46 protein-coding genes (2 of these 46 cut by a window edge) are annotated in these 57,671 nt (G+C 46.4%); 17 read left to right on the top strand and 29 right to left on the bottom strand.

Features of this window, described 5'->3' with window-relative positions:
- From GO493_RS23380 to manA, 5 genes are all read right to left on the bottom strand, one after another.
- Positions 1-124, bottom strand: partial view of a serine protease family protein gene (locus tag GO493_RS23380; protein WP_157308654.1) — the beginning only. The gene continues 527 nt to the left of window position 1, outside the view; the window shows 124 of its 651 coding nt (coding positions 1-124); its start codon is at positions 122-124; its stop codon lies off the left edge, out of view.
- Positions 125-131: 7 nt separating this feature from the next.
- Positions 132-2,387 (bottom strand): hypothetical protein, encoded by a 2,256-nt coding sequence (locus GO493_RS23375; RefSeq protein WP_157308653.1) that lies wholly within the window; start codon positions 2,385-2,387, stop codon positions 132-134.
- 10 nt (positions 2,388-2,397) lie between these two features.
- Positions 2,398-3,204 (bottom strand): hypothetical protein, encoded by an 807-nt coding sequence (locus GO493_RS23370; RefSeq protein ID WP_157308652.1) that lies wholly within the window; start codon positions 3,202-3,204, stop codon positions 2,398-2,400.
- A 183-nt stretch (positions 3,205-3,387) separates the two neighbouring features.
- Positions 3,388-3,984 (bottom strand): DUF6580 family putative transport protein, encoded by a 597-nt coding sequence (locus tag GO493_RS23365; protein ID WP_157308651.1) that lies wholly within the window; start codon positions 3,982-3,984, stop codon positions 3,388-3,390.
- Between the two features lie 44 nt (positions 3,985-4,028).
- On the bottom strand, positions 4,029-5,249 hold the full coding sequence (manA, locus tag GO493_RS23360) for a mannose-6-phosphate isomerase, class I (RefSeq protein ID WP_157308650.1): 1,221 nt from the start codon (positions 5,247-5,249) through the stop codon (positions 4,029-4,031).
- 86 nt (positions 5,250-5,335) lie between these two features.
- Here manA and GO493_RS23355 point away from each other — a divergent pair, with 86 nt between their 5' ends.
- Entirely contained in the window at positions 5,336-5,692 is a 357-nt protein-coding gene (locus GO493_RS23355; RefSeq protein ID WP_157308649.1) for a YraN family protein, read from the top strand.
- A gap of 191 nt (positions 5,693-5,883) precedes the next feature.
- On the opposite strand, the gene purB is transcribed toward GO493_RS23355, so the two are convergent.
- Positions 5,884-7,224: an adenylosuccinate lyase gene (gene purB / locus GO493_RS23350; protein WP_157308648.1), complete on the bottom strand. Its 1,341-nt coding sequence runs from the start codon at positions 7,222-7,224 to the stop codon at positions 5,884-5,886.
- A gap of 80 nt (positions 7,225-7,304) precedes the next feature.
- Here purB and GO493_RS23345 point away from each other — a divergent pair, with 80 nt between their 5' ends.
- Positions 7,305-8,042: a menaquinone biosynthetic enzyme MqnA/MqnD family protein gene (locus GO493_RS23345; RefSeq protein WP_157308647.1), complete on the top strand. Its 738-nt coding sequence runs from the start codon at positions 7,305-7,307 to the stop codon at positions 8,040-8,042.
- Between the two features lie 305 nt (positions 8,043-8,347).
- The gene (locus tag GO493_RS23340; RefSeq protein WP_157308646.1) at positions 8,348-9,013 is read left to right on the top strand and encodes an NADPH-dependent F420 reductase; all 666 of its coding nucleotides are present in this window, start codon (positions 8,348-8,350) and stop codon (positions 9,011-9,013) included.
- A gap of 74 nt (positions 9,014-9,087) precedes the next feature.
- On the opposite strand, the gene GO493_RS23335 is transcribed toward GO493_RS23340, so the two are convergent.
- The gene (locus GO493_RS23335; RefSeq protein WP_157308645.1) at positions 9,088-10,722 is read right to left on the bottom strand and encodes a M1 family metallopeptidase; all 1,635 of its coding nucleotides are present in this window, start codon (positions 10,720-10,722) and stop codon (positions 9,088-9,090) included.
- Positions 10,723-10,795: 73 nt separating this feature from the next.
- Here GO493_RS23335 and GO493_RS23330 point away from each other — a divergent pair, with 73 nt between their 5' ends.
- On the top strand, positions 10,796-12,418 hold the full coding sequence (locus GO493_RS23330; RefSeq protein WP_157308644.1) for an ABC transporter substrate-binding protein: 1,623 nt from the start codon (positions 10,796-10,798) through the stop codon (positions 12,416-12,418).
- A gap of 275 nt (positions 12,419-12,693) precedes the next feature.
- A complete protein-coding gene (locus tag GO493_RS23325; protein ID WP_157308643.1) occupies positions 12,694-13,464 on the top strand; it encodes an acyl-CoA desaturase in 771 nt (256 codons plus the stop codon).
- Positions 13,465-13,555: 91 nt separating this feature from the next.
- Here the strand turns inward: GO493_RS23325 and GO493_RS23320 are convergent, their stop codons facing one another.
- The 4 genes from GO493_RS23320 to GO493_RS23305 are packed head-to-tail and all read right to left on the bottom strand — an operon-like array spanning position 13,556 to position 17,156.
- Entirely contained in the window at positions 13,556-14,149 is a 594-nt protein-coding gene (locus tag GO493_RS23320) for an HAD family hydrolase (protein ID WP_157308642.1), read from the bottom strand.
- The gene (locus GO493_RS23315; protein WP_157308641.1) at positions 14,146-14,877 is read right to left on the bottom strand and encodes an SDR family oxidoreductase; all 732 of its coding nucleotides are present in this window, start codon (positions 14,875-14,877) and stop codon (positions 14,146-14,148) included. The genes GO493_RS23320 and GO493_RS23315 overlap by 4 nt, the downstream gene beginning before the upstream one ends.
- A gap of 60 nt (positions 14,878-14,937) precedes the next feature.
- Positions 14,938-16,269, bottom strand: coding sequence for an FAD-binding oxidoreductase (locus GO493_RS23310; protein WP_157308640.1), 1,332 nt, complete (start codon positions 16,267-16,269; stop codon positions 14,938-14,940).
- Positions 16,269-17,156, bottom strand: coding sequence for a decaprenyl-phosphate phosphoribosyltransferase (locus tag GO493_RS23305; RefSeq protein WP_317165463.1), 888 nt, complete (start codon positions 17,154-17,156; stop codon positions 16,269-16,271). Before GO493_RS23305 ends, GO493_RS23310 begins: the two co-directional genes overlap by 1 nt.
- Positions 17,157-17,610: 454 nt before the next feature.
- Between GO493_RS23305 and GO493_RS23300 the strand changes: the two genes are divergently transcribed.
- Together GO493_RS23300 and GO493_RS23295 are read left to right on the top strand one after the other, a co-directional pair.
- Positions 17,611-19,302 carry a hypothetical protein gene (locus GO493_RS23300; protein WP_157308639.1) on the top strand — a complete coding sequence of 564 codons (1,692 nt, stop codon included), beginning with the start codon at positions 17,611-17,613 and terminating at the stop codon, positions 19,300-19,302.
- A 160-nt stretch (positions 19,303-19,462) separates the two neighbouring features.
- Positions 19,463-20,353: an EamA family transporter gene (locus GO493_RS23295; RefSeq protein WP_198315809.1), complete on the top strand. Its 891-nt coding sequence runs from the start codon at positions 19,463-19,465 to the stop codon at positions 20,351-20,353.
- A 395-nt stretch (positions 20,354-20,748) separates the two neighbouring features.
- On the opposite strand, the gene nfi is transcribed toward GO493_RS23295, so the two are convergent.
- The 3 genes from nfi to GO493_RS23280 form a co-directional block, all read right to left on the bottom strand.
- On the bottom strand, positions 20,749-21,444 hold the full coding sequence (gene nfi / locus GO493_RS23290) for a deoxyribonuclease V (RefSeq protein ID WP_198315808.1): 696 nt from the start codon (positions 21,442-21,444) through the stop codon (positions 20,749-20,751).
- Positions 21,445-21,630: 186 nt separating this feature from the next.
- Complete coding sequence (locus tag GO493_RS23285) at positions 21,631-22,845, bottom strand: DUF763 domain-containing protein (protein ID WP_157308637.1); 1,215 nt, start codon at positions 22,843-22,845, stop codon at positions 21,631-21,633.
- Positions 22,846-22,858: 13 nt separating this feature from the next.
- Positions 22,859-23,527 carry an MgtC/SapB family protein gene (locus tag GO493_RS23280; protein WP_157308636.1) on the bottom strand — a complete coding sequence of 223 codons (669 nt, stop codon included), beginning with the start codon at positions 23,525-23,527 and terminating at the stop codon, positions 22,859-22,861.
- A 91-nt stretch (positions 23,528-23,618) separates the two neighbouring features.
- Between GO493_RS23280 and GO493_RS23275 the strand changes: the two genes are divergently transcribed.
- Both GO493_RS23275 and GO493_RS23270 read left to right on the top strand, forming a co-directional pair.
- Positions 23,619-23,876: a hypothetical protein gene (locus GO493_RS23275; RefSeq protein WP_157308635.1), complete on the top strand. Its 258-nt coding sequence runs from the start codon at positions 23,619-23,621 to the stop codon at positions 23,874-23,876.
- Positions 23,877-23,967: 91 nt separating this feature from the next.
- Positions 23,968-24,222, top strand: coding sequence for a hypothetical protein (locus GO493_RS23270; protein WP_157308634.1), 255 nt, complete (start codon positions 23,968-23,970; stop codon positions 24,220-24,222).
- A gap of 165 nt (positions 24,223-24,387) precedes the next feature.
- Here GO493_RS23270 and GO493_RS23265 read toward each other — a convergent pair whose 3' ends face one another.
- Both GO493_RS23265 and GO493_RS23260 read right to left on the bottom strand, forming a co-directional pair.
- Positions 24,388-24,870: an acyl-CoA thioesterase gene (locus GO493_RS23265; RefSeq protein WP_157308633.1), complete on the bottom strand. Its 483-nt coding sequence runs from the start codon at positions 24,868-24,870 to the stop codon at positions 24,388-24,390.
- 30 nt (positions 24,871-24,900) lie between these two features.
- The gene (locus tag GO493_RS23260; protein WP_157308632.1) at positions 24,901-27,378 is read right to left on the bottom strand and encodes an outer membrane beta-barrel family protein; all 2,478 of its coding nucleotides are present in this window, start codon (positions 27,376-27,378) and stop codon (positions 24,901-24,903) included.
- 131 nt (positions 27,379-27,509) lie between these two features.
- Between GO493_RS23260 and GO493_RS23255 the strand changes: the two genes are divergently transcribed.
- Positions 27,510-28,271 carry a DUF695 domain-containing protein gene (locus tag GO493_RS23255; protein WP_198315806.1) on the top strand — a complete coding sequence of 254 codons (762 nt, stop codon included), beginning with the start codon at positions 27,510-27,512 and terminating at the stop codon, positions 28,269-28,271.
- Between the two features lie 66 nt (positions 28,272-28,337).
- Positions 28,338-30,251 (top strand): BamA/TamA family outer membrane protein, encoded by a 1,914-nt coding sequence (locus tag GO493_RS23250; RefSeq protein WP_157308630.1) that lies wholly within the window; start codon positions 28,338-28,340, stop codon positions 30,249-30,251.
- A gap of 101 nt (positions 30,252-30,352) precedes the next feature.
- On the opposite strand, the gene GO493_RS23245 is transcribed toward GO493_RS23250, so the two are convergent.
- The 3 genes from GO493_RS23245 to GO493_RS23235 form a co-directional block, all read right to left on the bottom strand.
- Positions 30,353-32,665, bottom strand: a complete 2,313-nt coding sequence (locus GO493_RS23245) for an FdhF/YdeP family oxidoreductase (RefSeq protein WP_157308629.1) — start codon at positions 32,663-32,665, stop codon at positions 30,353-30,355.
- 19 nt (positions 32,666-32,684) lie between these two features.
- A complete protein-coding gene (fdhD, locus tag GO493_RS23240; RefSeq protein WP_232538987.1) occupies positions 32,685-33,539 on the bottom strand; it encodes a formate dehydrogenase accessory sulfurtransferase FdhD in 855 nt (284 codons plus the stop codon).
- Positions 33,540-33,666: 127 nt separating this feature from the next.
- Complete coding sequence (locus tag GO493_RS23235) at positions 33,667-35,517, bottom strand: DUF4132 domain-containing protein (RefSeq protein ID WP_157308628.1); 1,851 nt, start codon at positions 35,515-35,517, stop codon at positions 33,667-33,669.
- A gap of 184 nt (positions 35,518-35,701) precedes the next feature.
- Here GO493_RS23235 and ypfJ point away from each other — a divergent pair, with 184 nt between their 5' ends.
- Positions 35,702-36,565 carry a KPN_02809 family neutral zinc metallopeptidase gene (ypfJ, locus tag GO493_RS23230; protein WP_157308627.1) on the top strand — a complete coding sequence of 288 codons (864 nt, stop codon included), beginning with the start codon at positions 35,702-35,704 and terminating at the stop codon, positions 36,563-36,565.
- Positions 36,566-36,710: 145 nt separating this feature from the next.
- Here the strand turns inward: ypfJ and GO493_RS23225 are convergent, their stop codons facing one another.
- On the bottom strand, positions 36,711-37,847 hold the full coding sequence (locus tag GO493_RS23225; protein WP_157308626.1) for a sensor histidine kinase: 1,137 nt from the start codon (positions 37,845-37,847) through the stop codon (positions 36,711-36,713).
- Positions 37,848-38,039: 192 nt separating this feature from the next.
- On the opposite strand from GO493_RS23225, the gene GO493_RS23220 reads away from it, so the two are divergent.
- From GO493_RS23220 to GO493_RS23205, 4 genes are all read left to right on the top strand, one after another.
- Positions 38,040-38,318, top strand: coding sequence for a SelT/SelW/SelH family protein (locus tag GO493_RS23220; protein WP_157308625.1), 279 nt, complete (start codon positions 38,040-38,042; stop codon positions 38,316-38,318).
- Between the two features lie 80 nt (positions 38,319-38,398).
- Positions 38,399-39,592, top strand: coding sequence for a BamA/TamA family outer membrane protein (locus GO493_RS23215; RefSeq protein ID WP_157308624.1), 1,194 nt, complete (start codon positions 38,399-38,401; stop codon positions 39,590-39,592).
- 299 nt (positions 39,593-39,891) lie between these two features.
- Positions 39,892-40,842: an RpnC/YadD family protein gene (locus GO493_RS23210; RefSeq protein ID WP_157308623.1), complete on the top strand. Its 951-nt coding sequence runs from the start codon at positions 39,892-39,894 to the stop codon at positions 40,840-40,842.
- A 111-nt stretch (positions 40,843-40,953) separates the two neighbouring features.
- A complete protein-coding gene (locus GO493_RS23205; RefSeq protein WP_157308622.1) occupies positions 40,954-41,937 on the top strand; it encodes an outer membrane beta-barrel protein in 984 nt (327 codons plus the stop codon).
- Here GO493_RS23205 and GO493_RS23200 read toward each other — a convergent pair.
- The 7 genes from GO493_RS23200 to GO493_RS23170 all read right to left on the bottom strand — a co-directional run bounded on the left by GO493_RS23200 (position 41,909) and on the right by GO493_RS23170 (position 51,527).
- A complete protein-coding gene (locus GO493_RS23200; RefSeq protein WP_157308621.1) occupies positions 41,909-42,466 on the bottom strand; it encodes an NADPH-dependent FMN reductase in 558 nt (185 codons plus the stop codon). The two genes, GO493_RS23205 and GO493_RS23200, sit on opposite strands and share 29 nt — an antisense overlap.
- A 154-nt stretch (positions 42,467-42,620) precedes the next feature.
- Positions 42,621-42,851 carry a DUF488 domain-containing protein gene (locus GO493_RS23195; RefSeq protein WP_157308620.1) on the bottom strand — a complete coding sequence of 77 codons (231 nt, stop codon included), beginning with the start codon at positions 42,849-42,851 and terminating at the stop codon, positions 42,621-42,623.
- Between the two features lie 66 nt (positions 42,852-42,917).
- Positions 42,918-44,366, bottom strand: coding sequence for a glycoside hydrolase family 32 protein (locus GO493_RS23190; protein WP_157308619.1), 1,449 nt, complete (start codon positions 44,364-44,366; stop codon positions 42,918-42,920).
- A 54-nt stretch (positions 44,367-44,420) separates the two neighbouring features.
- Positions 44,421-46,130: a RagB/SusD family nutrient uptake outer membrane protein gene (locus GO493_RS23185; protein ID WP_157308618.1), complete on the bottom strand. Its 1,710-nt coding sequence runs from the start codon at positions 46,128-46,130 to the stop codon at positions 44,421-44,423.
- 18 nt (positions 46,131-46,148) lie between these two features.
- Positions 46,149-49,229 carry a SusC/RagA family TonB-linked outer membrane protein gene (locus GO493_RS23180; RefSeq protein ID WP_157308617.1) on the bottom strand — a complete coding sequence of 1,027 codons (3,081 nt, stop codon included), beginning with the start codon at positions 49,227-49,229 and terminating at the stop codon, positions 46,149-46,151.
- Positions 49,230-49,284: 55 nt separating this feature from the next.
- Complete coding sequence (locus GO493_RS23175) at positions 49,285-50,187, bottom strand: carbohydrate kinase family protein (RefSeq protein ID WP_157308616.1); 903 nt, start codon at positions 50,185-50,187, stop codon at positions 49,285-49,287.
- Positions 50,188-50,198: 11 nt separating this feature from the next.
- Positions 50,199-51,527 (bottom strand): sugar porter family MFS transporter, encoded by a 1,329-nt coding sequence (locus GO493_RS23170; protein ID WP_157308615.1) that lies wholly within the window; start codon positions 51,525-51,527, stop codon positions 50,199-50,201.
- A 291-nt stretch (positions 51,528-51,818) separates the two neighbouring features.
- On the opposite strand from GO493_RS23170, the gene GO493_RS23165 reads away from it, so the two are divergent.
- Positions 51,819-54,581, top strand: coding sequence for a hybrid sensor histidine kinase/response regulator transcription factor (locus GO493_RS23165; protein WP_157308614.1), 2,763 nt, complete (start codon positions 51,819-51,821; stop codon positions 54,579-54,581).
- A gap of 2 nt (positions 54,582-54,583) precedes the next feature.
- On the opposite strand, the gene GO493_RS23160 is transcribed toward GO493_RS23165, so the two are convergent.
- Complete coding sequence (locus GO493_RS23160; RefSeq protein WP_157308613.1) at positions 54,584-55,246, bottom strand: hypothetical protein; 663 nt, start codon at positions 55,244-55,246, stop codon at positions 54,584-54,586.
- Positions 55,247-55,254: 8 nt separating this feature from the next.
- Positions 55,255-57,671: the 3' portion of an outer membrane beta-barrel protein gene (locus GO493_RS23155; protein ID WP_157308612.1), read on the bottom strand. The gene runs 121 nt beyond the window's last position; only the last 2,417 of its 2,538 coding nucleotides appear in the window; the start codon falls outside the window, past its right edge; its stop codon occupies positions 55,255-55,257.

Genomic DNA, 57,671 nt, shown 5'->3' with positions numbered 1-57,671 from the left:
CATGATAGTTGGTAAGGCCAAAGACCCTCTTCTCAGGATCGCCCCTGAACTGATAAAACCCACCAATACTGCCAATATTATTGCGGCTGGTATAAATATTATCGTTCACTATCAGTGTCTGCATAACAGGATTAGTTCTTTCTTTTAAGGCCTATGTGTAACATCGTTACATCCACGCCCACGAAAAACCCGTATCTCAGTGCATTTGTAGTATAGCTGACGCCATTGGTCTCTTCTATTTTACGGAGGTCCGGCGTATAGTTAACGCCAAAACCAGCCACAAAAGGAGAGTGGGGGAAGTGCATCATAACACTGCCACCGGGAGACAGGATCTGTTTAAAACTCACTTCGGGGTTAGTCTGCTCATCACCATCTGCATTCAGACGATAATTCAGCACCGCACCCAGGTCCAGCACCTGCAGGAAAAGGCTCACACACATTTTATTGGATATACCCTGGTTAAAATCCAGCCCTATAGGAAGATAGAACGCCAGGGAGCCGCCATTACTGTTCGATGAATTGTTCCTGTTAACAGTCCCCGAACTGGCATCGTATTTTTTGATCCTTTCCCAACCGCCAAACGCACCCGGATAAGCGCTCAGAGATACGCTCAGGGTCGGCTTGTACTTCAGTTTATACTGCCCTTTAGGGATCAGCTCATCCAGGGCGGCTTCTATCTGTTCTGGTTTTTCCGCTTCCAGTATGTTCACCATAAAGCTGCCATACTGGGTCATTACCCTGATAAGGCCATCCAGTGCTCCACTATTATGACGCACCTGCACCAGCTTTAAAGTCTGCAGGGTACCATCCAGCACCTTACCATATTCACGCGTGGAAATACCTTCGCCTATCTGGTTGGCCAGCGTAAAGTAAGGCTGCACACAATTACGGTACGTACTGTCGAGGAACTGGTCCAGCTCAGGTTTAAAGGAATTCTTACGCAGCTGGGAAATAGCATTGTCTGCCATCTGGAAACTAAGCGCTATCAGCTTATGAATATCTTCGCCATTCAGCACTTTAGCGTCAGTAACAGCTATACCTGCAGGTGCGCTGCCAATTATCTGCTGATAGGCATTATATGTATTCACCGCCGGTACTATCCACTGCTTCAGGAAAGAAATAACAGCGGCCGATCTGTTGGCAAGAGAATCCATTGTAGCGCCACCTACCAGGTGCAGATCAGTTTTATTACGCAGGTAAGTGATACGTGCAAAGTTCCACCATTCTTCGACAGACATCTTATTGATAGCTTCCGATGTGATCAGCGCATACTTATTCCCATCAAATTGTCCCACAATAGAAGACACCACATCACTGAAAATAACAGCCTTTTTGAATACGGCAAGACTATCTGCCGTAGCGCCTGTTCTATATTTTGTAGCCATATCCTGCAGTATGGCAACCAGGTGTTTCTTCAGGTAAAGATTATATACCAGCTCACTGCTGCCGGCAATGGCAGGCCTCAGTTCAGTCCTGAAAAGGGCTTTAACTTTTTCATCTTTATCAGCAAGCACCCTGTCGCCCACCTGTTGCAGGAAAGATTCATTCTGCAGCATGAGCGGGAAATTCTGAAGGTCCTGCTGGAAAGAGGCCTTCCACAGGTCCCCGTATTTGGCAAGACCAGTGGTATTATCTTCCTTGAATTGCTGGAATGTCTTCAGTGTATTGGGAATAAGCTGTTTGATGATCACATCACTATTCAGCTTATCATAGATCTGCCCAAGCTGCGCTTCCAGCATTTCTTCCTTAGCTCTTTGAATGATGAAGTCGGTAATACCATAGATAATAGCAGATTCATTGAAGGCAAAATTGCCTGACATAGCGGTCGACTGCAAATCTATCTTCGCCGTTTGGGTCACCTCTTTCAGGGCAGTATTGATCTTTTCCAGGTAGTCAAAACGTTTGGGCATTTCCGGTGCCGCAATGATCTCTTCCGGAGTACCATAGATGATAAGCAGCAGGTATGCCAGCTCATCTTTGATCAGTTCTTTTGTTACTTCAATTTTCTCCTCATCCGTAAGAATATTATTACCTTCTGTATCGTTTTGTTTCTTCTTCTCAACCGGTTGCTGCGGATTGGCGCCCGGTACTGGCAGCCCAGCCGGGGCATCCCCGGTATCTGTATCCGTTGACGTATTTTTTAACGGTTGATGGGAGATAGCTACAGCCAGTTTTGTAAGAAGATCGTTGGTCGATTTGTTCTTAAAGAGATTATCAGTACCATTTTTGAAATTGAATTGAAGCCCTTCTTTCCGGGGAAGTAATACTTCCATATACTTCCTGAAATAAGCCAGCTCTTTGGCATCTTTAAAATAATTCTGTTGTGCAAATGTGCTCGTACCAGTCAGCAGCAGCACGCAAAGTAACGTGTAATGGATATATTTCATGGGGGAGGAATTATTTAGGTTGAGATGTTTCTCCTTCTTCCGGTTGTGTAAACCTGGCAAGAGGATTGTCGGGAGCAGGGGTATTTAAGGCGTCCTTTACAGGTATATCACCTACTTTATCCCTGTTCTCAGTCAGTTTAAGTCCCAGGTAAGCGGCATTGCTCACGCCGGTCAGCGCTATCAGCGTCGGATCAAGCTCCGGCAGCTTACCCTGCACCTGCGACAACTGTGATATATATACGGCGATGGCAATAAGTGTCCATACCACGTTCTGAAAACGGTGAATGCTCACGCCTTTTTCGTCAGACAGTATATCCATCAGGAACCATTTGCTGGGCCTGTTCTGATGCCTGACCTGGTTTTGCTGTGACTGGTCAATGATGCTGCCTACAGCAGTAGTGCCGCCACTGATGCCCATCAGCACAAGTGCTGTTGTATTGAACCCTTCCAGCGACATCAGGCAGTTGCTGCAGAAGGCCTCATAGATGTAGGAACAGGCTATCACTACCGTCCACACGCCCAGCTGTGTCCGGGAAAGACTATACGGCCTGCGCAGGTCTTTCTCTTTTATCCTGTCAGCTTTAATAGAACGTTTGGCTGCTCTCGCAAACGCCTGCTTGCTGGTAATGTCATCTCTCAGTACTTCGGATAGGATAGCCAGGAGAAAGAAGCCGGCTATCATCAGGCCTATGATGATCCAGCCTGTTATAGCCCAGGTTTTACAGGTCTCAGGTGAAACAGAGGTGGCAGATTGAGCGTTGGCATTGGAAACGAATAACAATGCTCCCAATAAGATGCACGGCAATGGTATTTTCATACGCTATGAAAATTTGAATTAGGACTTACTTTTTAATGCCTGTCTGTAAGGGAATTGTTTGGGGTTGTTAATATTGACGTTCTCTCGGTTGCTATTTCTTCACATTAAAATTAATAAATATAGCGCAAAAAAAAGAGTGTATCTTTTGATACACTCTTTACTGATATAAACAGCATAATCAGCTTATGCCAGTTGTCTTTTAGGTTGCAGCACAGATTGTTTTACCAGTGCCCAGATACCAAATAATACCCCGGTAAAGAACACATTCCCCATCAGTCCGTTAAGGGCAAAGCTGCTGAAAGGATTACCTTCCTGGTAGAAAGGAATACCGGCAATATAACATTGCAGCAGGCCCTGTGCGGTTTTAGGATAAAGGCTGGTGGTCAGGAACGTCCCCAGGTTGGTGATAAGGAAAAACAACACTCCCGTGCCTATAGAAGCCAGCAGGATATTCAGTGTGTTGACCTTTTTTATCCTGGAACCTATCCATGCAATCAGCATAAATGCACCATACACGAACAGCAGCTGACCAATATAAGTACTTTCCAGCGCCCTGATATTGGTGAACAGCTGGAGGAAAACATCAGAAATGAAAAGAGATAACAGCGGTACTATATACACCAGCTTTTTATCTTTCAGCACCACCCCGCCAAACAGGGCAGCAGCGCCAATGGCGTTGAAGTTCCACAGTCCCATCTGGTTGGTGAAAATACGGCAGAGGGCAGATAGAAAGATAAGGGCGGCAATTACCAGGATTTCCCTGGTGGAGTCCTTTTTCATATTTGGTGATGATTATTTGACCAAAGATACAATTTTACCAAAACTTACAATGCAGGCACTCCCGCTTTATAAATAGTAATCCCTGTCTGGCTCTCAATCTTATACCCGGCCTCAAACAAAGCTACAGCCGCCTGCCCCTTGCCCAGACTGATACCCTCCCCGTCAGCGCCGGTAATAACACCGGAACCATCCAGCACCAGCAATATCTCGGTAGAAAGGCTGGTATGCTCATAACGCTCACCAGGCTGAAGAACAATACGGCTCACCTCAAAATCAGGCGCCGGTGAATGATAGATCTTCTCTACACCGCCTTTTACAGCCGCGCCGGTCAGTATTTTAGGATGCACCGCTTCAAAACGCGTATGTTTCAGCAGTTCCGGTACATCAATATGTTTAGGAGTAAGACCACCACGCAGCACATTATCCGAGTTAGCCATCAGTTCTACGTTCTGCCCTTCAAGATAGGCATGAGGGATCCCGGCATCCTGGAATACCGCTTCCCCGGGATGCACTTCCAGTATATTGAAGAAGTAAATGGAGAAAATACCCCTGTCCAGGCGGTTCAACCCTTCAGGATCATTGGCAATAGCCCTCCCTGTCCAGAAAGCAGGATCCGCTTTCTTCAAAGTACCGGCCTGGTAGGCAGGTAATACTCTTTCAGCCAGCGGACGGAGGAAGGTATTCACTTCTTCCTGTGGCATTTCCATCACAGTTTTATATAAACCGAAATAACCTTCCTTTTCGAAAACAGGAGCCAGGGAAGCAAACTCCGGAACGGTCTTTAATACTTCCTTCAGCTTATCTTCCGGCAAAAAACCGTGCAACAGCCAGAACTCGCTGAGCGCCACCATAATTTCCGGCTTGTGATTTGCATCTTTATAATTACGGTGTGAAGCATTGAGCGGGATACCGGCTTCATTCTCACGGGCAAAGCCTTTTTCTGCTTCAGCTTTGGTTGGATGTACCTGTATGGAAAGCATATCTTTTACATCCAGTATCTTAAACAGGTAAGGAAGTTCTCCAAAACGTTTCCATACTTTCGGACCCAGTACACTTTCAGGGTTGGCCTTTATCAGCTGGTCCAGCGTGCTCGCGCCACCATTTACAGTGATGGCCGATGGTGCGCTCTGGTGTGCTCCCATCCAGTATTCTGCGCTGGGTTTACCGGTTTCAGGAATTCCCAGCAATGAAGGGATGTAATGGAAGCCTCCCCAGGCATAGTTCTGAACCTTACCTTCCAGTCTGAATAATTTCTTCTCGCTCATGATGACGTATTGCGTTATAATGTTTGTATTTTCCGGTAATTGTTAACCTGTCTTTCCTTATGGAAGGCCAAAAATAGTCAAATCAAATGGCATCCCATATAGCATTAGGTAAAAAAGGAGAGCTCATAGCACAGGAGCATCTCCGCCAGCATCAGTACAATATCTTAGCTGTCAACTGGCGAAGTAAACATCGTGAAATAGATATCATAGCAACCATTTCCGGCTGCCTGGTCTTCTTTGAGATCAAGACACTGGCAGACAACCTGTTTGGCTGGCCGGAACAACACGTCAATTACGGAAAGCGGAAAAACCTGCTGGCAGCAGCAGCGGTTTACATGGACCAGATGAAAGAACTACCGGCGGAGGTCCGGTTTGATGTCATCTCTATTACTTTTACGAAAGGAGAGGAGTATGAATTAGTGCATTTTGAAGATGCTTTTTAGCAGACCCGCTAACTTCCTCTTAAAAAAATGCCGTTGCCGAAGGCGAGGGCACTGAAAAAGTCCTTACGTAGGCTCTGAGAATCGTCTATTCGAAAATATTCTCCACCCCCTACCCGAATATTTCTTTAAAGAAAACTACTTTTTCAGTGCCCTCGCCGAAGGCAACAGCATTTTTTTGAGCAATTAAAAACTCAATTCCACACCCCTGTATAATTATGAGGCGTTATAGCCTTCAGCTCTTTCTTCAACGCAGCACTGATCTTCAACCCCTCAATAAACTTATGCATGGTCTTCTGCGTGATCTGCTCCCCACCACGGGTCAGCGCTTTCAACGCCTCATAAGGCTGAGGATAGTTCTCCCTGCGCAACACCGTCTGTATCGCTTCCGCCACTACAGCCCAGTTGTTTTCCAGGTCTTCATTAAGCTTGGCCTCGTTCAGGATCAGTTTCTCCATACCTTTCTGAATAGATTTCAACGCAAGTACAGTATGCCCGAAAGGCACCCCTACATTACGCAGCACAGTAGAATCGGTCAGGTCACGCTGCAGCCTCGAAACCGGCAGCTTGGCGCTCAGGTGCTCAAAAATAGCATTGGCCAGCCCCAGGTTACCTTCAGCATTCTCGAAATCTATCGGGTTTACCTTATGAGGCATAGCCGAAGATCCTACTTCATTAGCCTTGATCTTCTGTTTGAAGTAATCCAGGGAAATATATGTCCATATATCACGGCTGAAGTCGATCAGGATGGTATTGATCCGCTTCAGGGTATCAAACTGGGCGGAGATATTATCATAATGTTCTATCTGGGTGGTATATTTCATACGCTGCAGTCCCAGCGTATTGTTCACGAACTTATCGCCGAACTTTTCCCAGTTGATCTTAGGGAATGCCACATGATGTGCATTGAAGTTACCCGTCGCCCCGCCAAACTTGGCCGCAAAGGGAATATCGCCCAGCAGCTTTATCTGTCCTTCCAGGCGCTCTGTGAACACCAGGATCTCTTTACCCAGGATAGTGGGAGAAGCCGGCTGACCATGAGTACGGGCCAGCATAGGCACTTTCATCCAGGATTTGCCCATTTTCTTCAGCGCCAGCACCAGGTTGGAAATGGCCGGCATATAAATATGCTCAACCGCCTCTTTCCAGAAAAGGGGGGTAGCGGTATTATTTACGTCCTGGGAGGTAAGCCCGAAATGAACCCATTCCAGCCTGTCTTCCAGTCCCTGGCCTTTCAGCTCATTCTTAACAAAATACTCAACAGCTTTCACATCATGGTTGGTCACCTTTTCTGTTTCTTTGATCAGTTGCGCATTCTCTACCGTAAAGTCCTGGTAGATCTTACGCAGTGACGCCGCCTGTGGCTTGGTCAGCGGGAACAGCTTCTGTTCTGACAGTGCGATGAAATACTCTATTTCTACCAGCACACGGTAACGGATCAGTGCAAATTCAGAGAAGTAAGGAGCCAGTTCTTCCAGTTGTCTGCGGTAACGTCCATCCAGCGGAGAAATGGCGGTCAAAGCTTGTAATTGCATAATGTTAATTGTTAGTTAGCAGTAAAGTGCGCTCAGCGTTTTCTACTTTTTGCCTAATTTAGCCGGCAAAATTACTGAAATTGGAACGGAAAGTAAAAGTAGCGGCAGTAAGTTATTTGAATACCAGGCCATTATTGTACGGATTCAGGGATCATCCGGTAATGAAAATGTTGGAACTGAGTATGGATTACCCTGCTAAGATAGCACAACAACTCATTAACGGAGAAGTAGATGTGGCATTGGTACCAGTGGCCATAATCCCGAAACTGAAGGAATATCATATCATTTCAGATTATTGTATCGGAGCGGAGGGGCCCGTAGCTTCCGTTTGTCTTTTCAGTGAAGTGCCCCTGAAAGAAATTAAAAGGATCTACCTGGATTACCAGAGCCGTACATCCGTAGCCCTGCTGAAAGTACTGGTCAATGAATACTGGAAACTGGATGTAGAGCTGATAGAGACCTCAGACGATTACCAGGACAGGATCAAAGGCACCGACGCCGGACTGGTAATAGGCGACCGCGCCCTGGCACAACGCCATATTTCCCCCTATATCTACGACCTTGCAGAACACTGGATGCGCTTCACCAGCCTGCCTTTCGTATTTGCAGCATGGATCAGCAACAAACCTCTCCCGGTGGAGTTTATCCAGGAATTCAGTAACGCCAACGCCATAGGCATACATAATATACCCGCTGTAGTGGCAGAGAACCCATACAGCCTGTATGATCTGAGCACTTATTACCTGCAGAACATCAGTTATCCGCTTACGCCGGCCAAACGCCAGGGTATGCAGAAATTCCTGGGTTATCTTATATAATTAAGACTTTCAGCGCACGCAGCGCAAAATATTCCCTAAAACGAGGCTTTTAAAACCTCCAGCTGCACGCAGCGCAAAACATTCCCTCAAAGGGCGTTTTTAAAAGCTTCAGCCGCGCGCAGCGCAAAATATAACTCTCAAACCGGGTTTTGCCGAAGGCGAAACCCGGTTTGAGAGTTACTCTCCCCGCCATATATAGAATAAAAAATTTAAACCACTGTTTGTTAAGCATTTATACCACGTATTCGGCTTTTTTCTTTATATTAGTTTCCCCATCTGTATCTGTTCACACAAATTCCGGCAATATGAAAATTGGTATCCTCGGTAGCGGCCCTGTAGGTCTTACATTAAGTGAAGGATTGATCAACGCAGGACATGAGGTGCTACTAGGTACCCGCAATCCCGCAAAAGAATCCCTTCAGCAATGGCTCAAAAAGCATGACAACAAGGTCGCCGCTGTACCCTTCCGGGAAGCAACCGCGCAGGGAGAGCTGCTGGTCATCTGCACCAGCTGGGCCGGTACCCAGAAAGCCATAGAAGCCGCAGGATTATGGAATTTCAAAGGAAAAGTTGTGGTAGATGTCACAAATCCTCTGGATGGAAAAGGTCCCGACCCACAGGGAAGACTATCTTTTTCTATTGGTCATACCAATTCCGCAGGCGAACAGCTGCAGGCCTGGTTGCCACCGGATGCACATGTAGTGAAGGCATTGAGCTGTATAGGGCATGAAGCGATGTTCCGCCCTTTCCAGGAACAGGAAATACCTACCATGTTCATCTGTGGAAATAAACGTGCCGCCAAAACTACTGTTACTCAATTGCTGAATGAAATGGGATGGAAGGACGTAGTGGATATGGGAACGATAGAAATGAGCAGGAATATCGAGCCCCTGAGTATATTATGGTATGCTTATGGTTTTCGTACCGGCACCTGGAATCACGCCTTTAAGCTGATCGTACACAAACCGTAAAAACATTTTCAGCCCGCGCAGCGCAAAAAAACGGAAATCGCTTTTGCCGAAGGCAAAAGCGATTTCCGGAAAAACTATATCTCCTTCACATTAATATAAAAATTCGGATCTACTTTAAACTTCTTCTTATCCGACAACGTAAAATTAGTCGACTGCCACTGCTTACCCGGATAAATAAACCTATACCCATCATCCCCCAACGTAACCTTAACCGGCATATTAAAATTCTCCACATCCGTCACCCACCTGAACTGCAACTGAGAACCATTAAAATGATATTCCAGCGTAGGAATAGAAGTGTGCGTCAGGTATTGCTCAAACACCTTATTGAAGTTCATATTCGTCTTCTGGTTGAAATACTCTTCTATCTGCCTCGTAGTCACCGTCTGATGCCAGAACGTTTTATTCAACCCACGCAGAATATCCCTGAAAACATAATCATTATTCACAACCTGCCTGATAGTATGAAGCATATTCCCCCCTTTATAATACATATCCCCACTGCCTTCCACATTAACACCATAAGGGCCAATAATAGGAATATCATTCTTGATATTCTTCCGGGTACCGGTAACATACTCAAAGGCAGCCTCCCTTCCATACTGGCATTCAGTAAACAGCGTTTCTGAATAGTTGGTAAAGCTTTCATGCACCCACATATCAGCAATGTCTTTAGTGGTGATATTATTACCAAACCACTCATGACCACTTTCATGAACAATGATAAAATCCCATTTCAATCCCCAGCCACTGCCGGAAAGATCGGTCCCTTTATAACCCATCTGGAACTTGTTGCCATAAGCCACAGCACTCTGATGTTCCATCCCCAGGTGAGGAGATTCCACCAGCTTATAACTGTCTTTATAGAAAGGATACTTGCCAAACCAGAACTCAAAACATTTCAGCATGGGTTTTACAACAGCAAAATGCTGCTTCGCAGTATCTACGTTATAATCCAGCACCCAGAATCCCAGCTCCAGTTTACCCCCCTCGCCGGAATAAGTATCTTTAAATTCAACATAGTGCCCTATGTTAAGCGCTACGTCATAATTGTTGATAGGATTGTTAACCGCCCATACCCAGGTAATATTACCATCCTTCTCTATTACCTTCTTTTTCAGCTTACCATTAGATACATCCACCAGCTCAGGAGGCGTGGTAACACTGATAGTCATTTTCTCCGGCTCATCACTCTGATGATCTTTATTAGGCCACCACACACTGGCGCCCAGTCCCTGGCAGGCAGTAGCTATCCACGGACGGCCCTGGTTATCTTTCCTCCAGATGATACCGCCATCCCATGGCGGATTCACAGCCTGCCTCGGCTTACCATGGTAAAAGACAATGATCTTCTTATCCTTTCCTTTCAGCTGTTTAGCTTTGGTCTTGACAAAAATGGCATTACCCTCACGTACATAATCCAGGGATTGTTTATCCTGTACAATACTATCTATTTCCATAGGCGTCTGCAGATCTATCTGCATAAGACTATCTACTTTGAGTACACGATAGGTGATTGCGTTAAAGCCGGTAAGAGAACTGTCTCCCATTTCAAGCTTCACGTGCAGGTCGTACACTTTTACATCCCACCAGGCGCGGGGAGGGGTAATAGTGCCTCTCAGCGTATCGGCACGGGTAAAGGTTGTTTGTTGGGCGCCGGCCGTCAGAGCCGTGAGCAGGACCAGGGATATCATCAGAAAACCTCGCATAGAAAAATCGTATTTATGACGGAAAGGTATTAATTTTCGTTTGAAAGCAAAATCCGGCAGCTTTGCCGTTTGAATGACAAGATATTTAAGTATACTGGTATTATGTCTGATCGCCGCCTGCAATAACAGACCTTCCTCCGGAAAACAGGTATTCCGTTATAATGTAGTGGAAGGTATCTCTTCCCTGGATCCTGCTTTTTCCCGCAACCAGGCCGTGATCTGGGCCGTCAGGCAGGTATATAATACCCTGGTGGAACCGGACAGCAACCTGAATATTCAACCTTCGCTGGCTACACGCTGGGAAGTTTCTGAAGATCGCCGCACATATACATTCCACTTAAGGACAGACGTATACTTCCATGATAATGAGGCCTTCCCCGGCGGAAAAGGAAGACGGATGACCGCGACGGACGTGGCATACAGCCTCCGCCGGATCATGGACCCTGCCACCGCATCGCCCGGGGCATGGATCTTTAACGGGAAAGTAGATATGGAAGAGGGGTTCAAAGCGCCGGACGATAGCACCTTCCAGCTCACATTACTTAGGCCCTTTCACCCGGTAATGGGTATACTCAGTATGCAATACTGTTCCATTGTACCACATGAAGTAGTAGAGAAATACGGTAAGGACTTCCGCAGTCATCCCTGTGGCACCGGGCCTTTCCGCTTTTTTCTCTGGGAAGAAGGCCAGGCGTTGGTCCTTCACCGCAATCCTCATTACTTTGAAAAAGACAGCACCGGCAGAACTTTACCCTACCTGGATGCCGTGAAGATCTCCTTCCTGGACAGCAAGGCTACTGAGTTCCTCCTGTTCCGCCAGGGACAGCTGGACTTTATGAACGATATAGATGCCTCCTTTAAAGATGAGGTGCTGACAAAAAAAGGAGAACTGAAAAAAGAGTGGGAGGGTAGGATGGTGCTGGATAAACACGCCCAGCTCAATGTAGAATACTTTGGCTTCCTGCTGGATAGCAGTAAAGCATCTGTGAAGACATCTCCTTCAAGACTGCAGAAGGTCCGCCTGGCCATCAACTACGGCTTTGACCGGAACAAACTGATCACCTACCTGCGTAACGGGATCGGAACACCTGCTAACGCTGGCTTCATCCCCGCAGGACTACCTTCCTTCGACGCCGTAAAAGTAAAAGGATACAACTACGACCCGGCAAAAGCCAGGGCCTTGCTCAAAGAAGCCGGTTACCCGGAAGGAAAGGGGCTGCCCCCTCTCAGGCTGCTATCCATTCCCATCTATGAAGATTATGCCAACTATGTAGCTAACCAGCTCCAGCAGATAGGCATACGGGTACAGGTGGAAGTAATGCAGAAAGCCTTGCTCCTGGAACAGACCGCCAAATCCACAGCTCTCTTCTTTCGCGGCAGCTGGATGGCAGATTATGCCGATGCTGAGAACTACCTGGCCGTGTTTTACAGTAAAAACCCGGCCCCGCCCAATTACACGCGTTACGCCAACCCGGCGTTCGACCAGCTCTATGAACGCTCTCTCGCTGAAAACAACGACTCCGTCCGTTACGAACTATACCGGCAGATGGACCGCATCATCGTATCTGACGCTCCCGTTGTACCCTTATTTTACGACCAGGTCATTCACCTGGTGCAACCCAATGTAAAGGGCATGGAAAATAACGGCCTCAACCTGCTGGAACTTCGGAAAGTGCGCATAGAAAAGCATGGATAAGTTCGCTCATTTGTCAGCCATTGGTCTTTTGCAACAAAAAAACACTACCACTTAAAAACTTTAACATTTCCTACACATCGGCCCCTGTAGCGGTATGAAGGGATAGTATAAACCATGTCTATGCTGATATATAATTATTTATAGCAGTTGCCCGGCTTTTTTGGGCTACCTTTGAAGCTGATTTTTTTGATAGCATCTCAGTTTGCCCGCAGAGCCAACTATTCTTGATAAAAGATCTCAAACAGTACAATTTTTTATTTAGTTAAAGCGAGAAAATGACTGCGATTCTGATATTTTTCTTTTCACACTGGTTCCTTTCCCTCTTTTTTCACACGTTTTTCCTGCACAGGTATGCTTCTCACCAGATGTATACCACCAGTAAATTCTGGGAAAGGGTCTTTTATTTCTGCACCTGGTTCTTCCAGGGTACTTCTTACTTAGTACCTCGTGCTTATGGCTCCATGCACCGCATGCACCATGAATTCAGCGATACTGAACATGACCCGCATTCTCCACACTTCTTCAAAGATGTATGGGGCATGATGGTACACACCCGTAAAATGTACAATGATATTTATACCGGCAGAAACGTACCTGACGAGAAGTTCACTACCAACCCTCCGCTACCTGTATGGGAAGCGCTGGACAGGTTCGGTGACAGCAACATCACCCGTCTGGCATGGGCTGCCGTTTATATAGCTTTTTATGTAACATTCGCTCCGGCATGGGGCTGGTACCTGCTGCTGCCTATCCACTTCCTGGTAGGGCCTGTACAGGGCGCAGTTGTAAACTGGTGCGGACATAAATATGGCTACAAGAGCTTTGACAACGGCGACAAATCAAGGAATACTTCTCCATGGGGTATCCTCCTGCTGGGTGAACTGTTCCAGAACAACCACCACAAGTTTAAGGACAGCCCTAACTTCGCCAAGAAATGGTTCGAACTGGATCCTACTTACCCGGTGATGAAGCTCTTCAACTTCCTGGGCATCATCAAACTGAAAACAGCAACGGTAAAAACCGTTAAAATAAAAGCCGCGGCATAATTCTTTAGCTGGCCGCAGGCCAGCCACCGCATAAAAAAACGCTTTTGCCGAAGGCAAAAGCGTTTTTTTATGCAATTTATCCGCATCTGTCTCAATTAAACTTCCTGAAAAACGGATGCGTAGCTATAGCCAGCATCGCCTTATCACCACTCGTATCCCCATAAGCATAGATCTCCCCATACAAAGGCAAACTAAACTTCTCCTCAATCCGCCTCACCTTTTCCTCCCCATTACAATTCTCCCCATAGATCCTTCCCGTAATCCTCGCATTCACCGTCTCCAGCCTCGTAGCTATACACTCAATCCCCAACGCAGAACACCACGGTTGCACCCACTCCTGCGCAGAAGCTGTAACAACGGCGACCCTATGGCCTTGCAACTGATGCTCCTTTATCGCCTGCAACGCATCCTCCCTGATCAGGAAAGGCAGCCGCTCCCGGCAGAACGCTGCACATTTGCTTCTGAACTGCTGTTCCGGCATATTCCCGAAGAAGTATTGGAGAAAAAGCTGTTTAACTTTAACGTTGGACAGCATCTTCAGTTTCATCAGCACCATAGCAGGAGCAAGCATCAGCAACCCCGTGTACAGCGCGGTATTACCTTTGGTATAACGTACTATCTCAAACAGTGTATCCTTCTTCGTTACCGTACCGTCAAAGTCAAAAAATGCAATGGATGGCCTCATAATTTGAGTTTTTTGAAGATAGCCTCCGGTATTGATTTGATAATGAGCATGATATACCTCCAGAACCATTTGGTATAGATCACGTTCTTCTTTGCTTTCACTGCATTGAAAACATCTTTAGCTACCTGCTGCGGCTGTGCCGTAAGCAATGGTGGCAAAGGCAGGTTTTCCGTCATCCGGGTATAAACAAAACCCGGTTGTACACTCAGCACATGCACTCCTTTATGAAAAAGACGGTTCCGCAACCCGCTGAGATAAGCAGTAAACCCGGCTTTCGCACTACCATAAATATAATTGCTCTGGCGGCCCCGCTCACCAGCCACAGAACTGATCCCCACAATAGTACCGGCGCCACGGGCGGCATAATCTTCCGCCACTATGTTCAGTATCGATACAGCACCGGTATAATTGGTATGGATGATACGTGCCGCTTCAGTCCAGTCTGATTGCGCTTTCTCTTGCGCACCCAGGTACCCGAACACACAAATGGTGATATCCGGTTTGACAGGCAGGGATTGATAAAAGGCCGGATGACTCCCAAAATCTGTGGCGTCAAAGGCATGAGAGCTGGCAGCCACCCCGTAGCGGATCTTCACGTCCTGCTCCAGGGCCGCGAGAGAAGCTACATTGCGGGCTGCCAGCTGAATATCATATTTTTTACCGGCAAACTGACGGGCAATGGCCACAGCCATATCTGACCCCGCTCCCAGAATAAGAACAACAGGCATAATGAATAATAGTAAGTATCCTCCGAAGGAGGATCGTTAAAGTGAGAAAAACAATTGGTGTTATTCGGTCAGCAGCAGCCTGTCTGACTGTACAGAACGGAACAGGCCGGAGCTGTTATAAGTTTTGACGATATCCGCAAATTTCCTGGCATTGGGATAGCTGTTCCAGAAAATGTCCTTTTTCATACGGGCGTCTTTAGACAGGTACAGACGGCCGCCATACTGGAGCACCAGTTCATCCAGCTCATCCAGGAATTCGAACAGGCCTTTACGTACAGGAAAATCCAGCGCCAGCGTATAACCTTCCATAGGGAAAGAGATAAGGCTTTCCTGTACACCGAAAACCTTCAGCACGGCCAGGAACGACCCCCAGCCTTTATCGCTTATACGACGCAGGATAGCTACCAGCCCTTCTTTCTTTTCCAGGGGTAGTACAAACTGGTATTGTACAAAACCAGCCTTGCCATAACCGCGGTTCCAGTGAAGAATAGCGTCCAGGGGATAAAAGAACGGCTCATAAGGAATGACATTATCTATTTCCTGCTTCGTGTTCTTCGCATAATACAGCCAGTTAAAGGCTTTGACAGTCAGTGTATTCAGTGCAAATGACGGAAGATTGAAAGGAACAGACAGCTTTCGTTTGTCTGCCAGCTGCAGGGGCATTTTGCTTTGCTGTGCATTTAGTTCTTCCGGCCTGGCATGCTCGCCCACTATCAGTATACCACGGCCAAAAGCATCGCCTTTCTGCAGGCAATCTATCCACGCCATGGAATAAGTATAGGCTTTATATTCTTCAAAGAGTTGTATCAGGTGTTCCAGGTTCTTAGCCTTGATCTGCTTCTGGTGTATATAAGCTGTTTCGATCTTCTTCAGGTCAAACTTCACCCGGGTAATGATCCCGGTAAGTCCCATACCACCACAGGTTGCCCAGAACAGGTCCGGCTCCTTTTCTGCAGAACAGGTGATGGTTTCCTTATTGCCCGTGATCACATCCATTTCTGTAATATGACCGGAGAAGGAACCATCCACATGATGATTCTTCCCATGCACATCAGAAGCTACCGCACCTCCTACCGTAATGAACTTAGTCCCGGGAGTGACCGGTAGGAACCAGCCCTGCGGTACTATGATTTCAAGTATCTGGTCCAGCGTGATGCCCGACTGGCATTCAAACACGCCATTGACAGTATCAAAAGCCAGTACCTTATCGTATTTAAGGGTAGAGACACTATGATGCGCCAGGGAGGCGTCACCATAACAGCGGCCATTGCCGCGGGCAATGATGGAAGAGTGGCTGGATATAAAATCCTGTACCTGTTCCTCTTGCGAAAAAGATGATTCATCGCAGGAGATAGCGGGGTAATTCCCCCAGTTTGCTAACCGTTTTTCCATTACTCAAAAAAACTTTTGTTAGTGGGTAAATAAATAATCACATAAAAACTCAGCACCCACAGGAGTATGGTTAATTGAATGAAACGGTCTTTGTATAGGATTTTGGTTGGAGAACCTGTATTATTCTCCACATATGTTATTTGCAAATATCGTAATAATCCACCAATTACAAAAAGACATGTATAATAGAGGCGGTAAGTATGAAAGCGTTCCATCGTTTCGGGCGCCATGGTATACATGAGGTAGGCCACTATAATCACAGCCGATACCAGCGCCAGCATCACATTCATAAAATCCATATTATACCCTTTAGACGCCTTACGCATTTCCTGCCCGGACTGTGTTTTTATCAGCACATCATCCCGGCGCTTGGCAATGGCCATAAACAAAGCCAGCAGGAACACCATGATCATCAGCCATTCAGATACAGCAACGCTCGCTGCAACCCCGCCCGCTTTCACCCTCAACACAAAGCCGATAGACAGGATCAGTATATCCAGGATAGAAATGTTCTTTAAGCCAAAAGAGTATAAGATGTTAATAATGAAGTAGATACCAACTACAAATGCGAATTTGGGTTTAATATACCAGGCCAATGCTGCACCTATTGCCACGCATAACACAAAGAAGACCAATGCAGCCGGCTTGGAAACAGCACCGGAAGCAATAGGACGTTTACACTTTACCGGATGTATACGATCAGCCTCTACATCTTTATAGTCATTAATAATATAGATGCTGCTGGCAATCAGGCTGAATGCAATAAAAGCAATGAAAAGCTCAAGTACCTTGGACAGGTTGAATATCTCGCCTGCAAAGAAAAGGGGAATATATAAGAAGAGGTTCTTTGCCCAATGGGAGGGCCTTAATAATTTTAAATATTGCACGGGGATAAAACTTGTTTCCTGGCGAAAGATACGATGGATTATGTAAAATCAGTACAAATCTCTTTCACCTCTTATTCCCAATTGGCCCCAATCCCAAACTCTTCTCCCAAAAAATCGCTTTCTTCTTTCATCTTCAACCGGCCGCAGGCCTGCCTCAAAAATCGCTTTTGCCGAAGGCGAAATCAACTTTTCTGAAAATACATTCCGGATACCCAAAGCATAGATATAGCATGGATACTCCCACTTAAAGCCTACTATAAAGTATGGATAGTGTATGCATTGCGGGTGCACTTTAGCACCACATTGCTTTCTGAAAGAAAGCGGCTTTTTTTATCAGCTCACTTAAAACTTCTGCTCTCTAACTATCAGATGCCGCCCACAAAATTTGTTTTTGCATTAATTCAACTATTTTTGGCCACGATCTCATTAATTTACACGAAATTATCCCCTTCATATGCCTTCTGCTCATGCACCATTCAGCCGTAAAACTGCTTTTGCTACAGAACTGCTGATCATAATCGGATTAGCCCTGGTCCCCCTGTTCGTACCATTCCCCTACAGAGTGAACATCTTCCTCTCCTGGGAAGGCGCTTACCGCATTTCCGAAGGACAAATCCCCTACAAAGACTTTGGCTTACCCCTGGGTTACGGTTACTGGCTGATGCCGGCCCTGTTCTTTAAGATCTTCGGCCCCCAGCTCATAACCCTGGTAAAAGCCCAGGTACTGATGAACATCCTCGCCGGACTATCCTTCAGATCTATACTGAAAAGCCTTGACATACAACCAGCCATCCGCGTACTCTCGGTATTACTCTTCGTACTCTCTTATTCCTTTTTCAATTTCTGGCCCTGGTACAACCAGACGGTTATCGTATACGAGCTCATAGGCCTTGCCTTCCTTTTCCGTTTCATGATAGGACCACAAGGCAAAGTACGTTTCTTCTTCCTCTTCCTCGCAGCATTATTCACCTTCCTGTCCTTCTTTACAAAACAGGACGGCGGCGGACTGGCACTCTTACTCTCCCTTGCTTTGCTGGCATATAACAGCTGGCAGCAGAAGGAATGGTGGAATATCCCCGCTTACCTTGGTTTTTATGCGATAGTGGCACTGGCTGTAATTCTCCCATTATTGTCTTACGACTTCGCCTACTGGTTCAATCACGGCCAGCCACCACATAATTCCCGCTTATCCATATACGATATCATCTCGGAAGTCATGAGCGGCTCCCAGTGGATCAAACTCTACTTATTCCTCGTAGTACTTTGCCTGTTACCCGTTTTCAGGCAGTGGAAGAGTTTCCTTGGCAACCGGCAGTTAATGCTTTTCTCCCTGCTTACACTTGGTATCCTGGCAGAAGCAGCCATTTTCCAGGTCACAAGCTACACACCGCCTGACAATAACATCTTCTTCCATGCCTTCGCTTTTGCATTCATTGCCAGCAACTTACAGCAACAGCTGAAAGTAGATCTGAGTAAATGGAAGCAGTTTGCCGTAGCAGCTTTGCTGTTATTATTCTGGTGGTCTGGCGCCGTATGGAAATACCTGGATAGGGTAGTTGCCTATATAATACCCCAACAGGTATACGCAAAAGGCAACAGCGGAAACGCTGACAGCAGCAGCCTTGCTATCTATAATCCGCAGATCAGCGCTACAGGAGAGAACGTAGTTTCCCGGAATAATTTCATGATCAATACAGACACTACAGATGTCCCTGCAGATCAGTGGATACAATGCGACCTCCCCGTATTTAAGAAGATCTATATGCCGGCGCCCACCGTAGAAGGTATCAAACGCCTGCAGCAGATGCCCGTGGTAAAAGAGAAGAAAGGTGATATTAAATTGTTGAATATGACTGAGTTAACCCCTCTTGCTGAAGCCTTGCCTTATAAGCTGGAAACAGGTGCTGACTATCCTTTATGGTATCACCTGGGAGTAGGTATGTTCAACCGCCAGCTGGATACTTTTGTACAGAAGGTACGCCGTCAGCATTATGATGTAGTACTGTATGAATATGCCCCGGGACTGAACAACTTCTTCCCGTTCGCATTACGTCATGAGCTACAGCAACACTACAGGAAAGCAGATGCCTTTGTGGCGCCCCGCCGTCCAACAAATGCGATGATTGAAGTTTATGTGAAAGAATAGTATGCTCGTACAGACTTATTATTTACAAAAGTGAACTCCGGTTGTTTATAATATCATTCACCGGATATGAGAAAATGATTCTATTTTTAAACTAATTTTAACCATTACGTTGGTACAAGCCTGAAGCTTGTACAGAACTATTGAATTTTACTTTAATCCTGTGGCAACTAACAAAACTAAACTCTGGGCTTATTTATTCGCGGTATACATCATCTGGGGATCTACTTACCTGGGTATGAAGATAGCAACAGAAGTAATCCCCCCATTCCTTTTGTCAGCTTTACGCTTCCTCGTCGCCGGAACACTATTATTCTCTATAGGACAAAAGAGAGAAAAACAGCTACCTGGAAAGAAACAATTATGGTCAGCCGTTCTGGTAGGTATCTTACTGATAGGTATTGGCGGTTCCAGCACAGCTGTAGCCGTTCATTATATGCCTTCCGGCCTGGTAGCGCTGATAGTCGCCGCTATCCCCGTATGGTTCGTAGGATTGGACTGGGCCTTTTTCAGTCGCCAGAAACCTACCTGGATGACAGTGGCCGGTATCCTGATAGGACTTGGAGGATTGTTCCTGCTCTTTAACCCTTTCGAAGCCGCACAGTCCCGCAGCTTTCCTTTATGGCCTATCGCGGTAGTAGCAGTCGGATGCACCTCCTGGGCCCTCGGCTCATTGTCTGTCTCCAAACTACCCATGCCTGCACAGATCACCTCCACAGCTATCCAGATGCTGGCAGGCAGTGTCTTCTGCTTTATCATAAGCGCGGCAATAGAACCAGGAGCCTGGAGCACATTGGGACATCTAACGCTGCGAAGTGTATCTGCCTATGTTTACCTGGTACTGATCGGTTCCCTTGTAGGCTTTACTTCCTATAGCTGGCTTACCCGGAACGCACCTCCCAGGCTGATGTCTACTTACGCGTATGTAAACCCTGTAGTGGCACTTTTCCTGGGCTGGCTGATCGGGAATGAGAATTTATCTTCCAGGGCATTAATAGCCTGTACAATTGTAATTGGTGGTGTAGTACTGATGACGTTAGGAAAGCGGAAGTAATAGCTTCTTTAATACATATCATGTCCACGTTTAAAGCATGTTTGAAGCATCCCTTAAGCATGTCTTAAGCATGTCTTAAGCATGTCTTAAGCATGTCTTAAGCATGTTTAATGTATGTATTGCGGTACCACTTTAGTGCCACGGGTATAGTACTTAAATCTCAACACAGAACTTCCGATAAACTACCGGAAAAAGATCAGCCTTCTTTCAATACAATTAACTGTTTATAAATAACTTATGCAGCATATCTGCCTTTTTATTCTCAACATCACTGAACAAAAATGGATCAATTGTCATCTTTATTCGCCAATTGTCACAGCTACTTAACATTAAATAACAAATACACCTACTTTAAAAATCCAATAACCACTAATAACATATTGTAAATTAGTAGATTAACCAACCTCATGATACCCTTCAGACAATTCTCCCGTCCTGAACAAATTCACCGTATTATGAGCTAACCTCGTCGGCTCCGGGATTCTGTATCTTCCCAAACATTGCTTCATCACTTCCACAGCCCCCGGCACATCCATTTTATGCCCCGGAGAAACATAAACCGGCTTCACCGCATTCTTGGTCCTCAACGCAACCCCAACCACTTCATCTTTATATATCAACGGACTCTCACTTCCCTGCTGTAACCCCGGTTCCTCATACCCGCCACAAAGCACCTTCTTGGCACACCCAATAGCCGGCACCTGCGCCAGCACCCCAAAATGAGCAGCAATCCCCATTCGCCGCGGATGCGCTATTCCATGCCCATCAACTACCAGCAGGTCCGGTTTTACAGCTAACTGCTCCCATGCTCCCAACAGGGCAGGAACCTCTCTGAAGGCCAGGTAACCAGGTACATAAGGAAAAAGCACCTCTTTCTTCACCAGGCTGTAGGCAACAGGCAGCAAACTGGGGAAACGAAGCAACACAATTCCCGCATACACAGTAGTGCTGAATTTATTGAAGGAGATATCTGCACCCGCAATAATATCAATTGGGAAATTCCTTTCCCTGATACGGATCTCTTCCCTAAGCTGGTTCTGTATCTTAGTGGCCTCCGTAATAGTTAATGTGTCATAATTCAGTTGTAACATATGCTTCTTATCCCTGCAAAAATAGTGTTCAATTCTGGCACAGATTTGGGACTGTAATTATCAGAAGTTTCTTTTACTTAAATACCTAAATTGGATAAAACCAATATAGAGAACAAGAAAAAGAAATGGAAAGAGGTTCAGATCAATCGATCCGAACCTCTAATTTTTTATACCATAAATGCAGGTTCAATCCCCAAACAAACTCAGCTGACCACCACTCTTTTTCTCCGGCGGCTTCGCCTTCCCAAACACCGTTCTCCCACCATGCTGCCATGACGTAGCCCTCTCTTTTTCTATCAGCTCATCAAAACGCTGATTAGGAACAAAATCCTTCTCCAGCTCTTCAGATAACACAGATAATTTCCTGATAGCATCCTGCTTATCCGACTGCCCGATCTTCGCCTTACCCACAGCATCCTTCAATATCCGGATGGTATCATCATATACATTGACAGGCACAGGGAACGGATGACCGTCCTTGCCTCCATGCGCAAATGAAAAACGCGCAGGATCTGTAAACCTGGACGGTGTGCCATGTATCACCTCACTCACCAGGGTGAGCGATTGCAGTGTCCGCGGACCAACACCTTCCAGCAGCAACAACGACTCAAAATCAGCTACCTGCCTTTCATAAGCCACTGCCAGCACACTTCCCAGCCGTTTCAGATCTACGTTCTCAGCCCTCACATCATGATGGGAAGGCATGGTTATACGGCGGATCTCCGGCAGGAGCTGAGCAGGCGCCTCTTTGGTAAGCTGTAACAGTCCGTTCTTGGTAGATGCAGCTTCCTTATCTGTCAGGTTCAGTATCAATCCCTGGTTCTGACCATAAATAAAAGTATGCGGCGTCTCCGTAAAATGCTGAAAAGCAGTAGAATGCCAGTGATACCTGCGGGCCACGCCACTGGCATCATTCATGCCCTGCTGCACAATAGCCCATTCCCCTTCGTCAGATACAATAAAAGTATGCAGGTAGATCTGGAACCCGTCCTGCACGGCAGTGTTATCTACTTTAGCCGCCAGTTTACTGCTGCGCACAAGCTCATGCCCCGGCAAACCGGTACGCTCGGCAATAGCCATCAGTTCAGCAGGTGTCTCCCGGGAATGCTTTCCCTTACCTCCGCAGATATAAATACCCAGCTCTTTTGCCTTGGGATTCAGCGCCTTTTTCAACGCACCCATCACACTGGTGGTAATACCTGACGAGTGCCAATCCATCCCCAGCACACAACCCAGCGCCTGGAACCAGCACGGATCGCTGATCCGGCGCAACACCTCACTTTTACCATAATCAGCCGCTATGGTTTCTATAATAGCGCCGCCCAGCAGGCTCATTCTCTTAGCCAGCCAGGGTGGTACATGACCGTAATGTAAAGGCAGATCTGCGTAAGCGCGTGACATAGTTTCCTAACTCCTATAATGGATTGTTCTGAACTTCAAAATGATGGATATTGTTGTTGTTGAGCAGAAAAGTGTTCAGTTCCTCAATAGCTCTGACACTCCCGCTCGCCTCATATTTTTCTTCTATGATCAGCTCTTTCCTGATGTACTGCAGTTGTTTATGTTTCAATCCGAAACGGTTGAAGAACTCAGCTATTTCATGATTTGTATAACGGTCCCTATGATAGAGTATACGGTATACTCTCTTCTCATTTATAGAGCTGATATATTTTTCCAGCAACTTTAAACCCATCAGCAGTATCAGGACAACAACAAGTGACAGCCCCGCCAGCACATAATGGCTGCATCCTATGGCAATACCCAACGCAGATGCTATCCAGATCGTAGCGGCCGTAGTAATGCCATCTATAGAAAAATCTCCCTTAAAGATAACACCGGCGCCAATGAACCCAACCCCCGTCAGGATATTGGACGCCACACGGTCCGGGCTGCCGGGATACCCCAGCTCCACAGAAAGTATAGTAAAGAGAGTGCTGCCCAGGCAGATAAGGGTCAGGGTACGCATGCCCGCCGCCTTATGACGGTATTCTCTCTCCAATCCCAGCAGTGCACCTATCACTACAGAGATGATCACCTTCAGCAACTGATGCTCTTCAATATTCTGAAATATCGTTTGTTCCATGAGTGCGTTTCAATACAAATGTAAGCGCTGGCACAATTCTTTCAATCATTTACCGACACCAGGAAAAATTTTAACCTTATAACACGTGACTATGCAAATGCAAAAAAACGACCTGGGCCTTAAAGCTATCAATCTGCGGCTGGCGCTATGTAAAATAGGTATCACCGCCTGCCTGGCCATTATACTAAGTCTCTTCCTGTTTGCCTGCGGCAGCGCGAAAGAGAGCGGTACCAGCACTGATTCAGCAGCTGTATCAGTACCGGCAGATACTGCAGGGGCTAAAGTAGACACAATGGTTAAACCCATGGACACTTCTGTAACCCGGCCAGACTCCACACCTATTCACTAGCCCGGCGAAATATATCTACTATCTGTAGAAAAATATGCCGGGAAAGATAGCGGCAATTAATGTGATTGTTCACCCGATAAAACTATTTTATATGATAGTAATGCAGAAAAGCAAGCTCCTTTTATTAGGGCTGGCAATAACAGGCTGTGCCTTCCTTACAGCTTGTGGCGGAGGAGGAAGAAACACAGACAGGGATTCTGCCGGCATCACTACAGACACGGCAGCGCTGACTCCTGACACAGCGCCGGCGGCAGAAACACCCCCCGGAGCTATCAATCCCGGAGAAGATTCTTCAAGATATGGAACAGGTGCAGCAGACTCCAGTAAGAACCGCCGGTCTGAGTAATGAACCGGCCGGGTAGTAAATCTTTCTGGATAACAAACCTTTCCAGGCAATAAACCTCCCCGGCATTAAAAAGCCGGCCGCAGGCCAAAAAAAACTTGCCCCTGGATGAGCTTTCACCGAAGGTGAAAGCTCATCCAGGGGTATTTATTCGCCTCACGCAGAAAACTACATATAAGGCCTCATCTCTTCCTCAATATTCTGCCTGAGATTCATCAGCTTCTTCGCATAACTTTCCATTTCCACCGCCGCCGGCGTCTCCGGTACCCACTTAGGCACAACCACCGTCTTCCCATTATCATCCACAGCAGCAAAAACCATTACACAGTGAGTGGTCTTCACCCTCTCTTTATGCCTGGGATTCCCCGCCTGCACATTAATAGCAATATGCATACTGGTATTTCCCGTATAAATAATGCTCGCCGTAATTTCCACCATATCCCCGATAGCAATAGGCTTAAAGAAACGGATACCACCCACATACACCGTTACACAGTACTGACCGCTCCAGTTAGCCGCGCAGGCATATCCCGCCTGGTCAATCCACTTCATCACTGCACCTCCATGCACTTTCCCGCCAAAATTAACATCAGATGGTTCCGCCAGGAACCGGAGGGTGACCGTATTACTTGTCGAATCAATATCTATCATAAGGGTGTCAGGTTTTAGGACACCGCAAAGTTAAAATTCTTCTCCATTTCCTCCCTGCTGTTCTTCTTTTTTACCTCCTTTACGCTTGAACAGCTGTGTATCCATTTTACCAAAACGCCAGGACACATTCAACCGCAGCTCACGGGTCTGGCGCTTACGGTACCTTTCCTGCTCAGAATAGGCCGTAGTGGTATAAGACAGGTTCCTGTCAGTATTGAAGATATCATTCAGCGCCAGGGAAACTGCCAGCGATTTGTTTTTCAGGAACTCCTTCTTCACAGCCATATCTGCTGAATACTGCGCGGCCCTTTCTCCCTGCGGCAGGATCTGCTTGGATTCATAATTACCCGTTATCTGCAGGGTCAGGTTATAAGGCAGCTTCGTATTGCTGTTCACTTTACCGAACCATGTAAAGCCCTGGTTACTAAGGTTATTCTGCAGATTACTTGCATTGATCTTTGTCTGCGCCAGGTTCAGGTTGGACGTAATATCCCATCCCCTGGCGATCTGGTTACGTATCGTAAATTCCGCACCATAAGCATTCCTCGTATCCGCATTGACAGGATAGGTCAGCACCACTTTCTGTGTTACCCCATTAATGCTAAGCGTTGTATCCGTATAATAATCAGTGATAGCCTTCTGCGTATTCCTGAAGTATAAGGATACCAGTACATTATGCTTCCTGTTAAAATCTTTCAGGTAACTCAGCTCAAAAGAGTTGGTAAACTCCGGGCGTAAAGCCGGGTTCCCGCGACTGGCACTTTGAGCGGAGTACTGGTAGTTAGGCAGCAGGTCACGGAACCAGGGCCGGCGTACCCGGCGACTGTAATTCAACTGCAACTCATGATCTCCCTTGAACTTCTGAGAGAGGAACAAACTGGGAAACAGGCTGACAGGATAATCTATTGAGTATTCATTTTTGGCAATGCTGCGCATCTGGCCATTATAGAAAGACTGCTCCGCACGCATACCACCCTGGTAACCAAAGTTGCCTATTGAACCGGAATAACTGGCATAGGCCGCATTGATGGTTTCTGTATAGTGATAGTCGTTGGATAAGGAAGAATCCAGCACAAAGTCGCCGGAAGAAAAATCCTTGCCCATCGTATTGAACTTATTATTGAAAGTACGTGTGGTAGTACGCAGACCTGCTTCCAGTTTAGACTTGTCCGTGAGCGGGTTCACATAATCCATCTGACCGGTAATATACGTGGTATTACCACCACCACGGCCATACCTCATCTGCGGAACAGGATTGTCGATAGCCTCATGTCCCATAGTATAATACTGCAGGGAATAATCCGATTCATCTTTCGATTTGGCGTAGTTATAGTTAAAATCAGCCGTCAGTTCATGTCCCTGCCGGGCAAACGTATGTTTATATCCCACCTGCGTGCTGTAATTGCGGAAATTATGGTAATCATTGTCAATACCGGTACCATAATCCACCCTGTTCTTATTCTCATCCAGGTCATACAGCGTCAGAGCGCTGTTGTTATTGAAATCACCCGCCATGAGCCCCTGGGAGATACTGAATGTATTCCGGTTATCCATAAACCAGTCAAATCCCACACGGGCAAACTGGAACTTACGTCCGTTATCTCCCTTGTTGATCTGGTCAAGGTAAGTAGTGGTATCTGTACCGATATTCTTACGGAAAAGGGTAGAATAAGCATCTCCCTGCCTGCTTCTCAGGTTATAGCTCAGGGAAAGGTTGAATTTCTCCTGGCGGATACTGAGGTCCACACCCGCATTCCCACCGCCAATAGAGGAAAGCCCGCCGTTGATCTGACCATTGATACCAGCCTTACGGTTCTTTTTCAGCACAATATTGAGAATACCGCTCACACCTTCTGCATCATATTTTGCTGATGGATTGGTCACCACTTCAATAGACGCAATAGCATCTGCCGGGATCTGGTCCAATGTAAGTGTAGTAGGACGGCCATCAACAAAAATGGTAGGAGAACCATTACGCACGCTTACATTCCCGTCAATGTCCACATTCACAGAAGGTACCTGCTTCAGCACATCCGTAGCAGTACCGCCAACGCTGGACAGGTTCTTGTCCACATTGAACACACGCTTGTCTATCGCCATAGTATAAGCCGGCTTTTCACCCACTACTTCCACAGTGTTCAGCGCCTTTACATTTGCGCTTAATTTAATATTACCAACATCTGCATTATTATTTTTAGCAGAAAGGGTAATTGTTTTATAAACGGTTACATAACCAATGAAATTTACTTTGATAATATACTTGCCATAGGCAACTTCCGGGAAGCTGAAATCACCGTTAGGCTTTGACAGCATACCTGTGGCAATGGAAGAATCAGCTGCACGCAGCAATGCTACTGAAGCATATTCTACCGGGTTATTTGTCTGAGCATCAATGAGTTTTCCGTAGAGAGATCCGTTCTCGGCCTGTTTATGAGCCGGTTGTTGAGCATAAGTAAAAGAAAGAAATGACAATGTCATTCCCAAACATAAAAGGACAATTTTCTGCATGATATCATTTATAAACCTGTAACTGCCATAAAAGTAAAAGGATTTAAAAAAAGAAAGGTTCAATAATGGATGAATGGCGGAGAGGGTTACGTATCTTTACGGCCGACTGTTATACTTCGAATCAATGCTTTATGTCTAACGCTTACCAACCGGACTGGGATATATATACATGTCATATAGAGGATAATCCGGCCATCATCGGGTTGGACCTGGACCTGCGGAGATTTGCCCCGCTTACCAGGAAACCTAACGCCATCTATATTTCCGTATACCTCAATAACCCAAGGGCAGACGGTTTCCCGCAGGGAGACGAATTTGAGGTACTGGGCGAGATCGAGGATTGCCTTGTACAGCAGCTGGAAACGACCTTACAGGCACATTTTGTAGGCCGCACCATCTCTAACGGGGTGCGGGATTTTTATTTCTATACCGCCAATACCCTGCTGTATGACAAACATATAGCAGACGCCATGATCAACTTCCCGGCTTATAAGTATGATTATGGTGTAAAAGAAGACAAGACCTGGGAACTGTATTTTGATTTCCTCTTTCCCGATATGCAGGAATTTCAACGTATCCAGAACAGGAAAGTGCTGCGCACACTGAAAGAACATGGGGACAATGCAGAAGAAGAGCGCCATATAGATCACTGGATCTATTTTTCAGGAGAGGCTGACAGGGAACTATACTGGCAGCAGGCAGAGGAACTGGGCTTTGCCATTGAAGCCCGCCCTGTAGATAAGAACAGTCATCAACCCTTTGGGTTACAGCTTTCCCGTAATGATAAGACGGATGAAGCGAGCATCGATGCAGCAGTAATGCTGCTGTGGGAACTGGCCCAGCAGTTAAATGCCCGCTATGACGGATGGGAAACCGTGGTAGTAGCAAAATAATAACAACCCTGTACAACTGTCACATATTCTTTACGTTAGATAAAGAGTATAACTTGCTTATTACTTTTGGGAAAGTGTTTTAAAATATTACCTTACTTACTCATTCTTTGTTGCCTGTCCCTGGCAATACCCGCCGTTCATGGTAATGGAGCATTCCAGGACCAGGAGAGGGAAGACACCGTACCGGTCAAAAAAGATCCCAGACGAGGCATGTTCCAGGGCTTAAAACGGTACCGGGACTCTCTGCGGAATAAACAGTACCGGGATTCGCTGATCCGCAGAATGACCCGTCAGAATGCACCTGAGCCCCAGGGCACAGATAGCAGCATCATAAAGAGTGAACAGTATTTCAAGCCCTTTGCCGGCAAAGTGATCCGCGACATCTATTACCGCAAGGTGAACGTATTCGGCCCAAGTAACATTGCCGATACCACCTTCTCTACCTCCATGAGATTATTGCACCTGGCTAACCGCCTGCACTATAATTCCCAGGAATGGGTCATCCGGCAATCCCTTTTTATCCGGCAGAACGATACCATCAGTCCCAACGAAATATCTGCCAACGAACGTTACCTGCGTAGCCGCCCGTTCATCCAGGACGCCCGTCTCTACATCATCAACGCGGGCGCTTCCCCCGATTCTGTCGATATCCTCGTGGTAACAAAAGACGTGTTCGAGTATGGTCTTGACCTCTCAGAGGCCAGCCCCACAGCCTTGCGCACCACTGTCTATAATAACAACCTCTTTGGCGCCGGACAGGAACTCCGGGTCGGCGCTTCCTGGAGAAACGATAATAATCCACCCTGGACCCAGGAGATCAGGTACACCAAATACAACGCGCTGGGCTCCTTCGTCGACTTCTCGGTGGGCTATACCACCCTGAACAACCACCAGCCAATAGATTCCGGCGTATATGAAGGGGCATGGTATGTAAGCATGAACAGGCCCTTGTATAAAAGTGATGCCGACTGGGTAGGAGGCGTAAGCCTGAGCCGGAGTTTCTCCCTCAATGTCCGCGGCCGCCCGGATTCTGTTTACCGGGACTACCGTTATCAGGTAATAGACGTCTGGGGCGGTTATAACTTCCTGAAGCAGGACAGGGGAGACCCTTACTCGGGCAAGCCCAACCTGGCGCTGCTGGTAAGGCATTATAACCAGATATTCAGTCTCAGGCCCTGGCAGACCATCTACAAGAATGATCCCCTGTACAATAATCACCGTTTCTACCTCTTGCAGGCGGTGATGTTCAAACAGGACTTCTTCAAGACATCTCATTTTTTTGGCTATGGCAGAACGGAGGATATTCCGCTGGGGTATTCTACTGCCTTTACTTCGGGCTGGGAAACCTGGAAGGGGAGGACCCGTGGCTATGCAGGATTGGAAGGGGAGAAGTTCTGGGTAACAAGATCGCAGGGCATTATCCGTGCAGATGCCGGGATCAGCAGCTTTTTCCGTAATTACCGATCGGAAGATGCAGTAGTGCACCTGAGCCTGGAATATTACAGCCGCTTGTTCCGCTTTCCATGGGGCAGGTTACGCCAGTTCGCTACATTCGATTACCTGGGTAACCTGAATAATTACTTCTATAAACCATTGAATATTAATAATGAATTTGGTGTCTGGGGATATCGCGGCACTTTGCTGAACGGTTTCCAGCGAATGAACCTGCGCTCAGAAACAGTGTATTACAGTCCCCTGAAAATACTGGGCTTTAAATTTAATTTCTTCGCCTCTGTGCAGGCGTCGCAACTTACCAGCCAAAGCAATAACCTGTTCAAAAATCCCATCTATGCCGGTATAGGCGCCGGCTGCAGGATCAGGAATGAAAACCTGCCTATCAACACTATTAAGATCTCGGCTAACTATTATCCTAATCCACCTTACCCGGTAAGGTCTACGTTTTTCGAGATCACTACCATTACCGACTTCCGGTTTGATATCTTCGCCTTACGCGCTCCTGCATTCCTCCAGTTCAGATAAACTTCAAATATTTCTACCGGCCGTAGGCCGGTTAACTTCTCGCTCAAAAAAAGTGGTTTTGCCGAAGGAAAAACCACTTTTTTTGAGCATTCTATCCGCTTCTATAAACTCTTCCTCACCCTGATCACAACCAACTTCGATGTAGGCGTATTACTCTTCTCCGCTACACTATTCAAAGGCACCAACGCATTCGCCTCCGGAAAATACGTCGCCGTACACCTCTCCGGAATATCATAAGCCACTACCAGGAACTTCCTGACCACTCTTTCCTGCCCCTCAAAAACATTCACCAGGTCTACTACATCTCCCGTCTTCAACCCGGCTTTATCAATATCTGTTTTATTCATAAGAATAACCCGCCTCTCCTGGTAAATCCCTCTATACCTGTCATCCAACCCATAAATAGTTGTATTGAACTGATCATGACTACGTATAGTCATCATCATATATTCATCATCTGCCAACGGATGAATGGTCAGCGGTGCAATATTAAAAACAGCCTTACCTGACCCGGTATCGAACTTCCCTTCCCTTGCATTATTAGGCAGATAAAAACCTCCCGGATGTCTCACCCGCGTATTATAATTATTGAACCCGGGTATCACCTTCTCCAGGTCTTCCCTGATATAATCATAATGCTGCGTATAATGCTTCCAGTTAACCCGGGAGCGGTCTCCCAGCGTAGCCTGCGCCAGCCGGCATACAATAACCGGCTCACTCAGCAGATCGGCTGATATAGGAGGGAGGTTACCCTTAGACATCTGCACTACTCCCATAGAGTTCTCACATGTCACAAACTGCTTTTCCCCATTAAGAATATCCTGGTCGCTCCTTCCCAGGCAAGGCAGTATAATAGCTTCCCTGCCATGTACCAGGTGACTCCGGTTCAGTTTAGTAGAAACATGTACCGTCAGCGCACAATTACGCAACGCCTGTGCGGTGATCTCCGTATCCGGCGTGGCAGAGAGGAAATTACCTCCCATAGCAAAGAATACACTGGCTTTACCATCACGCATGGCGCGGATAGCGGAAACCGTATCATAACCATGTTCCCGGGGAGGCTCAAATCCATATATGTCCCGTATCTTATCAAGAAGCCTGGCGGAAGGTTTCTCATAAATACCTACGGTACGGTCTCCCTGCACATTACTATGTCCCCTTACGGGACAGGTACCGGCTCCTGGCTTACCTATACTGCCTTTCAGCAGAAGAAGATTAACTACTTCTTTAATAGTATCAACCGCATTTTTATGCTGGGTAAGCCCCATTGCCCAGCAGGCAATGACCTTCTTTTTATGCATCAGCGCATTGGCGGCCTCACGTATCTGTTCCAAAGAAACACCACTTGCAGCCACCAGCTGATCCATATTCTGCCGGCGCAGGTGATCTATATAATCTGTCGCGCCCTGCGTATTCTCACTAATGAACGTTTTATCAAACACAGTTCCCGGCTGCCGGTCTTCCTCCTCCAGCAGCAAGAGGGCAATAGCCTTCAGCAGCGCCATATCCCCGTTTATCTTCACCTGCAGGAAGATATCTGTCAGCTTGGCCTTAATATTGAATACCCCTTTTACCGTCTGCGGGTTCAGGAAGTTAAGCAGACCTGTTTCCGGTAACGGATTGACAGAAATAATAGTAGCCCCGTTGTCCTTCGCTTTCTGCAACGCAGTAAGCATCCGCGGATGATTGGTACCCGGGTTTTGCCCTAGTATTATAATGGCTTCCGCCTGGTAAAAATCATCCAGCGTTACAGAGCCTTTTCCTATACCCAGGGATTCTCCCAGGGCCACGCCACTGGATTCATGACACATGTTGGAGCAGTCCGGCAGGTTGTTGGTGCCGTATTCCCTTACAAAAAGCTGGTAGAGGAAAGCGGCTTCATTACTCGTCCGGCCGGAAGTATAAAATATCGCTTCATCAGGAGACGATAATGCATTGAGATGCCCGGCTATCTTGCCGAATGCGTCCTCCCAGCTCAGGGGTTTATAATGAGTAGCGCCGGGAGCGAGGTACATAGGTTGCGCTACCCGTCCTTTCTTACCTATCTCATAATCAGTGAGTGCGGCCAGTTCATCCACACTGTTGGATGCAAAGAATGCAGATCCCAGCTTTTTAGTGGTAGCTTCCTCAGCAATAGCTTTGGCGCCGTTCTCACAGTATTCTGCGATGGAAGAACGCTCGTCATCCGGGTCCGGCCATGCACAGCCGGGACAGTCAAAGCCATCTTTCTGGTTCAGTTTCAGAAGGGCCTTCAGTCCGCGAACAGCATCCATTTCATGGAGTATATGTTTGGCGCTGGAAATAACTGCAGGAATGCCGGCAGCTGTAGTTTGGGGCTTACCCAGCTTTACGTGGCCGGTAAATTCCTCGGGGTTTTCAGCCCCGGGAGTTGTTGGAATTTGTTGATCAGACATGATAGATGCGTTAACTAACTCAGAACACTATTCTTTTCTCACCCGTATAAATATTAAACCTTTGCTCACGTAAAAAGCCGATCAGCGTGATATCTCTTTCAGCTGCTATTCTGACTGCCATACTGGAAGGAGCGCCTACTGCGGCTATCAGCCTTATACCCGCTACAGCAGCTTTCTGTATCAGCTCAAATCCCGCACGGCCGCTCAGCAGTAATATATATCTGTCCGGCACAAAATCCTGTTGCTGTAGGGCGGCGCCTATAACCTTATCCACTGCATTATGCCTGCCAATATCTTCCCTCAGCAGTACCAGTTGCCCCTGTTGGTCAAACAATGCCGCAGCATGTAAACCACCGGTATCTTCAAACACCTGCTGCTGTTGCCTGAGCACTTCCGGCAATTGCAATATCAATGATGAATGCCAGGAAGCAGCTGCCGTCTCCGGTTGTTGACCGGTTACCGGGGCATAAATAGATGCAATGTCTGTCTTGCCACACACGCCACAGCTGGCGGTAGAAAAGAAATTCCGGGATGTAGTACCGAGAGAAGGAACAACTGTTTCATGAAGGGTAATACGGATAATATTGCTCTTATCACTACCAGCGCTGATATCTGCAATATCTGCTGCGCTCTTAATAATACCTTCCGTATAAAGAAAACCGGTGGCCAGTTCAGCATCACGACCGGGGGTACGCATGGTAACAGTAATACTCTGCTGTTTACGGCAATGCTGCTGGCCGTATACCAGCCATATTTCCAGCGGTTCTTCTGCAGCCAGGGCATCTTCCGTAGTAGTTACGAGAGTATCCTGTACTCTTGTGATACGGGTGTAAGAAATGGCAGGATTGGACATATTATAAAGGTACTGTAACATTTTAATTTTAATCAGCCTGAAAACACACACAAATGTATCTTTCTTTAGAAAAGCCGCGCAACGCCCCCACACAAAAAAACGCTTTTGCCGAAGGCAAAAGCGTTTTTTTGTGCAATTCCCCGCCTCATTATCTATTATACAACTCGGTATTAGCCATTTTCACAAACGAATCAATATGCAAAATAATCTCCGAAAAAATAACAGGCGGCACCTCCTTCAACGGCAACGGCACACCCTGTTTATAAAAACTGATATTATCAGTCAGAATAGTATCTTCCTCTTTCATATCCGCCAGGAAATTCACCCTTATATCCCAGTCAGTAAGCTCAATATAAGGCAGGAACCGCCAGTTATGCGGAACCTTCTTCCTTACATTCCATCCCTTACGAACACTGGCAACAGTAAACTTCCCTCGGTCAAGCAACAATGAAGAGAACCTGCCGGAAAATATACCATCTGTCAGCTCTTCCGTATTAGGAGCAAAGATAGACCTGTGCACCTGTTCAAAAGGCTGTTCTATCTGATGTAAACGGAGGAATTTCTTCCAGGCATTCATCACTCTCGTACTCGCACCATGAGGATGCCATAGCGTCACGATCGTTTCCGGCATCATATTAACAACATTCCCCTGTACATCCGTCAGACAGCCATTAAGCAATATACACTCAGTCTTTTTGTTGCCGTCATTGAAGGTCCAGATAAGACGGGAGGATAACAATCCCAGTAATGGATGCTGCAGGTAATATTTCTCCCAGTGGGCAAAAGACCATGAACGCTGCTGCAGGAAAAAACTTTCTATTTTCGCCGCATAAGCCGCCAGCTGACTTTCTACATTCCGCACCTGCGCCTGAAACTCCCTGAATGCCTTGTTTTGTTTTAATGACCGGCTGGTATCTACTGCAGCGCCATTCAGCTTCCAGGTAACGGGAGACTTTCCCGGAAAAATAAGCTGACAGGAAAGCACATGCTTTCCGATAGTGGTTTCAATAATTCCCCCGGACTTTACGCCAAAGGTAGGTACCAGGGATTCTTCTAGTTCAGTGGATGATATATTGTTCTTCTCTGCCAGCAGCAACAGCACTTTATCAATGCTCTTTTGCGCAGCTTTATCCTGCACACTCTTCCTGATGGCCAGTATCCTGGAAAGAGCGCTGTCAAACGGAAGGAACGTGAATACATAGGTGACGGCCAGACCTGTCCTTGAGGAAAGAGGACCGGTTTCCTTACCCCTCTTAAAAGCCCAGCAGGCATAATCTTCCGCCAGATCGTACAGGCTGGTCCCTTTGATAAGAGGTATCAGCCAGATAAGGGCCTTTAACAGGTCGTGATTGATAGGACTGAGATAATCCACATCAAAATCAGGCGTACCTTTAATCCCCTCATGTCTTTCAGTAAGAATAGTACGGCAATAACTTATCCATTGATGCAGGTGCTGGGATAGCTGTTTATTATCCAGCCGCGCCGTCAGTTGTCTCGCCTTTTTCAGCCAGTTCTGTGTAGGACGGGAGCCGGTACCGGCATTCAGACAATGCCGCAGCAGATCTATCCATTCTTTCTGCTGGGTCTCTTTATTAAATCCTTCTATTATATTGAGTATGTAGATGCCTAACGGGTCCCGGCGACTTATCAGCAGGTCCGGCCCCTTATTCACCAGGTTATCTATCCGGATATTGATCCTGTCTTCCGCCGCAGTCACCGTTCTTTTCTCAGAAGAGTCCAGCAGCTCCAGACAATAACGCAGTGTAGGCGTCATTCCTTTTTTATGTATCTTATCTTCCAGGAGCTTTATCAGTTCCTGCCTGGGGAACCATTTCTCCGATGTACGTTTAAGAGAGGTTTCATGCCATTGGTACATCACCTGGAAACACTGTTCTTCAGTGGCAAACACGGTAAGATATTTTATGAGCCCCGGGGTATCTAGTGACTCAGGCAATCTGTCCGCCTGTATCTTTCCAATCCAGAAGTCGGTGAATTGCATAACATAAATGTATGAGGTGTCGCGAAATGGTATAGAATATCTGAAAGGTATATAAAAAGCTGCATCTGACCACAAAAAACGTTCAGGTTTTACATGATGCAGAAAAAATAATCAAACAACAACACTACCAATTGATTCGATATTAAAATTTCTTACTTTCGAAATATAAAAAAAAGTATAAGATATGCGCTGGCAAAACAGACGACTAAGCGACAATGTCGAAGACCGCCGCGGCAGCGGTGGAGGTGGTGGTATGCGTAACCTCGGAATAGGAGGAGGCATAGGTGGCATCATCATCATTGTGCTTGCATTATTGTTTAACAAAGACCCTCAGCAGGCATTACAGGTCGTGCAGCAGCAGGGCGGTGGCGGCTCTCAGCAGTCTGAAGCGGTAACTGCCAATAGCGATGAAACGTCCCGCTTTGCATCTACCGTACTGGCTGATACTGAAGATGTCTGGAAGAAACTGTTTGCCGAAATGAGCCAGCAGTATAAAGAACCTGGAATGGTAATATACTCAGACTACGACCAGTCTGCATGTGGTTCTGCCCAGTCAGCTATGGGCCCGTTCTATTGCCCTGCAGATGAAAAAGTATACCTGGACCTGTCCTTTTTTAAGGAGATGGAACAGCGCTTCAAGGTAGCGGGCGATTTTGCCATGGCCTATGTTATTGCTCATGAAGTCGGTCACCATGTACAGAACCTGCTGGGTATCAGCCGGAAAGTACAGGCTATGCGTTCCAGGCTAAGCGAAGAAGAATATAACAAGCTCTCTGTAAAACTGGAATTGCAGGCAGATTTCCTGGCCGGGGTATGGGCACATCACGCACAAAAGATGCAGAATATCCTGGAAGAAGGAGATATTGAAGAAGCCCTCAACGCCGCCAGCGCTGTAGGCGACGATGCCTTACAGAAAGCTGCACAGGGATATGTTGTACCTGATGCTTTTACTCACGGTACTTCTGCCCAGAGAATGAAATGGTTTAAAAAAGGCTTTGAGACCGGGGATATTAAACAGGGAGATACCTTTAATAGCGCAAACCTATAAATCTTCTTTAAGCCTGCTCTCAGTTTAAGCTGCGCGCAGCGCAAAATCTCAGCCGGCCGCAGGTCTCGTTCAAAGAAAAGCGCTTTTGCCGAAGGCAAAAGCGCTTTTCTTTGAACAGTTTTTCCGCTCCATTCAAAAATATATTCTATTCCTCCAAAGAACTAAGCACATTATCCTTCACAACAATAGTATAACCACTCCCATTCACCTCATCTCCCTCAGACAAAGGCAGCGTAAAATGAAAACTGGTACCCCGCCCCGGATAACTGTCAAACCAGATCTCACCGTTATTCCTCTCAATGAAATCCTTAGACAACGGCAGCCCTAAACCACAACCCTTCTCATTCTGTGTCCCGCTGGTAGAATAATTTATATTTGAAAATACCTTATGCTGATTATCCCTCGATATCCCGATCCCATTATCCTGCACCACAATTTCCAGCCTCTCCGGTAACAGCATATAATGAATATTTACGGTCCCGTTAGCCGGAGTGAACTTAATAGCATTACCAATAAGGTTCCTGAGTACCAGGCGGATCATATCCTGATCTGCATATACCATTACAGGGTGATGCAGTTGATGCGTCAGCGTTATCTCCTTCTGCCGGGCAAGCGCCTGCAGCAATTCAAATTCTGAGTGAAGAACAGTGCGGATATCAAAATCATCCGGGTTCACCCTGATCCCTTTCATCTGGCTGCTGGCCCAGTGCAACAGGTTATCCATCATGTAGGAGGTATTTTTCATATCCCGCCATAGCTCATCAATAAATAACCGGAACTGCTGAACAGACATTTTATCATCTCTGAGAAGGAAGAGCATACCTTCAAGAATAGCCAGAGGAGAACGGAGATCGTGCGATATCACGGAAAAGATCTTGTCTTTAACATGATTTCCGTTTTCCAGGGCTGCATTCTGTTCCATAATAATATGGTTCTGCTGCTGTACCTGGTTATTCCTGATATTCAGCTGACTGTATAATTCCTGTTGCCGTCTGAACATCCTGTACAATGCGGTGGTGATAACCAGCAATACAAAAAAGAGAATGATACAGAAAACTACCAGTATCCTTTGTTCTTTAATAGTAGTAAGATGGCGTTGCTTTTCTTTCCTGAGTAGCTCGTTCTCCTGCTGGTTTCTTATAGATTCTCCGGCAGCAGTACTTTTAGTAACTTCTGGGACGGAAAGTACGGTTGACGGGGCATAGGCATAACTGTTCACCGGCACAAAATAACAGGTTGCCAGGAGTAAAGATATGTATACACAGCGTCGGACTATCCGCATAGAATAGAAAAGTCTGGTTGTCGGCACTAACGTGTTTAAAAGGGTTACCTGAATGCTGAGCTAAATTATTGAAAAAATCAATTCAAATTCTAAAATATGAAATCTGGCAGTTATAACGTGAAATCTGGTCGTTATACTGATTGTTTTTACAGGTTATTGTATCTTTCACTGTAAAATCAAAGGGTCTTTAATATGAAACCTCGCGTTACAATAGAATATTGTCCAAAATGTGGTTGGTTGCTGAGAGCTGCCTGGATGGCGCAGGAACTGCTCACTACTTTCGTTGAAGAGCTGCATAGTGTGGAATTACAACCTAGCGAAGTAGGCGGAAGCTATATTATTCACCTGGATGGGGAAATACTGATGAACAGGAAAGACCTGGGACATTTCCCGGAAATAAAGGAAGTGAAACAGTTGCTGAGGGACAGGATAGCTCCGGAAAAGAGCCTGGGGCATTCTGACAGGAAATAACTTGCTTAAGCCGCTAAATCAAACCATATCATTATCAGCGCAATTATATATAAAAATCGTTTCTTTGCATCCCGATGAGTATGCAAAGAATAATAGCTTATACAGTCATATTACTGACCGCCGCTCAGGCAGCAGTAGCCCAGCAGCAATCCGGAGATACGATCGTTCCCCGGAAGAAAAGGTATCTTCAGATAGGACATCCATATGATAGCACTCAGCCTCATAAAAGGAGTTTTTTCCCGCTCCCCGTACTGGGGTACTCCCCGGAAAAGGGACTTGAAGTAGGAGCTGCCATGCTATACTCCTTTTATACAGGTAAGGACCCGGTCTTACGCAACTCCACTATTAATCTGATCCCTTCCATAACTTCCAAAAGGCAGTTTAAGATAGATCTGAAAACAGATATCTGGACAAGCGCCAATAACTGGCATTTCAAAAGCAACCTGCGTTATCATAACTTTCCCATATTCTTTTACGGAATAGGAGATACCACGCATAAAGCAGACGGTACTTTGCTGAATAACAAGCGTTACAAGGTCCAGCTGGAAGCCGAACGCCGTATCGGAGGCCATTTCTATATCGGCGGGCTCCTTCAGTACCAGTATGATGATTATTCAGCCCGCGAGGAAAAGGGTATTTATCCCGGAATGTCTTTAGTCGATAAGGACGGCGGTTACGTAACTTTTATCGGTGCCACGGGTATATTTGATAACCGTGATAACCAGAACTATACACATAAAGGCAGCTGGGTACGTCTGAATGTATCCTATGCACCGGCTTTCCTCAGCAAGCATACATTATGGAGAATAGATGCCCAGGCACGTCATTTTGTTCCTATCTCACCCAGGAGTACACTGGGCCTGAATGGCTTATTCAATTCCTTGCAGGGCAAAAACTTACCGTTTTACCAGTTACCGGAAATGGGAAATGACCTGATGATGAGGGGATATTATACCGGGCGGTACAGGGACCAGAACTATGCAGCTGTCCAGGCTGAGTACAGGTACTTCCTGGATCCTAAAATCCCTATCAATATCTGGTTTGTACGTATGCAACCCAAATTTGCACTGGCAGCGTTTGGCGGTACCGGCGCGGTTTTTAATAATAAGGATATAGGGACGTCCCACCTGAAACCCAGCTATGGTGCAGGCATCCGCTGGTTCTACGACGAAGGCGCCAAACTCACCATACGCATAGATTATGCCTGGGGAGAACAGCGCCCCGGTGAGCAACGTCAATCCGGATTGTACCTGTCGCTTGCAGAAGCATTCTGATACCAGATTTCAAGTTGTCCAACATAGAAAAAATTCAATTAATTGGTTAAACCTCTCTCAAAAGAAAATGCTTTTGCCATTCAGCAAAAGCATTTTCTTTTGAGCAATTTTTACACTTCACAGCCAAAGAAATTTAAACAAACATCTTACTTTTTTGTTTCTAATCATTTTATACACTAAACTTGCAAATACATAGGATTCCTACCTTTTGTTCTGACTTTTAACTCCCTTTTTATTTAATCAATATATCTGCCCTGCGCCACAGCAGGGAAGCTATTAATCCATTGTGATGTTAATATATGCTACAGCAGGAAGATATTCTCTGGAAGGGAGTTCTGGAAGAAGTATTTGAAGATTTTATCCGCTTCCTTTATCCGGAAGCAAACAAGGTATTTGACTTTACGCGGGGCATTACTTTTCTCGATAAAGAACTGGAACAGTTGTACACTGATGAAAATAACAGGTATTCACCCCGGCTGGCTGATAAACTGGCAAAGGTGTATACGCTTGACGGTAAAGAAGAATGGATATTGATACACGTAGAAGTACAAGGCACATTCAAAAAGGATTTTGCCCTGCGGATGTTCACCTACTACTACCGGATATTCGACAAATACCAGCGGCGGATCTCAGCATGTGCTATTCTTACTGAGCCTGTTCTGAAACCAAGATCTGATACATACAGGCAAGAGTTTATGGGTACAAAAATATGTTATCAGTTTAATGTTTATAAGATAGCAGAACAGGGTGAAGCAGAATTACGGGCATCCGATAATCTTTTTGCTTTGGCTGTACTGATCGCGAAGTCCAAATTCTTAGGCAAAAATATCAGTGATAGTGCAGAACGGGACCAGCTACTTCTTTCTTTCAAACGCGAGCTGCTGAGAGAGTTAAACCAGAGATCAATTCCAGCCGCTAAAATCCGCGTGTTGATGGCATTCTTAAAGGACTATGTTCATTTCGAAAACGAGAAAAATGAGAAAATTTTTAATAACGAGATACAAAAAGCTAAAACTATGGACATCGAAGAATTTTTAAAGGAATGCTCAAGAATAGAAGGAGTAAGAGTAGGTTTGCAAAGAGGTATTAAAAAAGGAATGAAGATGGGGATAAGAAAAGTTGAAGAAAGACTTACCAACCGCTTATTAACCTCGACTAACTACAGTCAGGAAAAGATTGCAGAACTTCTTAATGTACCGCTCAGCTTTGTAGAAAGTGTACATGGACAAATGAAAAAAGTCAAAAACTAATTTCGTCTTGCTAAAGCCATCTGCATCCGCCAGATGGCTTTTTTTGACCATCTCCCAACAAAATCCTACCTTCCCCAGGACCCAAACATATAACCCAAAACAGATATCGTTATGAAAAGAGAAACCCTGCTATCCTTAGCACTCATCTGCGGCTGCATACTCACAACCCATGCCCAGCAAAAATTCTATCTAAAAGCCTCCGGCGGCTACTTCTTCAGCGTATTTCCGGGACAATTCCCGAAAGTAGGCAGCTACGAACCGCATGATGAACGAAAAGAGTACAACGCTCAGACCGGCGCCACTACAACCATTTCCGAAAAAATCCTGACAGGATCTTACGGAGCAGGTGGGAGAGGGGGCCTCTCCTTTGGCTGGAACATCAACCACTTCATCGCTGTAGAAGGCGCCTTCAACTATTATCGCAGCAAAGAAAACCTGATGACCCGCGAAATCACAACCCTGGCCGGCAGCAACCAGGTAGTAGGAAAAATTGAAGCAAATGGCTATGTAAAAGCGGTCGACTTCGCTCCATCAGTTGTTTTCAATCCAAACTTTGAAAAAGTGAACCCATATGTACGTTTCGGTATGGTCATTCCTTTATGGGGTCGATTGAATATAGCCACAGAAGCCAGCCGCAGCGGCACAACTGTAGTTGGCGGACAAACCCTGCTTTCACAAACAGAGATCTCACGCGAAGAAAGTGTTCACCCAAATGTAACTATCGGCTTTCAAGGCGCTTTAGGCGTGCTTTACCCGGTGACTAAACGACTTGACATTTTTCTTGAAACAGAATACAGGAACGTACCTGTAAGAAGCAAGAAAAAGGAAGTAACAGCGTATGACGAATCCATTACCCTGCGCAATCCCGCTACAGGTGCAGCTGTCGCTACACAAACCCGTGGACTGAACGATCTTTCAGAAGCCGAAAGATATACCGAATACCAGACCACGCTGAACCAGCAATCCAACACACCAGTCAGCCAGGAAGGCGCCACGGTCAAATACAAGGACGATAACAAACCCTCAAACGATCTGAAATCCTACATCAATATCGGCGGATTGGGAGCTAACGCTGGCTTACGCTGGCGGCTCTGACAGCTAACCTGACTAATATCTCTTTCAGAGAATTTTCCAGCTGCAGATCTGTAATATTTCCCGCAGCATCCATTTTTGTACGCACCAGCGGTACAATCAACATATTTTTCTCATCAATAACGGCCGACATTACACGCAACGTCTGCACCAGCGACGCATGCGCTTTCTCGCCACCGGTAGCAAGCGGCGAAGCGCTGATCACAGCTACAGGCTTGTTCATCAGCTCGGCAGACGAAACAATCCAGTCCAGCGCATTCTTCAGCACGCCCGGCATGCCAAACGCATATTCCGGTGTGCTGAAGATCACCGCATCCGCAACCTGCAATTGCTGCCTTAAATCAGCAACCGTATCTGCAGCAACAGCGCCTTCGCCATCCAGTTCAGGACTGAAATATGGCAGCTTGTCAAGACCTGCATACAGACTAAAATTTACATCCGACGGAACCAGTTCAGCACACGCATGCAATAACGATGTATTAGACGACGTGCTGCGCAAACTCCCTGAAATACCTAAAATATTAAATGCCATAATCAGCAAAAATATATGAAACTGCGTTTCCTTTAACTCCTGCTCTGAACTCCTATTTCTTCCTCATAATTTATATTATGTTAAATAGATAATTAATTGAAAAAGAAACTCTTATCCCCAGCTATACAACAAATAGTCGCCTAAGCACCCCTCTTTAACACCTCCTGTAAAACCAATGCATGTGTGTGGGCTTCATCCTTGGCAGCTTCTCAGGGTCATGAGAAAACCATTTTCGTAGTTCCGTACTGGGTGCAATTTCTTTTTCCCAACGGTCCACATGTGCATTGCTTTTTTTAATACCCCGTGGCCATAATCTATCTACCAGTATCCTCAAACCATCATCAGGGTCATACTCATCATATATACGTTTAATAACCACTTTCATAACATAGATATTTTAGCGGTATCCCATCCTCATGAGATACCGCTTTTTGCTTATACTGAACAATCACTACTGCAAATCCCATACACTAAGCTTGTCAACCACCACATTCCCAAACACAGCCAGCTCAGTATTATTCTTCTCCGGAAATACCAACGTAGTCAGCACCTTTTCCCCATCATTGGCAAACACCTCCAGCGAGGACTTGTCCAGCAATATCTCCAGGCTTTTAACAGACTGTACCTTTACCTTTTCAACATCACCGGAAATATGCCTGATGAAAAGCTCGCTGTTTTTTACATTATAACCAACCGTTGTTCCTGCAAGGATGAAACCAAATTCTTCTCCGGTACCTGGTGTAAATGTTGCTTTGATCCAGCTTGCATTGCTTTTAAACGCATTAAGCAGCAGTTTATCCTTCACAACAACCCCCTGTTTTATAAATTTCTTTGACGCAGGCAGCTTATCCAGCAAAGGCCTGATCACCGCTGCCGGTTGCTGGTACAGCCTCACTCCTTCCTGTGTGCTTTTCAGCGCCAGGTCCCGCGCAATAGACATCTGTCCCCGCCACGGATAGGTCGGCGTTTCAAATGGCATAAGCCAGCCTATCATCATCTGCTGGCCTGCAGGCAGGTTATTGTAAGGGATAGCAGCATAGAACGTATGTCCATAATCGACAAAGAGCTGCGTTTCGGGTGAATTGGCATTCGTAAACGTCTTACCATCAAAGTCGCCGATAAAATACTGCAACCCCGTCCCTGCATCCTGGTTCCCGGAAGACAGCATCAGCAGCCATTTTTTCTTCGAAGGATCTCCGTCCACATACAACGGCGTCAGTGAAGGACATTCCCATATCTTCCGTGTATCCCCCTGGTTACCAAATTCACTGAGCAATTCCCACTCCTTAAGATTAGAAGACTTATAGAACTGTACTTTATGCTCTGTCGGCAAAGCTACTGTCATCAGCCAGTAGCCTTTATCTTCCAGCCAGATCACATTAGGATCACGGAAATCTTTCTTATGAACATCTACTACAGGATTGCCAGCGTAATTGGTATAAGTAAGCCCGCCGTCATTACTGTAAGCAATGAACTGTGATTCTTTCTGCTGCTTGGGCTGATCTGCCGTATAAATTGCTACAACAGGCGCTTTCCCGTTCTTCCCGAAACCGCTCGTATTCTTTTTATCTTCAACGGCAGAGCCTGAAAATATCCAGGTTGTAGTATCCGCACGCTCTATCTCAGGAATAGCTATCGGCAAATGCTTCCAGTGAAGCAGGTCCTTGCTGGTGGCATGTCCCCAGCTCATATGTCCCCATTTGTTCTCATATGGATTATGCTGGTAATACAGGTGATATACCCCATCCAGGTAGATCAGCCCGTTAGGATCATTCAGCCAGTTTTTCGGCGCAGTAAAATGATAGACAGGGCGCCATTGAGGTGTGGGTGTTGTATCCTGTGCAGATAGTAACCCCGGAAGCATCCCTGCCAGTAACATGGAAAATAGCTTTTTCTTCATAATAGTATTGTTTGATGATTTTACCAGCCCGCTCAGCGGGCACTGTCGATATTTTTACCAGCCGGTATTCTGTTTGTATAATCCTTTACTGTAATTGATCTGGTTTAACGGAACAGGAAGATATTCATCTCTCCCCTTACGGAATGAAGCATCATTCAGATGCGCGCTACGTGTTTTCTCTACCGCAAAATAAGTATTAAGATATTCAGCAGCAATGCCCCAGCGTACAAGATCAAAGAAACGGTTCCCTTCCATGGCAAACTCCAGCCTGCGCTCCCAGCGCAAAGCCTGCCGGGCAAAATCCTGCGTCCAGTTACAGTTGATGCCGGGCTTATAAGTGTCAATATTATAGTTGGACGAGAAAGTCCCGTTGCTCTGCTTCAATTTACCGGTACTGGCGGCAGCCCTTTCACGTATACGGTTGATGAGCGGCAGCGCTTCGTCCTGACGCCCCAGCTCTATCAACGCCTCCGCTTTAAACAGCAGCACATCAGCATACCTTATCAATACCCAGTTCTTGGAGCTGGACATAAACGGGGGCACTTTCTGGAAAGAAGCGTCGCCCGGCAACACAGCTTCCTTTAAACTCAGGTAAGCGCCATATACTTCCGGGGCACGCGCCCAGGAACGCTGGTAAATAAATGCAGGATCATATTTGTACGGGTGACCGGGAATAGCTACCGTATGGTCCAGGCGGGGATCAAAGGAATTGGAGAAGAAATCCTCGACATTCACATCATTGAACGAATTGAACAACGGAAGCCCGTTACCTCCTGTTTTAAAGGCATTGACCAGGTTGTAACTGGGAGAATGGAAACCACAGCAACCATATTCCTGGTTCATAGGATAATCCAGTGCATGGCCATAATCCAGCCGGCCTTTAGGCGTGCCATCATTTTTGGAATACTGGATAGCAAAGACTGATTCAGGACCATTATCATTAGCAGCCAGGAAGTTGTTTGCATAATCTGCAAACAACTGGTATCTGCCTGAATTGATCACTTCATCACAAACAGTATTCACCTGTTGCAGCATAGAAGCATCAATATCTGTTACGGTATTATTCTCATCCTGTTTGTAAGCCTGGTACAGCAAGGTCTTCGCAAGATAAGCCTTGGCTGCGAACTTATTGGCCCGACCTGTTTCCGGTTGCACCTCCGGAAGATTATCTGCTGCAAAACGGAAGTCATCCGCAATCTTCGTCCACAGTTCATCATTGGTATACGTTCTGTTGGATATACTGTCATAATTGACCTTCTCTACAGTTTCATCGATATATGGAACATATTTAAAAAGCTCTTTCAGCAGGAAATAATAATGCCCTCTCAGGAAACGCATTTCAGCCTGCCGTACCTGCTTCTGCGGATAATTATCAACACTTGCCTTGTTCAGCCTCGCCAGCGCATCATTAGCCCTTCCAATACAAATGTATAATCGGAACCACACAAGATCGGAAGCGCCATTATCTATCCTGTTAAGCGAGAAAGTTTCATAAAAATGATAAGTGTCAATATCACCCGCACCATCCCCGCCCTTATAGGCATCTCCGCTACGGATGTTACCATAGGGCCACATACTTGAGTAAGGCGCAGTATAATGATCATTGCCAAGCGCCGAATAAGCGGCGGTCACCATCTTTTCTATATTCTCCGGTTTATCCAGTTCATCCCCGGAAATCACGGCCTGTGGCGTCTGATCAAGGAAGTTGCTGCAGGCGCCGAATAACAGGCAGCTGGTTATAAGTATATATAGGTTGCGTTTCATTATCAGTGTTTTTCGGATTTAGAAAGCGAGGTTCATTCCAACAGTACCTATCACAGGTATCGGATACGCATTGCTGGGATTCTCCGGATCAGTGGCAGTAAATGTTTTGCTCTTAACAGTAAAGAGGTTACTGCCCTGTAAATAGATCCTGGCAGTCTGCAGCCGCTTGCTGAACAGGTGCTGGAAGCTGTATCCTATCTGCAGGTTCCTCAGTTTCAGGTAAGAACCGGATTCCAGGAAGTATGTAGAAGTCCTGTTCTCATTGTTACGGTCCACCAGGGTAAGCGCCGGAATAGAGGCATCAGGATGCTGTGGCGTCCAGGCATCCAGCGTACGGTCGCCCCAGTTGGTCCCCGGCCATATAGATGCAAAATCAGTGATCGTTTTGTACGTGTTATACACCTGTATACCCTGCAACCCCTGCAGGAAGAAAGAAAGATCAAAGTGCTTATACTCGAGGGATACATTAAGACCATAAGTAAAATCCGGGTTGCCTTTACCAATATAATCGCGGTCCTTATCATCAATGGCCCCGTCATTATTAAGGTCTTTATAACGTATCCTTCCCGGGCCCTTCCCTATCTGTTGCACATAATCATCCGCTTCTTTCTGAGAGCGGAACAGACCATCCGCCACATAGCCAAAGGTAGAGTTGATAGACCTGCCCAGTATCGTTTTATCCTGCCCGTTACCAGGGTATGAAGTCAGCACCTCTTCCGGCAGCTTTGTGATCTTATTGCGATAAGTGGCCACATTACCGGTCACTGTCAGCGACAACCCGGGGGCTATATTTCCGTTGTACGAAAGGAGCATTTCAAAACCCTTGTTCTGCATAGAAGCGCCATTCACAAACCTGGTACCGCCCTCGCCTATTACAGCCAGATACGCTGGGCTGATCAGTATATCAGACGTTTTTTTTACGAAATAATCAACAGAACCGGTAATACGGTTATCAAACAAACCAAAATCGATCCCGGTGTTCGATTCAGTAGTGCTCTCCCATTTAAGTGATGGATTGCCCTGCTGTATCAGCGTATAACCGGAGGGAAGCTGCCCTGATCCCGTCCCACCCAGGTCATAAGCGCTGCCGCTGTCAAAGTCCCAGGTAGGATCTATACCATAAATGGAGGAATAAAGCGTGTAGGTTGCATTATTGGCAATTTCCTGGTTGCCTGACCTTCCCCAGCCATAACGCAGCTTCAGATCAGATATAAAAGGAAGATTATTGCGGATAAAGCCTTCCTCACTCAGTCGCCAGCCAAGAGATACCGCCGGGAACATCCCGAAACGGTTATCTTTCCCGAAACGGGAAGAACCGTCCCGGCGCAGGGTTACAGAAGCCAGGTACCTGTTATCATAAGAATAGTTAGCCTTACCGAAATAAGATAGTAACGTATACCCGCTGCCGGTACCACCGTTGTCTTTATTGGCCGATCCTGCATTAAGGTAGGAGTAGTCTATGTTTTCGAGAGCATATCCCTGGCGGCTTGCATAAAAATTCTGCGCCATATACCTGATCTGCTCCTCTCCCAGCAGAACATCGAAGCGATGCTTCCGTATAGTCCTGTTATACGTCAGCGTATTCTGCCATACCCAGTTGCCATTATAATCCTGCGATGTCTGCGAAAAATTCGTGTTGTCTGACAGAAAACCGGATGTATAGGATTTACGCAGCGTACGCTGGTAAGTACCATTATAATCTATGCCAAAACTACTCCTGAAGTTCAGTCCCGGTATAATTTCCAGCGTAGCATACGCATTACCGAACAATCTCACAAAATGACTTTTATTCTGCCTGTTATCTTCTATCAGCCTTACAGGATTATGCCTGTCCGTCATTCCCGGAGCAGGTCCACCCCAGCCTCCGCTTACCGTATGTACCGGCACTATCGGCTGTTGCACCAGGGCTGTATAAAGAACATCAGAAGTAGGTATCAGCGCATCTTTGGTATAAGTGGCCGATAGATTCTCTCCCACTTTCAGCCTGCCGTTAAAAAAGGAATAGTCAGTATTGAACCTGGCAGTGATCTTCTGCTGATTGGTAGCTTTTACTATGCCTTTATTATTGTAAAAGCCTATAGAGAAGAATGAATTACCCTTTTCTCCTCCATTGGCAACAGATATGTTATAGTTCTGCAACAGGGAAGTCTGCGCAATCTCATCATACCAGTAAGTATCAGCAGGACGCATCGTCTGTGCTGCATCTATATATTCAGGCAGTATTACCTTGTTCAGGACAGGGTTCGTATAATCGCCGTTCCAGTCATACTGGTATATCTGGTTGTTGTTAGGATTGGAATGGTCATTAACGGCAGCCTGCCAGTAAGCACGGCCACGGCCTTCAGTATTCAGCGTTTTTATCTTTGTGCAGTAATACTGAAGAGAGGATGACGCATCCACATTGATACGGCTATAACCTTTTTTAGCCCTTTTAGTAGTGACGATGATCACGCCGTTTGCAGCCCTGGAACCATAGATGGTGGCGGAAGACGCATCTTTCAACACCTGTATGGACTCAATATCGTTCTGGTTCAGTTCCTGCAATCCCCTCTTGGTAGGTATACCATCTATCACATACAAAGGATCATTATTGCCCAGTGTACCGATACCACGTATCCGCACAGTAGCGCTGCTGTTAGGATCGCCGGTGGTGGCGATAAGCACTCCCGGTACGCGGCCCTGCAACGCCTTTACAGGGTTGCCCAGGGGAATATCTTTGATCTCGTTAACATTCACAACAGCTACAGCGCCCGTCAGATCTGCTTTTTTCTGGACCTGGTAACCGGTAACAACTACCTGGTTCAGGTCTGTAGCACTTTCCTCCAGTTCCACCACTACAGGCACATTGGTTTCTCCTGCCTTTTGCATGAAAGGTTTCATGCCTATATAGGTAAAGGTCAGGACTTCCCCAGGTGCAGCCTGTATGCTGAACTGCCCCTTATCATTGGTAATGGCATTACGGTTGCCTGCCTGCACAGTAACACCCGGAATAGGCGCCTTATGCAGTTTATCAGTTACAGTACCAGTAATGCTTTTTTGTTGAGCGGCTGCGAAAAAACAGTACAGCAGCATAGGTAACAGGTAAAATACATTTTTCATAATGGAATTTTTTAGGTTGATAAAATGTCCCCTTGAATATCTACAGCAATATTTATCAGCAATGTAGTGGCGCTTTCACCAGCGCAGTAATCTCTGTAATGTCGTATTCCGGGCATCCTCCCGGTTTTGATGCTACCAGGGCCCCCAGTGCATTGGCAAAGGTGAGGCTGTATTCCGCTGTGCCACCGTTGATGCGGGAAGCCAGGAACCCTGCCAGGAAAGCGTCTCCACTTCCAATAGTATCGGCTACTTTCACCGCTATTCCCTGCCGGTAATGAAATTGCCCGTTTATGTAACCAATACAGCCATCCCCGCCCAGGGTGACCAGGACAGTTGGAATATTAAAGCGCAGGGACAACTCCTGTATCCGTTCTTCATGACTGGCAAAGCTGCCATACCAGGAGCTTATCAGCTCCAGCTCAGCACCATTGAGCTTCAGCAGGTCACAGCTGTTCATCAGCCATTCCAGTGTTTCGTGCGAGTAGAACGGCGCCCGCAGATTAATATCCAGCACCTTCTGCACATCAGATTGTAAAGCCCTTTCAAGTGTACGCCTGGTTATATCATGTCTTACCATCAGGCTGCCAAATATCATGTATTGCAGGTCCCCGCTCCGGAACAGGTCTTCCAGCTCCCTATTCCAGGAAATATGGTCCCACGCCACCGGGTACAGTATCTCATACTGCATATCATTATTCTCATTCATCCAGGCATTTACCTTACCGGTGCTATAGGTCTCATCTACCTGTATAAAGCTGGTTGAAAGCTGCATGCGCTGCATCAGCTGCAACAGCCGCCCGCCATGATCGTCCCTGCCTACCTTCGAAACCATAGCCACCTGTTGCTGTAACTTCTGCAGATGATAGGCGGCATTCATAGGAGCGCCACCCGGCAACTCCTGCTCAGGCAGTATATCCCACAATACTTCTCCCACGCTTACGATGTTGTATTTTGTCATATGCTGTTATTTCAGTGTGTGATCATATTCACTTCTATCTGTTCCAGTGTCTGCCCTTTGGTCTCAGGCATCCAGCGCCATACAAAGAATAGCTGTAACACCATCATAAAACAGAAGAACAGGAAGATGTGGCCCCCGCCTATCTGGCGGGCCAGGTAAGGAAATGTAAATGCTATTACCGCCGCTGCTATCCAGTGCGTAAAACTGCCCACCGTTTGTCCCTTAGCCCTCACGGAATTGGGGAATATTTCAGAGATGAAGACCCATATCACCGCTCCTTGCGAGAATGCGAAAAAGGCAATATAGACCAGCAGGTAGGATACCACCGCAAGACCGCCCGTATGCGTATAAAAAGAGATAGCTACCAGCCCCAGTGTGGCTATCAGCCCAATAGTGCCTATCAGCATCAGCTGCCGGCGCCCTATCCGGTCAATAAACCGTATGGCCGTTAAAGTGAAGACAAAATTGACAATGCCAATACCTACGGTAGAGAGCAATGAAGAACCTTCCCCCAGACCAGACATCTCAAATATGCGCGGCGCATAATAGATAATGGCATTGATACCGGATACCTGGTTAAACAATGCAAACAGCACCGCCAGCATAACAGGTGTCCGGTACTTCCTGCTGAAAAGCTTTTCTCCGGGCGCATTGACAGGCTGCTCCCGTTGCGATTGACGGATAGTCTGAATATCCTCCAGGTACCCCTCAGGATTGATGATCTGCAGGGTAGCCAGGGCAGAAGCCTCTTTTTTATTCCTTAGCAACAGCCAGCGGGGACTTTCAGGCACCCAGCGCAACAACACCAGGAACAGGGCGGCAGGCACCACCTGTATGCCCAGCATCAGCCGCCAGGAATTCCCACCATGCTGACCAATCAGGTAATTGGACAAATAAGAGATCAGTATCCCGAATACCACGTTAAACTGGAAGAGAGCCACCATACGTCCCCGGTACTGTGCCGGCGAAACCTCTGAAATATATACCGGCGCCGTTACTGAAGATGCTCCCACTCCAAGCCCGCCTATAAAACGGCAAAGTAAGAAAGCATACCAGTTGGTGGCCAGGGCCGTCCCGGCCGCAGAAAACAGGTACACCAGGGCTACCAGCACCAGGGTTGCCTTACGCCCCAGCCGGTCTGACGGCAGGCTGCCACCCAGGGCGCCCAATACAGTACCTATCAGCGCAATGGAAACAGTAAAACCATGCTGCACCTCCGTCAGCTGCCAGTGTTGCTGTATGGCCTGCTCTGCACCAGAAATCACCGCCGTATCAAAACCGAATAGAAAACCTCCGAGCGCAACTACAAAAGCCCAGAAAAAAACAATGCTGCTGTTCATCCTTAAATAACTTTTAATTCATAATTAATACCCGTGGAACGAAGAATTTTATGGCCTGGTTTCATAACGCAGATATTGATAGCAATCCAAACCTAGCGTTTTCAATATGGAGGAGATTACTGTATTGCACCTGTTCTTTTTAAAATTGTAACATGGCTTGGTTTTTTACAATTGACTGATTAGTAATTAAATATGAATAGGCTAAAAGAAGTTTTAATTTTCTTATTTTCAATTTTGTATCATTGTTTTTAGAATTTGCAACATCCACGTACTTTTAAAATTATCAGCCAGGTGTCTCCACGTCTCGTTATAAGCATACTTTTAATATTATTATTGTGCTCCGGCTGCCAGCGGGATAATACCCCCAGGTACCGTATCGGTTTTTCGCAATGCACAGGTAATGACGACTGGAGAAGGAACATGCTCACCGAGATGAAACGGGAACTGTTCTACCATCCCGAAATGGAATTGTTGTATAGAGATGCGGAGAGCGACAATAAACGTCAGGTACAGCAGATCCACGAGCTACTGGCAGAGAAGATAGATATCCTCCTGGTATCGCCCAACGAAGCCGTTCCCCTGGCCCCGGCAATTGCAGAAGTATATAATAAAGGTATCCCGGTCATTATCCTTGACCGTAAAGCAGCTACCGATTCCTTCACGGCATATATAGGCGGTGATAATTATAATATAGGGAAACTGGCGGCTGAATATATAGCCGGACAACTGGGAGGCAAAGGCAATATTATTGAAATAACCGGCTTGCGCGGATCTTCTCCTACAGTAGAAAGGCATAAAGGATTCCTGGACGCACTGGCGCATTACCCCGGCCTGAAACTGACTGCCACCCTGGAAGGCGGCTGGGAGGCAGATAAGACCCGGCAGTCCGCCATAAATAACAAGGCTGCCATACACCAGGCAGATGTGGTATTTGCACAGAATGACGTGATGGCCTACAGCATGTATCGCTATTGCCGCGAGAATGGCTTACAACATATTAAATTCATCGGGGTAGATGCCTCCCCTTATCCGGATGCGGGCATAGACCTGGTTTCCCGTGGAATATTAAGCGCCTCCCTCCTGTATCCCAGCGGTGGCAAAGAAGCCATCAGTATGGCGGCAGATATACTGGCCGGCAAAAAAGCGGCCCGCAATACCTTACTGCAAACCGTACTGATAGATAGCAGCAACGTAAAGCTCATGCGCCTGCAGATAGACAAGATACAGGCCCAGCACCAGGAAATTGAGAAACAACAATCCCTCTTACAGGAACAACGCCGCCTCTACCAGGACCAGCTGCACCTGCTCCGTATCGTAGCCACCACCTTATGCGTAGCTTTCCTGCTGGGAATAGTCCTGTATTTCCTCTTACGCACCAACCGGCGCATTAACCGCCAGCTGAAGCAACAACGGGACGAAATCCTGCAGCAAAGAGACCAGCTTGTGGAAATGACAGCCAAAGCCCAGGAAGCTACAGAAGCCAAATTCGCCTTCTTTACCAATATCTCACACGAATTCCGTACGCCTTTAACTCTCATACAGGCGCCACTGGAAAACCTGCTTACAGGCAGACAGCTTTCCTCTGCCCAGAAAGACCAGCTACACCTCATGCAGCGCAACGTAACCCGCTTAATGCGGCTGGTAAACCAGCTACTGGAATTTCGCCGTATTGAAAGCGGCAAACTGCAGCTGAAAGTATCTGAGAACGAACTATCTGCCTTTGTTACAGATATCATGGAGGCATTTCGTGGAATAGCCATGAGCAAGCATATAGACTTCCGCCTCATCAGCCGTCAGCCGGATATTACAGCCTGGTTTGACCAGCGCCTGTTTGACCGGGTGTTGTACAACCTGCTGTCCAATGCTTTCAAGTTTACACCGGATTACGGTAAAGTACATATCAGCCTCGAAAAGCCTGAACATTCAACAGCAGCGGTCATTCGTATTGAAGACGATGGCGCCGGTATGGATGAAACCACCCTGGCGCACGCATTTGAACTGTTCTACCAGAGCCGGGAATCAGGCCATAAAGGTACTGGTATAGGTTTGGCGCTTACCCGTGAGATCATCTCCCTGCATCACGGTACCATAGAAGTGCAAAGCCATAAAGGCAGAGGTACTGCATTTACCATCAGCCTACCCTGCAACAGTGACGCCTTTGCCCCGGAAGAGATATTACAGGACGCCGAAAGCATAAATATTATTAACGATCCCCTGCAACGTTACCTGGACGAGAGAGAACATATCTCCGGTATTACTACCGCTGCCACTCCTGTTACAGAACATGCTCACTCCCTGCTGCTCATTGAAGATAATCCTGATCTTAATCACTTCCTTACAGACTACCTGCGCGGGAACTATGAATCATTTCACGCCTCCGGCGGAGAAGAAGGTCTGCAGCTGGCTTTCCGCCATCTCCCTGATCTTATCCTTTGCGATATTATGCTGCCGGGAATAGATGGTATCCAGGTATTACACACGCTGAAGAAAGATATCCGCACCTCACATATACCCGTTATCCTGCTCAGCGCCAACAGCAGTGAGGAACAGCGTATCAAAGGCATGCAGCACCAGGCAGATGCATATATCAGCAAGCCCTTTAATCTGAAATATCTCTCAGAGACCATTGCCAGCATTCTCAGTAACAGGGCCCTGTTGAAAGATCATTACATAGCTGGACCGGAAACCAGGTTAAATACCCATCAGTCAAGTAAATCAGACAGGCAATTTGTAAACAGCTTTACTGCTATCGTGGAAGATAACCTGGGTAATGACCATTTTAGCGTAGAAGATATATGCCAGCAGCTGTCCGTCTCTAAAATGCAGCTGTACCGCAAAGTCAGACAACTGCTGGACTGTAACGTAAATGACTATATCCTGGATGCCCGTGTAAAAAAAGCAAAGTACCTGCTTGCCAACTCCAGCCAGTCTATTTCAGAAATAGCATATGCCTGCGGCTTCTCTTCTCCTGCTTATTTTTCCACCGTATTCAAAGCCCGTAGCAAACAAACGCCAAAGGCCTTCCGGAATCCAACTACAAAAAACTCCCTTTAAAACTATTTCACCACTTTCATTGTAACGGGTGGCGTAACCTCCTTCTCATCTATCGCCTTAAACTCAATTCCCGTAGCAGTAAAGCTCATAACCTTACTTTCAAATCCAAGCACCACCCCCTTGTCAGTATAAACACCCAGCGGCCCGCCTGATTTCAACGGCAACTCTGTAGTGTACCAGGTCACCTGCTTCCCCCCCGCCTTTGACACAGAAACTATTTTCTTACAGGTATAATCCAGTATCTTTTTCGTTTCACTCTTATCCTCCTCGTCCTCATCTCCCTCCTCCTTCAGCAACTTCTCAACAAGTACCGCCGGCTCCTTGCTTTCATCCACCCACCACAGCTTATTCTGCTCAACATCCATGTATTTATCCCTGCCATTATCAGTAGCAATTTTAATACTGGCATTAACGCCATCCTCCTCTTTTTTAATAAGATCATTGAAATAAGTTCTGACACGCTGCCCTTTATAAAGCAATACAGCATTTTCAGTCGTAGTTTCAGGTATCAGGTCTTTGTACTGTAACTGATCTGGTTTCAGTGAAGCATGAACATTATATGTAACCTCATAATTAATCTGCCCTGCCGCTTTATCCTGCGAAAATGCAGAAAGAGAATTTACAGCAAAAGCAACAGCAATAACGAACGATTGAATGCAATTCATAGTTTTATTTATTTAGATGATTTAGCAAAATGACGAAGCTTACAGATGAGCGTCAGCATGTAATACCTGCCCAGCACATTATTCCGCCGGTCTTCCGTATACCCGTTGCGCGACAAACGGGAAAAACTGTTATTCTGGTTCAGCAGGTCCTGCACTTCCATTTGTAACGCATACCTCTTCCCTATATCTTTTGTAATACCGGCATTCAGCAATGACACAGTATTGTTATAAGCACTGCTCAACCCCGTTGTAGTATAACAATCAACCCCTGCATTAACACTTATCTTCAAGGGCAGGGACACAATGGCATCCAGCCCATAGTTAAGGAACCAGTACTCTTGCAGCAATGCCTCACTTTGACGCTTGTTCCAGGCAGTACTTCCTCTTGCTGTGATATTCAGCACATTCCCGATATAGTAATTGAAATTGAAGTCTGGCGTTACACCCCATAGCCGTATCTTATCAGCAACAGCATTGAAATAACCGGGATACTGGTTATACGATATCTCAGCTCCTATCGTCAGACTGGCGCCATTATCATCCACAGGAACAGACCTTTCAGCATGCAGGCTTCCCATGAAGTTCCCGTTTGCATTAATTGGCAGGATCACCTGCCTCCCGCTGTTATCAACGCTATACTGATCAGTGAACTGGTTTCTTACTGTGGATAGCCGCAACTGTATATTGGTGAACGTATTTCTGTAAACATCGGCCAACAGGTAAGCCAGTGTAATGGAATGGTTAACAGCTTGCTTTAAATCAGGATTCCCTCTCCTCGTATAAAGCGGATCAGTAATATCTTCCAGCGGGCGTAGCTGACCAAACCCCGGTAAGGTGCTCTGTGTATTATAATACAGGGAAAGATTACGCGATTTTGAGAACCGGTATCTGGCATAAACATGCGGCAGCAGGTTATGATATCTGCCATCTATCTCATATCCCTTATAACCTGAACGTGTATTAAGTTTGCTGCTTTCAAACCCAATACCGGCTGTGTAGTTGAATCGCTTGTATTTACCCGCAAATGCTACATCTGTCAGTGCTTTAAAGGTATTGCCGGAGTAAATATCGCTGTACCGCTCATCTTCAAGATCATACCTCGCTGAAGCATGATTGAAGTTATTTGCGAGCTGACGATAGTTACCCCGGTTGATATCCAACCTTTCCGTAAGCTTTAATGCAAGATGAGAGGATAGCTGTTCAGTATAAATGATAGTACTGTTCACAGTATAATTCTCTGAGATTCCCTTTGTCTGCTGGTCAATACTGTCTCTTACCTCATCCTGGCCAATATTATAATACCTGTTTTTTGAATAGTTCAGGGAAAGATTGTCCATCTTAAAATAACCAGGAGTAAGGGTGACAGACAATGTCCTGCCAGCCCTCCCAAAACGATGCCTGTACAGGATATCAGTGCTTGCATTAGTACTCTTGCTGTTACCGGTCAGCTCCTGACTTCCCCTGTTCAGTAACTTTCCATCTGTTGCAGAAGAACTGTATTCCCGGTTGCTGGTATTCTCGGTAGTGTTGTACAGAAAAACTGGAGATACCTTCAGGGAATAATTACTATTCAGCCTGATATCAAGGCTCCCGTTGGCCCGGTGATTGATATTTTCCTGCGATGTCCTTCCCCGCTGCAGGTAATTATAAGCTGTATCCGGCAGCTGATAATGACGGGCATAATCAAAATTGTTCTGTGTAGTAAAACGGTTATAGAAATAATTGCTGCGCAGTTTGAGGTCGTCTCCCCGGTTATTGTTGTAATTAACGCCGCCGTATTGTGTATTATTCAGCCCTTTGGCTCTTGATAGCTCTGCCTTTTCAGCCGGATCATCTGTATTGATCTGCACCCCTTTCATCTTACTGAGCTCAGAAATAGCAAATGAAGGGAGGTTGTTGAACATCTCAGGATTATTGCTCAGCATCTTTATGAGCTCTGATGCAGAGAAACCTGTTTTATTAACGTTATTGGCTTTGAACAGCAGGGATACCTGCTGCTCTCCTATAAAACTGTTAATATTAAGCCCTGCTTCATACCTGCCATTACTCCCTGCCCCGGCAGATATATTCCCGAAATATCCTTTCTTACGGTCTTTCTTTGTAATGATGTTGATGGTCTTTGTTTTGTTGCCATCATCTATGCCGGTAAACTCTTCCTGGTCACTCATTTTATCCAGCACTTGTATCTTACTCACCATATCTGCCGGCAGGTTCTTAGTTGCTATAGATGGATCATTACCGAAGAATTCTTTTCCATCTACAAGCACTTTGCTGACCTTCTCTCCCTGTGCAATAATATTCCCTCCCTTATCTACCTTTACACCGGGCAGTTTCCTGAGCAACTCTTCCACAACTGCATTCTCTCTTGTTTTAAAGCGGGAAGCGTCATATTCCACCGTGTCTCCTTTCATTCTGACAGGTGGCT

Source organism: Chitinophaga tropicalis (assembly GCF_009758205.1).
In the GTDB taxonomy this organism is placed as follows: domain Bacteria; phylum Bacteroidota; class Bacteroidia; order Chitinophagales; family Chitinophagaceae; genus Chitinophaga; species Chitinophaga tropicalis.
The sequence above is the reverse complement of the archived record's forward strand: the minus strand, read 5'-3'. Positions and strand labels throughout refer to the sequence as shown.

What these genes read in the sequence shown, in the direction of transcription:
- GO493_RS23375 (WP_157308653.1), bottom strand. Translation starts at nt 2,387, where the DNA reads ATGAAATATATCCATTACACGTTACTTTGCGTGCTGCTGCTGACTGGT.
- GO493_RS23370 (WP_157308652.1), bottom strand. Translation starts at nt 3,204, where the DNA reads ATGAAAATACCATTGCCGTGCATCTTATTGGGAGCATTGTTATTCGTT.
- GO493_RS23365 (WP_157308651.1), bottom strand. Translation starts at nt 3,984, where the DNA reads ATGAAAAAGGACTCCACCAGGGAAATCCTGGTAATTGCCGCCCTTATC.
- manA (WP_157308650.1), bottom strand. Translation starts at nt 5,249, where the DNA reads ATGAGCGAGAAGAAATTATTCAGACTGGAAGGTAAGGTTCAGAACTAT.
- GO493_RS23355 (WP_157308649.1), top strand. Translation starts at nt 5,336, where the DNA reads ATGGCATCCCATATAGCATTAGGTAAAAAAGGAGAGCTCATAGCACAG.
- purB (WP_157308648.1), bottom strand. Translation starts at nt 7,224, where the DNA reads ATGCAATTACAAGCTTTGACCGCCATTTCTCCGCTGGATGGACGTTAC.
- GO493_RS23340 (WP_157308646.1), top strand. Translation starts at nt 8,348, where the DNA reads ATGAAAATTGGTATCCTCGGTAGCGGCCCTGTAGGTCTTACATTAAGT.
- GO493_RS23335 (WP_157308645.1), bottom strand. Translation starts at nt 10,722, where the DNA reads ATGCGAGGTTTTCTGATGATATCCCTGGTCCTGCTCACGGCTCTGACG.
- GO493_RS23330 (WP_157308644.1), top strand. Translation starts at nt 10,796, where the DNA reads ATGACAAGATATTTAAGTATACTGGTATTATGTCTGATCGCCGCCTGC.
- GO493_RS23325 (WP_157308643.1), top strand. Translation starts at nt 12,694, where the DNA reads ATGACTGCGATTCTGATATTTTTCTTTTCACACTGGTTCCTTTCCCTC.
- GO493_RS23320 (WP_157308642.1), bottom strand. Translation starts at nt 14,149, where the DNA reads ATGAGGCCATCCATTGCATTTTTTGACTTTGACGGTACGGTAACGAAG.
- GO493_RS23315 (WP_157308641.1), bottom strand. Translation starts at nt 14,877, where the DNA reads ATGCCTGTTGTTCTTATTCTGGGAGCGGGGTCAGATATGGCTGTGGCC.
- GO493_RS23310 (WP_157308640.1), bottom strand. Translation starts at nt 16,269, where the DNA reads ATGGAAAAACGGTTAGCAAACTGGGGGAATTACCCCGCTATCTCCTGC.
- GO493_RS23300 (WP_157308639.1), top strand. Translation starts at nt 17,611, where the DNA reads ATGCCTTCTGCTCATGCACCATTCAGCCGTAAAACTGCTTTTGCTACA.
- nfi (WP_198315808.1), bottom strand. Translation starts at nt 21,444, where the DNA reads ATGTTACAACTGAATTATGACACATTAACTATTACGGAGGCCACTAAG.
- GO493_RS23285 (WP_157308637.1), bottom strand. Translation starts at nt 22,845, where the DNA reads ATGTCACGCGCTTACGCAGATCTGCCTTTACATTACGGTCATGTACCA.
- GO493_RS23280 (WP_157308636.1), bottom strand. Translation starts at nt 23,527, where the DNA reads ATGGAACAAACGATATTTCAGAATATTGAAGAGCATCAGTTGCTGAAG.
- GO493_RS23275 (WP_157308635.1), top strand. Translation starts at nt 23,619, where the DNA reads ATGCAAATGCAAAAAAACGACCTGGGCCTTAAAGCTATCAATCTGCGG.
- GO493_RS23270 (WP_157308634.1), top strand. Translation starts at nt 23,968, where the DNA reads ATGATAGTAATGCAGAAAAGCAAGCTCCTTTTATTAGGGCTGGCAATA.
- GO493_RS23265 (WP_157308633.1), bottom strand. Translation starts at nt 24,870, where the DNA reads ATGATAGATATTGATTCGACAAGTAATACGGTCACCCTCCGGTTCCTG.
- GO493_RS23260 (WP_157308632.1), bottom strand. Translation starts at nt 27,378, where the DNA reads ATGCAGAAAATTGTCCTTTTATGTTTGGGAATGACATTGTCATTTCTT.
- GO493_RS23255 (WP_198315806.1), top strand. Translation starts at nt 27,510, where the DNA reads ATGTCTAACGCTTACCAACCGGACTGGGATATATATACATGTCATATA.
- GO493_RS23245 (WP_157308629.1), bottom strand. Translation starts at nt 32,665, where the DNA reads ATGTCTGATCAACAAATTCCAACAACTCCCGGGGCTGAAAACCCCGAG.
- fdhD (WP_232538987.1), bottom strand. Translation starts at nt 33,539, where the DNA reads ATGTTACAGTACCTTTATAATATGTCCAATCCTGCCATTTCTTACACC.
- GO493_RS23235 (WP_157308628.1), bottom strand. Translation starts at nt 35,517, where the DNA reads ATGCAATTCACCGACTTCTGGATTGGAAAGATACAGGCGGACAGATTG.
- ypfJ (WP_157308627.1), top strand. Translation starts at nt 35,702, where the DNA reads ATGCGCTGGCAAAACAGACGACTAAGCGACAATGTCGAAGACCGCCGC.
- GO493_RS23225 (WP_157308626.1), bottom strand. Translation starts at nt 37,847, where the DNA reads ATGCGGATAGTCCGACGCTGTGTATACATATCTTTACTCCTGGCAACC.
- GO493_RS23220 (WP_157308625.1), top strand. Translation starts at nt 38,040, where the DNA reads ATGAAACCTCGCGTTACAATAGAATATTGTCCAAAATGTGGTTGGTTG.
- GO493_RS23215 (WP_157308624.1), top strand. Translation starts at nt 38,399, where the DNA reads ATGCAAAGAATAATAGCTTATACAGTCATATTACTGACCGCCGCTCAG.
- GO493_RS23210 (WP_157308623.1), top strand. Translation starts at nt 39,892, where the DNA reads ATGCTACAGCAGGAAGATATTCTCTGGAAGGGAGTTCTGGAAGAAGTA.
- GO493_RS23205 (WP_157308622.1), top strand. Translation starts at nt 40,954, where the DNA reads ATGAAAAGAGAAACCCTGCTATCCTTAGCACTCATCTGCGGCTGCATA.
- GO493_RS23200 (WP_157308621.1), bottom strand. Translation starts at nt 42,466, where the DNA reads ATGGCATTTAATATTTTAGGTATTTCAGGGAGTTTGCGCAGCACGTCG.
- GO493_RS23195 (WP_157308620.1), bottom strand. Translation starts at nt 42,851, where the DNA reads ATGAAAGTGGTTATTAAACGTATATATGATGAGTATGACCCTGATGAT.
- GO493_RS23190 (WP_157308619.1), bottom strand. Translation starts at nt 44,366, where the DNA reads ATGAAGAAAAAGCTATTTTCCATGTTACTGGCAGGGATGCTTCCGGGG.
- GO493_RS23185 (WP_157308618.1), bottom strand. Translation starts at nt 46,130, where the DNA reads ATGAAACGCAACCTATATATACTTATAACCAGCTGCCTGTTATTCGGC.
- GO493_RS23180 (WP_157308617.1), bottom strand. Translation starts at nt 49,229, where the DNA reads ATGAAAAATGTATTTTACCTGTTACCTATGCTGCTGTACTGTTTTTTC.
- GO493_RS23175 (WP_157308616.1), bottom strand. Translation starts at nt 50,187, where the DNA reads ATGACAAAATACAACATCGTAAGCGTGGGAGAAGTATTGTGGGATATA.
- GO493_RS23170 (WP_157308615.1), bottom strand. Translation starts at nt 51,527, where the DNA reads ATGAACAGCAGCATTGTTTTTTTCTGGGCTTTTGTAGTTGCGCTCGGA.
- GO493_RS23160 (WP_157308613.1), bottom strand. Translation starts at nt 55,246, where the DNA reads ATGAATTGCATTCAATCGTTCGTTATTGCTGTTGCTTTTGCTGTAAAT.